Source organism: Gordonia sp. DT218 (genome assembly GCF_049847105.1).
GTDB lineage: Bacteria > Actinomycetota > Actinomycetes > Mycobacteriales > Mycobacteriaceae > Gordonia.
Genome location: NZ_JBNCNS010000005.1, coordinates 275,303 through 332,973, shown reverse-complemented (window position 1 = coordinate 332,973; position 57,671 = coordinate 275,303). Strand labels below are relative to the sequence as shown.

General features: G+C 67.6%; 52 protein-coding genes (2 of these 52 running past the window's edge). 24 read left to right on the top strand and 28 right to left on the bottom strand.

Going from position 1 to position 57,671, the window contains the following annotated elements; genetic code table 11:
• A protein-coding gene (locus tag ACPXCG_RS19810) for a DEAD/DEAH box helicase (RefSeq protein ID WP_425793824.1) crosses the window boundary here: on the bottom strand, positions 1–1,654 show its 5' portion. The gene continues 83 nt to the left of window position 1, outside the view; only the first 1,654 of its 1,737 coding nucleotides appear in the window; the start codon lies at positions 1,652–1,654; its stop codon lies off the left edge, out of view.
• Between the two features lie 140 nt (positions 1,655–1,794).
• Between ACPXCG_RS19810 and ACPXCG_RS19805 the strand changes: the two genes are divergently transcribed.
• Entirely contained in the window at positions 1,795–1,932 is a 138-nt protein-coding gene (locus ACPXCG_RS19805; RefSeq protein ID WP_425793823.1) for a hypothetical protein, read from the top strand.
• A gap of 128 nt (positions 1,933–2,060) precedes the next feature.
• On the top strand, positions 2,061–3,338 hold the full coding sequence (locus ACPXCG_RS19800) for a YihY/virulence factor BrkB family protein (protein ID WP_425793822.1): 1,278 nt from the start codon (positions 2,061–2,063) through the stop codon (positions 3,336–3,338).
• Between the two features lie 13 nt (positions 3,339–3,351).
• Here the strand turns inward: ACPXCG_RS19800 and ACPXCG_RS19795 are convergent, their stop codons facing one another.
• Positions 3,352–3,621, bottom strand: a complete 270-nt coding sequence (locus ACPXCG_RS19795) for a DUF3039 domain-containing protein (RefSeq protein ID WP_425793821.1) — start codon at positions 3,619–3,621, stop codon at positions 3,352–3,354.
• Between the two features lie 142 nt (positions 3,622–3,763).
• On the opposite strand from ACPXCG_RS19795, the gene ACPXCG_RS19790 reads away from it, so the two are divergent.
• Positions 3,764–4,225 carry a DUF3099 domain-containing protein gene (locus ACPXCG_RS19790; RefSeq protein WP_425793820.1) on the top strand — a complete coding sequence of 154 codons (462 nt, stop codon included), beginning with the start codon at positions 3,764–3,766 and terminating at the stop codon, positions 4,223–4,225.
• Positions 4,226–4,382: 157 nt separating this feature from the next.
• Entirely contained in the window at positions 4,383–5,402 is a 1,020-nt protein-coding gene (locus tag ACPXCG_RS19785; RefSeq protein ID WP_425793819.1) for a sigma-70 family RNA polymerase sigma factor, read from the top strand.
• A 3-nt stretch (positions 5,403–5,405) separates the two neighbouring features.
• On the opposite strand, the gene ACPXCG_RS19780 is transcribed toward ACPXCG_RS19785, so the two are convergent.
• On the bottom strand, positions 5,406–8,366 hold the full coding sequence (locus ACPXCG_RS19780; protein ID WP_425793818.1) for a GNAT family N-acetyltransferase: 2,961 nt from the start codon (positions 8,364–8,366) through the stop codon (positions 5,406–5,408).
• A complete protein-coding gene (locus ACPXCG_RS19775) occupies positions 8,359–9,624 on the bottom strand; it encodes an acetoin utilization protein AcuC (protein WP_425793817.1) in 1,266 nt (421 codons plus the stop codon). Before ACPXCG_RS19775 ends, ACPXCG_RS19780 begins: the two co-directional genes overlap by 8 nt.
• Before the next feature lie 162 nt (positions 9,625–9,786).
• On the opposite strand from ACPXCG_RS19775, the gene ACPXCG_RS19770 reads away from it, so the two are divergent.
• Positions 9,787–10,470: an iron dependent repressor, metal binding and dimerization domain protein gene (locus ACPXCG_RS19770; RefSeq protein ID WP_425793816.1), complete on the top strand. Its 684-nt coding sequence runs from the start codon at positions 9,787–9,789 to the stop codon at positions 10,468–10,470.
• Positions 10,471–10,474: 4 nt separating this feature from the next.
• Here ACPXCG_RS19770 and ACPXCG_RS19765 read toward each other — a convergent pair whose 3' ends face one another.
• Both ACPXCG_RS19765 and ACPXCG_RS19760 read right to left on the bottom strand, forming a co-directional pair.
• Positions 10,475–11,689: a DUF4192 domain-containing protein gene (locus tag ACPXCG_RS19765; RefSeq protein ID WP_425793815.1), complete on the bottom strand. Its 1,215-nt coding sequence runs from the start codon at positions 11,687–11,689 to the stop codon at positions 10,475–10,477.
• Between the two features lie 163 nt (positions 11,690–11,852).
• A complete protein-coding gene (locus ACPXCG_RS19760) occupies positions 11,853–12,542 on the bottom strand; it encodes a hypothetical protein (RefSeq protein WP_425793814.1) in 690 nt (229 codons plus the stop codon).
• Positions 12,543–12,729: 187 nt separating this feature from the next.
• Here ACPXCG_RS19760 and ACPXCG_RS19755 point away from each other — a divergent pair, with 187 nt between their 5' ends.
• The 3 genes from ACPXCG_RS19755 to ACPXCG_RS19745 are packed head-to-tail and all read left to right on the top strand — an operon-like array spanning position 12,730 to position 16,303.
• Entirely contained in the window at positions 12,730–13,734 is a 1,005-nt protein-coding gene (locus ACPXCG_RS19755) for a PAC2 family protein (protein ID WP_425793813.1), read from the top strand.
• The gene (locus ACPXCG_RS19750; protein ID WP_425793812.1) at positions 13,731–15,836 is read left to right on the top strand and encodes a DEAD/DEAH box helicase; all 2,106 of its coding nucleotides are present in this window, start codon (positions 13,731–13,733) and stop codon (positions 15,834–15,836) included. Before ACPXCG_RS19755 ends, ACPXCG_RS19750 begins: the two co-directional genes overlap by 4 nt.
• A gap of 29 nt (positions 15,837–15,865) precedes the next feature.
• On the top strand, positions 15,866–16,303 hold the full coding sequence (locus ACPXCG_RS19745) for a nitroreductase family deazaflavin-dependent oxidoreductase (RefSeq protein ID WP_425793810.1): 438 nt from the start codon (positions 15,866–15,868) through the stop codon (positions 16,301–16,303).
• Positions 16,304–16,501: 198 nt separating this feature from the next.
• Here ACPXCG_RS19745 and ACPXCG_RS19740 read toward each other — a convergent pair whose 3' ends face one another.
• A complete protein-coding gene (locus tag ACPXCG_RS19740) occupies positions 16,502–17,458 on the bottom strand; it encodes a hydrogen peroxide-inducible genes activator (protein WP_425794013.1) in 957 nt (318 codons plus the stop codon).
• Positions 17,459–17,569: 111 nt separating this feature from the next.
• Between ACPXCG_RS19740 and ACPXCG_RS19735 the strand changes: the two genes are divergently transcribed.
• The gene (locus ACPXCG_RS19735) at positions 17,570–18,157 is read left to right on the top strand and encodes a peroxiredoxin (RefSeq protein WP_425793809.1); all 588 of its coding nucleotides are present in this window, start codon (positions 17,570–17,572) and stop codon (positions 18,155–18,157) included.
• A gap of 11 nt (positions 18,158–18,168) precedes the next feature.
• Positions 18,169–18,702 carry a carboxymuconolactone decarboxylase family protein gene (locus ACPXCG_RS19730; protein WP_425793808.1) on the top strand — a complete coding sequence of 178 codons (534 nt, stop codon included), beginning with the start codon at positions 18,169–18,171 and terminating at the stop codon, positions 18,700–18,702.
• Between the two features lie 73 nt (positions 18,703–18,775).
• On the opposite strand, the gene ACPXCG_RS19725 is transcribed toward ACPXCG_RS19730, so the two are convergent.
• A complete protein-coding gene (locus ACPXCG_RS19725; protein ID WP_425793807.1) occupies positions 18,776–20,005 on the bottom strand; it encodes an aspartate aminotransferase family protein in 1,230 nt (409 codons plus the stop codon).
• A gap of 61 nt (positions 20,006–20,066) precedes the next feature.
• Between ACPXCG_RS19725 and hrpA the strand changes: the two genes are divergently transcribed.
• Positions 20,067–23,996 carry an ATP-dependent RNA helicase HrpA gene (gene hrpA / locus ACPXCG_RS19720; RefSeq protein ID WP_425793806.1) on the top strand — a complete coding sequence of 1,310 codons (3,930 nt, stop codon included), beginning with the start codon at positions 20,067–20,069 and terminating at the stop codon, positions 23,994–23,996.
• A 102-nt stretch (positions 23,997–24,098) separates the two neighbouring features.
• Here hrpA and nrdR read toward each other — a convergent pair whose 3' ends face one another.
• Complete coding sequence (nrdR, locus tag ACPXCG_RS19715) at positions 24,099–24,590, bottom strand: transcriptional regulator NrdR (protein ID WP_425794012.1); 492 nt, start codon at positions 24,588–24,590, stop codon at positions 24,099–24,101.
• A 103-nt stretch (positions 24,591–24,693) separates the two neighbouring features.
• Positions 24,694–25,245 carry a LysM peptidoglycan-binding domain-containing protein gene (locus tag ACPXCG_RS19710; RefSeq protein ID WP_425793804.1) on the bottom strand — a complete coding sequence of 184 codons (552 nt, stop codon included), beginning with the start codon at positions 25,243–25,245 and terminating at the stop codon, positions 24,694–24,696.
• 237 nt (positions 25,246–25,482) lie between these two features.
• On the opposite strand from ACPXCG_RS19710, the gene lexA reads away from it, so the two are divergent.
• Complete coding sequence (lexA, locus tag ACPXCG_RS19705) at positions 25,483–26,241, top strand: transcriptional repressor LexA (RefSeq protein WP_425793803.1); 759 nt, start codon at positions 25,483–25,485, stop codon at positions 26,239–26,241.
• Between the two features lie 14 nt (positions 26,242–26,255).
• Here lexA and ACPXCG_RS19700 read toward each other — a convergent pair whose 3' ends face one another.
• A complete protein-coding gene (locus ACPXCG_RS19700; RefSeq protein WP_425793802.1) occupies positions 26,256–27,929 on the bottom strand; it encodes a putative PEP-binding protein in 1,674 nt (557 codons plus the stop codon).
• A gap of 208 nt (positions 27,930–28,137) precedes the next feature.
• Between ACPXCG_RS19700 and ACPXCG_RS19695 the strand changes: the two genes are divergently transcribed.
• The 4 genes from ACPXCG_RS19695 (at position 28,138) to ACPXCG_RS19680 (ending at position 32,456) form a co-directional block, all read left to right on the top strand.
• Entirely contained in the window at positions 28,138–28,908 is a 771-nt protein-coding gene (locus ACPXCG_RS19695) for a DeoR/GlpR family DNA-binding transcription regulator (protein ID WP_425793800.1), read from the top strand.
• 37 nt (positions 28,909–28,945) lie between these two features.
• On the top strand, positions 28,946–29,911 hold the full coding sequence (locus ACPXCG_RS19690) for a 1-phosphofructokinase family hexose kinase (RefSeq protein ID WP_425794010.1): 966 nt from the start codon (positions 28,946–28,948) through the stop codon (positions 29,909–29,911).
• 103 nt (positions 29,912–30,014) lie between these two features.
• Positions 30,015–32,093, top strand: a complete 2,079-nt coding sequence (locus tag ACPXCG_RS19685; protein ID WP_425793799.1) for a PTS fructose transporter subunit IIABC — start codon at positions 30,015–30,017, stop codon at positions 32,091–32,093.
• A gap of 102 nt (positions 32,094–32,195) precedes the next feature.
• Positions 32,196–32,456, top strand: coding sequence for an HPr family phosphocarrier protein (locus ACPXCG_RS19680; protein WP_425793798.1), 261 nt, complete (start codon positions 32,196–32,198; stop codon positions 32,454–32,456).
• Positions 32,457–32,689: 233 nt separating this feature from the next.
• On the opposite strand, the gene hflX is transcribed toward ACPXCG_RS19680, so the two are convergent.
• The 4 genes from hflX to ACPXCG_RS19660 form a co-directional block, all read right to left on the bottom strand.
• A complete protein-coding gene (gene hflX / locus ACPXCG_RS19675) occupies positions 32,690–34,201 on the bottom strand; it encodes a GTPase HflX (protein ID WP_425793797.1) in 1,512 nt (503 codons plus the stop codon).
• 75 nt (positions 34,202–34,276) lie between these two features.
• Positions 34,277–35,230, bottom strand: a complete 954-nt coding sequence (dapF, locus tag ACPXCG_RS19670; RefSeq protein ID WP_425793796.1) for a diaminopimelate epimerase — start codon at positions 35,228–35,230, stop codon at positions 34,277–34,279.
• Positions 35,231–35,275: 45 nt separating this feature from the next.
• On the bottom strand, positions 35,276–36,187 hold the full coding sequence (miaA, locus tag ACPXCG_RS19665) for a tRNA (adenosine(37)-N6)-dimethylallyltransferase MiaA (RefSeq protein ID WP_425793794.1): 912 nt from the start codon (positions 36,185–36,187) through the stop codon (positions 35,276–35,278).
• Positions 36,184–36,909 carry a hypothetical protein gene (locus tag ACPXCG_RS19660; RefSeq protein ID WP_425793792.1) on the bottom strand — a complete coding sequence of 242 codons (726 nt, stop codon included), beginning with the start codon at positions 36,907–36,909 and terminating at the stop codon, positions 36,184–36,186. The genes miaA and ACPXCG_RS19660 overlap by 4 nt, the downstream gene beginning before the upstream one ends.
• 195 nt (positions 36,910–37,104) lie before the next feature.
• Here ACPXCG_RS19660 and ACPXCG_RS19655 point away from each other — a divergent pair, with 195 nt between their 5' ends.
• On the top strand, positions 37,105–38,529 hold the full coding sequence (locus ACPXCG_RS19655; RefSeq protein ID WP_425793791.1) for a DUF349 domain-containing protein: 1,425 nt from the start codon (positions 37,105–37,107) through the stop codon (positions 38,527–38,529).
• Positions 38,530–38,547: 18 nt separating this feature from the next.
• Here ACPXCG_RS19655 and ACPXCG_RS19650 read toward each other — a convergent pair whose 3' ends face one another.
• Positions 38,548–39,201, bottom strand: coding sequence for a hypothetical protein (locus tag ACPXCG_RS19650; protein WP_425793790.1), 654 nt, complete (start codon positions 39,199–39,201; stop codon positions 38,548–38,550).
• The gene (gene miaB, locus ACPXCG_RS19645; protein ID WP_425793789.1) at positions 39,201–40,781 is read right to left on the bottom strand and encodes a tRNA (N6-isopentenyl adenosine(37)-C2)-methylthiotransferase MiaB; all 1,581 of its coding nucleotides are present in this window, start codon (positions 40,779–40,781) and stop codon (positions 39,201–39,203) included. The genes ACPXCG_RS19650 and miaB overlap by 1 nt, the downstream gene beginning before the upstream one ends.
• A gap of 156 nt (positions 40,782–40,937) precedes the next feature.
• Between miaB and ACPXCG_RS19640 the strand changes: the two genes are divergently transcribed.
• Genes ACPXCG_RS19640 through ACPXCG_RS19625 form a run of 4 tightly spaced genes read left to right on the top strand, consistent with a single transcriptional unit; the run spans position 40,938 to position 44,290 of the window.
• Positions 40,938–41,666 carry an amino acid ABC transporter ATP-binding protein gene (locus ACPXCG_RS19640; RefSeq protein ID WP_425794008.1) on the top strand — a complete coding sequence of 243 codons (729 nt, stop codon included), beginning with the start codon at positions 40,938–40,940 and terminating at the stop codon, positions 41,664–41,666.
• Between the two features lies 1 nt (position 41,667).
• Positions 41,668–42,696 carry a glutamate ABC transporter substrate-binding protein gene (locus ACPXCG_RS19635; RefSeq protein WP_425793788.1) on the top strand — a complete coding sequence of 343 codons (1,029 nt, stop codon included), beginning with the start codon at positions 41,668–41,670 and terminating at the stop codon, positions 42,694–42,696.
• A gap of 20 nt (positions 42,697–42,716) precedes the next feature.
• Positions 42,717–43,400, top strand: coding sequence for an amino acid ABC transporter permease (locus ACPXCG_RS19630; RefSeq protein WP_425793787.1), 684 nt, complete (start codon positions 42,717–42,719; stop codon positions 43,398–43,400).
• Positions 43,397–44,290 carry an amino acid ABC transporter permease gene (locus tag ACPXCG_RS19625; protein WP_425793786.1) on the top strand — a complete coding sequence of 298 codons (894 nt, stop codon included), beginning with the start codon at positions 43,397–43,399 and terminating at the stop codon, positions 44,288–44,290. Before ACPXCG_RS19630 ends, ACPXCG_RS19625 begins: the two co-directional genes overlap by 4 nt.
• Before the next feature lie 55 nt (positions 44,291–44,345).
• Here the strand turns inward: ACPXCG_RS19625 and ACPXCG_RS19620 are convergent, their stop codons facing one another.
• The 7 genes from ACPXCG_RS19620 to pgsA all read right to left on the bottom strand — a co-directional run bounded on the left by ACPXCG_RS19620 (position 44,346) and on the right by pgsA (position 49,945).
• Complete coding sequence (locus ACPXCG_RS19620) at positions 44,346–44,870, bottom strand: regulatory protein RecX (protein ID WP_425793784.1); 525 nt, start codon at positions 44,868–44,870, stop codon at positions 44,346–44,348.
• A gap of 7 nt (positions 44,871–44,877) precedes the next feature.
• Complete coding sequence (gene recA, locus ACPXCG_RS19615) at positions 44,878–45,921, bottom strand: recombinase RecA (RefSeq protein ID WP_425793783.1); 1,044 nt, start codon at positions 45,919–45,921, stop codon at positions 44,878–44,880.
• 270 nt (positions 45,922–46,191) lie between these two features.
• Positions 46,192–46,386, bottom strand: a complete 195-nt coding sequence (locus ACPXCG_RS19610) for a DUF3046 domain-containing protein (RefSeq protein ID WP_425793782.1) — start codon at positions 46,384–46,386, stop codon at positions 46,192–46,194.
• 32 nt (positions 46,387–46,418) lie between these two features.
• Entirely contained in the window at positions 46,419–47,588 is a 1,170-nt protein-coding gene (locus ACPXCG_RS19605; RefSeq protein ID WP_425793780.1) for a glycosyltransferase, read from the bottom strand.
• Positions 47,589–47,714: 126 nt separating this feature from the next.
• Positions 47,715–48,536, bottom strand: coding sequence for a phage shock protein PspA (gene pspA, locus ACPXCG_RS19600; RefSeq protein ID WP_425793779.1), 822 nt, complete (start codon positions 48,534–48,536; stop codon positions 47,715–47,717).
• A 132-nt stretch (positions 48,537–48,668) separates the two neighbouring features.
• Positions 48,669–49,025, bottom strand: a complete 357-nt coding sequence (locus tag ACPXCG_RS19595) for a helix-turn-helix domain-containing protein (protein ID WP_425793778.1) — start codon at positions 49,023–49,025, stop codon at positions 48,669–48,671.
• A gap of 194 nt (positions 49,026–49,219) precedes the next feature.
• Positions 49,220–49,945 (bottom strand): CDP-diacylglycerol--glycerol-3-phosphate 3-phosphatidyltransferase, encoded by a 726-nt coding sequence (gene pgsA / locus ACPXCG_RS19590; protein ID WP_425793776.1) that lies wholly within the window; start codon positions 49,943–49,945, stop codon positions 49,220–49,222.
• Positions 49,946–50,101: 156 nt separating this feature from the next.
• Between pgsA and ACPXCG_RS19585 the strand changes: the two genes are divergently transcribed.
• Both ACPXCG_RS19585 and ACPXCG_RS19580 read left to right on the top strand, forming a co-directional pair.
• Entirely contained in the window at positions 50,102–50,698 is a 597-nt protein-coding gene (locus ACPXCG_RS19585) for an amino-acid N-acetyltransferase (RefSeq protein WP_425793775.1), read from the top strand.
• A gap of 17 nt (positions 50,699–50,715) precedes the next feature.
• Positions 50,716–51,000 (top strand): YciI family protein, encoded by a 285-nt coding sequence (locus ACPXCG_RS19580; protein WP_425793774.1) that lies wholly within the window; start codon positions 50,716–50,718, stop codon positions 50,998–51,000.
• A 29-nt stretch (positions 51,001–51,029) separates the two neighbouring features.
• Here the strand turns inward: ACPXCG_RS19580 and ACPXCG_RS19575 are convergent, their stop codons facing one another.
• Positions 51,030–52,016: a TerC family protein gene (locus ACPXCG_RS19575; protein ID WP_425793773.1), complete on the bottom strand. Its 987-nt coding sequence runs from the start codon at positions 52,014–52,016 to the stop codon at positions 51,030–51,032.
• Positions 52,017–52,259: 243 nt separating this feature from the next.
• On the opposite strand from ACPXCG_RS19575, the gene ACPXCG_RS19570 reads away from it, so the two are divergent.
• Entirely contained in the window at positions 52,260–52,682 is a 423-nt protein-coding gene (locus tag ACPXCG_RS19570; protein WP_425793772.1) for an MmcQ/YjbR family DNA-binding protein, read from the top strand.
• Positions 52,683–52,753: 71 nt separating this feature from the next.
• Here the strand turns inward: ACPXCG_RS19570 and ACPXCG_RS19565 are convergent, their stop codons facing one another.
• The 3 genes from ACPXCG_RS19565 to ACPXCG_RS19555 all read right to left on the bottom strand — a co-directional run.
• On the bottom strand, positions 52,754–55,690 hold the full coding sequence (locus ACPXCG_RS19565) for a DNA translocase FtsK 4TM domain-containing protein (protein ID WP_425793771.1): 2,937 nt from the start codon (positions 55,688–55,690) through the stop codon (positions 52,754–52,756).
• Between the two features lie 97 nt (positions 55,691–55,787).
• Complete coding sequence (locus ACPXCG_RS19560) at positions 55,788–56,420, bottom strand: TIGR03085 family metal-binding protein (protein WP_425793770.1); 633 nt, start codon at positions 56,418–56,420, stop codon at positions 55,788–55,790.
• A gap of 44 nt (positions 56,421–56,464) precedes the next feature.
• On the bottom strand, positions 56,465–57,671 hold the 3' portion of the coding sequence (locus tag ACPXCG_RS19555; protein ID WP_425793769.1) for a ribonuclease J. The gene runs 833 nt beyond the window's last position; the window shows 1,207 of its 2,040 coding nt (coding positions 834–2,040); its start codon lies beyond the right edge, outside the window; its stop codon occupies positions 56,465–56,467.

The following is a 57,671-nucleotide window of genomic DNA, read 5'->3' as shown; positions in this document are numbered from 1 at the left end:
TCCGCAGCTCGTTGTGCACCATGCCGTGCGGCTTGCCCGTCCGGTGGTGATGCATCGCGACCAGCCCGTTGAGCTCCTTGCGCAACGCGTGCAGATTCTCGCCGGCGGGGCGGGGGGTCGGCGCGGGTGCGTCCACCGCCGCGGCGGCCGTGCGATCCGACACCTGCTCGGCCTGCCGCTTGCGCAGCAGGGCGCGCATTTGCTCTGCGTCGAGCAGACCGGGGAGCCCCAGGTAGTCGGACTCCTCGTCGGTGCCCGCGAAGGTCGCCGTGCCGAACGACGCACCGTCGAAGATCACCTGATCGAGTTCGGCGTCGGCGTGGAGCGACTCGAAAGCCTTCTCATCCTCACCGGGTTCGTCCTTCTGCTTGTTCGCATCGATCAGCAGCGCGTCGTCGAGACCGTCGCTCTCGCGGTGTGGTTTGCCCAGCACGTGGTCGCGTTCCGCTTCCATCTCGCTCGCGAGGCCGAGAAGTACCGGCACCGACGGCAGGAAGACGCTCGCCGTCTCCCCCGGGCGCCGGGAACGCACGAAGCGACCGATCGCCTGTGCGAAGTAGAGGGGCGTCGAGGCGCTGGTGGCGTAGACGCCGACCGCGAGTCGCGGCACGTCGACACCTTCCGACACCATGCGCACCGCGACCATCCATTCGTCATCGGACGCGGCGAACTCGGCGATCCGCGACGACGACTTGGGATCGTCGGAGAGCACGATCGTCGGTCGCTTGCCGGTGATCGCGGTGAGTAGCTCGGCGTAGTCACGCGCGGTCGTCTGGTCCGTGGCGATGACCAGCCCACCCGCATCGGGGATACCGCCGGCGCGTAGTTGACGCAGACGCGTGTGCGCGCCCTCGAGGACCGCGGGAATCCAATCGCCATGCGGGTCGAGCGCGGTCCGCCAGGCCCGCGCGGTGTGCTCCTGGGACAGTGGCTCACCCAGGCGCGCCGTGAACTCCTCGCCTGCGCTGGTCCGCCAGCTGGCCTGCCCGCTGTAAGCGAGGAAGACCACCGGGCGGACCACTCCGTCGGCGAGCGCGTCGGCATAGCCGTAGGTGTGGTCGGCCTTGGACCGCAGCACCCCGCCCGCCTCGGGTTCATAGGTGACGAACGGGATCGGCGAGTCGTCGGACCGGAACGGTGTGCCGGTCAGCGCCAGACGGCGCGTCGCGTCGGAGAATGCCTCACGAATCGCGTCGCCCCACGATTTGGCGTCGCCGCCGTGGTGGATCTCGTCCAGGATCACCAGGGTCCGCCGGTTCTCGGTCCGCACGCGATGCCGAGTGGGATGCGCAGCGACCTGCGCATAGGTGAGGACCACCCCGTGGTAATCCGAACTGGTCTGGCCGGTCGAGTTGCTGAACCGAGAGTCCAGCGCGATCCCCACTCGGGCGGCAGCCTCGGCCCACTGGTGCTTCAGATGCTCCGTCGGCGCGACGACGGCGATCTGGTCGACTGTCCGGTCGTCGAGCAGTTCGCGCGCCACCCGGAGCCCGAAGGTGGTCTTACCGGCACCGGGCGTGGCCACCGCGAGGAAGTCCTGGGGACGGCGCGTCAGGTACTTCGTCAGTGCGCGCCGCTGCCAGGCTCGCAGCGCCGGGTCTGCCGGAACCGGCACCTCGTGGGCGGATGGGTCGTCGTGGGCTGCTGAAGTCACTCCTGCACTGCTCCTGACACCTGTCATCGGGGCCGGACACCACGTTCCGGGGGCATGAAACATCCCCTCGTGCACGAGATCTTCGCCCGGCCCGGTCGCTCGGCTCCCGATCCATCCGCACACTCAAGGGGACGCGGGCCATGCTACCGGGGGCCGCCGACGACGGCTCGGGCGACGCGCACTCGGTCGCGGGTGTGGCACAGATCGTCCCGTCTGCGGGTGGCGGATCCGACACACCACACACCACGCCGGGACCGGTCACCCGCTTCGGTGCGTGATCAGGGATGCTGGAGCCATAGACAGTCGCAACCGGAACCCTGTACCGATCACCGAGGACAGCACGTCGTCGGCGGATGGGCCGTACGCGCGGAACCGGGGTGTTGCGGGCCGGAGCCCCGACGGGAGCATGCCGACCACCCCCATCGTCGATCCTGCCCCACCGACCGTCCCTCAGGCGTCCCGACCGAACCGCCGGCAGACGGAACCCGGGTCAACGCGCAACCGCCGACGGTCACCCGCCCCAGAGACGCTCGGCCGTGAACAGGAGGGTCCACCGGACCGCGGCGATACGCGAGCGCCGACCGGCCACGACGACCCCGCCGTCGAGATCCCGCACCCGCCCGGCCCGCCGGTGCTGCCGAATCTGCACCGGCTGGTATGGCGGACCATCAAGAAGGCCTGGGACGACGGCGTCGTCGGCTGGGCCGCGCAGGCCGCCTTCTGGCAGGCCCTCTCGCTGCCACCGCTCGTACTCGGGATCCTCGGGAGCGTCGGCTACATTGCCGGATGGTTCGGCCCCGACACGGTCGACGTGATCTATGAGCGGATCATCGCGTTCGCCAACCGCACCTTCTCCGACAACGTCGTCAGCGACATCATCAAACCCACCGTCGACAACGTCCTCGGGCGCGGCAAGGTCGTGGTGATCTCGGCGGGCTTCATCATCTCCCTATGGGCCGGCTCGTCGGCGGTCTCCTGCTTCGTCGCGTCGATTGTGCGAGCCCACGACCAGCACCAGGTCCGAAATCCCGTGTGGCAGCGCTTCTTCGCCCTGTTCCTCTACGTGGGGTTCCTGATCATCGCGGTGTTCCTGCTGCCCCTGGTCGCCCTTGGCCCCAACTATCTGCACGAGATCGTGCCCGAATCCTGGGATCCGATCGTCACCCAGCTGATCGACTACGGCTACTTCCCGTTCGTCGCCGCCCTGATGCTGATCGTGCTCACCACGCTCTACCACCTGGCGCTGCCCAATCCGCTGCCCTGGCACCGCTTGGTCGGCGGCGCGGTGGTGGCCGGGGTGTTCTTCTGGATCGCGAGCTATATCCTGCGCATCTACCTGACCGCGATCACCCGGGCCGGCTACACCTACGGAGCGCTGGCGACCCCGATCGCGTTCCTGCTGTTCACGTTCTTTCTGGGATTCGCGATCGTGGTCGGCGCCGAGTTCAACGCCGCGGTCCAGTCGTTGTGGCCGGCCAAGCCGGCCGCGTCCACCCAGGTGCGCGACTGGGTGTCGTCGCAGACCTCTGACATCACCGGCCAGCTCAAGACGCTGCCCGACCGCCTGTCCTCCGGACCGATCCGGCGTGGCCGGTCCTCGGATGATCCCGGTACCGGGCGCGATCAACCGGTACGTCCACGCCCCACCCGTGCACGTCCGCCCGACGACGGTCCGGTCGCGTGAGCGACCGCGACGCTCAGCTCTTCTTCATCCGCTGGTAGATCTTCTTGCATTTCGGGCACACCGGAGACCCGGGCTTGGCCGAGCGCGTGACCGGGAAGGTCTCGCCGCACAGCGCGACCACATGGCTCCCCATCACAGCGCTCTCCGCGATTTTGTTCTTCTTCACGTAGTGGAAGAATTTGGGGCGGTCGTCGTCGCCCCTGTCGGTGGCGTCGGCATCAGGCCGTTCGTCGACGTCGGTCCGTTCGTCGAGGTCCGGCCGCTCAATCGTCTGCGTTCCCATGTGCTCCATTGTGCGACACACCAGGTGTCCGCTGCCAGCCGCGTCGATCGCCCGCCGTCGCGGTCCGATCGATCGTCGCACGGCAGCCCGACCTAGGGATCCCGCCGATGCAATCCGCACCCGAAAGTGGGACAGTGGAATCATGGCTGGCGACGGATCTGGGGCACGCGGGGGCACCGGTACGGATGGTGCCCGAGTACCCCATCGCGACGACCGCGACGCCTTCCTGATCACCGATGCCCATCGATCTCTCGAAGATCAGCAGCGCGCGAGGGTGCGCAAGTACCTCACGTTGATGGCCTTTCGCGTTCCCGCCCTGGTGATCGCCGGGATCGTCTACAGCTCGACACACAACGGTCTGCTCGCGCTCGCGATCGTCGCGATCTCGATCCCCATCCCGTGGGTGGCGGTCCTGATCGCCAACGACCGGCCGCCGCGCAAGCGTGGCGAGGCGCCGCAATACAAATACGGCGCCGATCATTCCGTCGTCGAACCGATGTCGCTGGGCAGCACCGCCGCCAGTCCCGAATCCCATGTCGTCGACTCGACAACGGACACCCCACGCGATCAGGCCGAGGACGATTCGGAACGCGGTTCCCGCTGACCCACACTCTCAGCAACTTCTCATGTAGCCCGCTGAATCGGCTCGTGGTAACCGCTGGTCACGTCTATCTCAGACGACGCAGTCGCGGGAACCCCCGGGAACTTTCACCCCCCCGAACGCGTTGGACCTCATGAACGCACTCAAGTCAGGAGGCCGAATGTCACGCTCGACAGTTTCACGCCCGACCACGACTACTGGATTCGCCGACGATCCCACTTCCACCCGGACCCGCCCCGCCATGACGGAGCAGGATCTGGATGCACAGTCCCCGGCTGCCGACCTCGTTCGCGTCTATCTCAACGGCATCGGCCGTACGGCTCTGCTCAACGCCGAGCAGGAGGTCGAACTCGCCAAGATGATCGAGGCAGGCCTCTACGCCAAGAACCTCCTGGCCACCAAGAAGCGGTTGTCGGCAACCCGCAAGCGTGACCTCGCCGTCATCGTCCGCGAGGGCGAGTTCGCCCGGGCGCACCTGCTCGAGGCCAATCTCCGGCTGGTGGTCTCCCTGGCCAAGCGGTACACCGGTCGCGGTATGCCGCTGCTCGACCTGATCCAGGAAGGCAATCTGGGTCTGATCCGCGCGATGGAGAAGTTCGACTACGCGAAGGGCTTCAAGTTCTCGACCTATGCGACATGGTGGATCCGTCAGGCCATCACCCGCGGTATGGCCGATCAGAGTCGCACCATCCGGCTGCCCGTCCACCTCGTCGAGCAGGTCAACAAGCTGGCGCGCATCAAGCGCGAACTCCACCAGCAACTCGGCCGCGAGGCGACCGACGACGAGCTCGCCAGCGAGTCGGGTATCCCGGCGGAGAAGATCGCCGACCTGCTCGACCACAGCCGTGACCCGGTCAGCCTGGACATGCCGGTCGGCAGCGACGAGGAGGCGCCGTTGGGCGACTTCATCGAGGACGCCGAGGCGACCTCCGCCGAGAACGCCGTGATCGCCGGTCTGTTGCACTCTGACATCCGCTCGGTGCTCGCAACGCTCGACGAGCGTGAGCAGCAGGTCATCCGGATGCGCTACGGCCTCGACGACGGCCAGCCGCGCACTCTCGACCAGATCGGCCGGATGTTCGGGCTGTCGCGCGAGCGCGTGCGGCAGATCGAACGCGAGGTCATGGGCAAGCTCCGTCAGGGTGAGCGCGCCGAGCGCCTGCGCGCCTATGCCAGCTGATCTCTAACCCAATCGTCTCGGTCCGGTGTCCGCTCGTGTGGGCACCGGACCGACACGTATCAGGGCCGTGAGCACCGCGGCGCCGTCCGGTGAAGCCAGGATCGGGTCGAGGACCACCTCGCGGACCTCGGGGATGTCCTCGACGAGCGTCGAGATCCGCAGGAGCAGATCGGCCAGCGCCGCTCGGTCCACCGGCGGTTCGCCGGCATAGCCACGCAGCAGTGCGGATGACCGCGGTTCGTCGATCAGGTCCGACGCATCGAGTGCCGACAGCGGGATGGCCCGGTATCCGTGGTCACCCAACAGATCGAATGTCCGCCCCGACAGTCCGAACGAGATGAGCGATCCGAACGAACGGTCGTCGCGCACCCGGATCATCGTCCCGATCCCCTTCGGAGCCATCTTCTGGATGTGCAGCACCCGATCACCGGTCAGCTCGCTGAGTTCGGCGAAGGCGGTGACAACCGCGGTCGCATCGGGGAGGTCGAGCCGGGCGCCCTCACGGTCGAGGCGCCCGCGCCACGTCTGGGAGGTCGCCTTCACCGCGACCGGGAACCCGAGGTCGCGTCCTGCGGCAGACGCCTCGTGCATGGTGGTGACCTCTCGGAACGGCACGATCGAGATGCCGTACCAGCCCAGCACGGTCGCCGACTCGACATGTCCGAGAGTCAGGCCGGGGTCGGTGTCGCCACCGTCGGTGACGAGATTCTCCATCGCCTCGCGGACATAGCCGCGCGCGGCCTCCGGGTCGGTGTTGCCGGGACGGTGGATCTCCGATTCCGGCCGCTCTCGCCACCGCGCATACTGCCACGAGCGGGCCAACGCGTTGGCCGCGCGTTCTGGGCTCCCGTACGACGGGATCGACCCGACGTCCGGCAGACCGTTGACGCCCGGCTTCATCAGCCCGGGCGGGATGCCCTCGACGGCGAGGAATGTCGTCACGACCGGTTTCGGGTGATTCGAGTCCGGCCCGCCGGCGGCATCTCCGGCACGCGGGATCTGTGTGTTGGCCGCCGCCATCAGCGCGCGCGCATGCCAGTCGGCGTCCACGGCCACCGGTGGGACGAACACGACGATCACCGCATCCACCGACGGATCCGCCATCGCGTCGGTCACCGCGGCCTCGAACGCGTCTTCACTCGCGCCCGCGCCGAGGTCGATCGTGTCGGTCACCTCCAGGCCACCACCGCGGGCGGTCTCCGCGGCCAGGCTGCCCAGCACCGACGAGTTGCCGATGATGCGTGTACGTGGGCCGCGCGGTAACGGCTGGTACGCGAAGATCGTTGCGCAGTCGAAGAGTTCGGAGATGGTGTCGACTTGGATGACCCCCGCCTGCTCCAGCACCATCTGGGCGATCTGGTCGTCGAGGCTGGCCGCCGACGACCGGGCCGCGCGCGCAGCCGTCATCGCCCCCTTTCCCGACTTGACCGCCACGATCGGCTTCGAACGCGAGACGCGTCGGGCGATCCGGGAGAACTTGCGCGGATTTCCGAAGCTCTCGAGGTAGAGCAGGATCACGTCCGTCGCGGTGTCGGTGTCCCAGTACTGGAGCAGGTCGTTGCCCGACACGTCGGCGCGGTTGCCGGCCGACACGAAGGTCGAAAGGCCGATCTGACGGCGTGCGGCGGTGTCGAGGATCGCGATCCCGAGTGCGCCCGACTGACAGAAGAAGCCGACCCGCCCGGTGGCCGGGATGCGTGGTGCCAGCGTCGCGTTGAGCGCCACCGACGGCTCGTTGTTGGCGACGCCCAGTGCGTTGGGGCCCACCAGCCTCATGCCGTGTTCACGGACCTGTTCGAGCAGTCGGTGCTCACTCTCCAGGCCCGCCTCGCCACTCTCGCCGAACCCTGACGAGACCACGACCAGCGTCCGGACCCCCTTCACGAGACAGTCGTCGAGGACCTCGTCGACACTGGCCGCGGGTACCGCGACCACCGCCAGATCCACCGGATCCGGGATGTCGCGAACCGTCGGGTACGCCCGGATCCCGCGCACTGAGGGCGGCCGCTCATGACTGCGCCGCTGCGCCGGTGTGGACCGCACAGGACCCGGTCCGTGCGCCGTTGGTGGGGCGCCGGTCGCCGCCGCGGTCTCGTCGGCGTCGTCGGCCGGGCCGGGCCCGTTGACCGGGAACACCGGGCCGGTGAATCCCCCGGCGATGATGTTGGCGAGCAAGGCATTACCGACCTTCTTCGGGTCGGTGGAGGCACCGATCACGGCCACCGACGACGGCCGGAGCAGGTTGGCGACGCTGCGCGCCTCGGAGGCGCGTTCGCGCGCGTTGCGCACCGACAACAGCGCTTCGGTGGGGTCGATCAGGAATTCCACGTGCACGGTGCTGCCGTCGAAGTTGCGCGACAGCTGGTACCCGGCATCGCGGAACACGGCCACCATGTTCGGGTTCTCGCTGAGCACCTCCGCCTCGAAGCGGACGAAGCCACTCTCCGCCGCCGCCCCGGCGAGATGCTCGAGCAGGATCGGGCCGAGCCCACGGCCCTGGTGATCATCGGCGACCACAAAGGCGACCTCGGCCGACTCGGGCTTGCCGTCGAACTCGAGTCCTTCGTAGAGGCCGATCGCGATGATGTCGCCCCCGAGCACTGCGACCAGCGCGACCCTCTTCTGATAGTCGACCGTCGTCATGCGCGCCACCTCGCGCGGCGGCAACGTCGGCGTCGGCCCGAAGTACCGCATGTATCGGGTCCGCTCCGACAGCCCGGCATGGAACCGCACCACACGATCGGCGTCGTCGGGGATGATCGGCCGCAGGTGAACGACGCCGCCGTCGGAGGCCAACACATCGGCGATCCAATGGCGAGGGTAGTCCCACGGCTCACGCGGCTGAGGCCGGTCGGCCGCCTCCCCGGTCGGTGCAGCCGTACTCCCCGGCGCCGTAGCGTCCGTCGGTTTCGATTCCGTCGCAGGGTCTCTCGATGGGATCAGGTCGTCACTCGGATCAGTCACGGGGGTCCTCCGGATCGAGACCGTGCAATGGATACACCGCACGGCGGGTGGCCAGGATCGCCCGGTCGGTCTGGCGTTGCGCGGAGTCGCTGATCCCCTCGGGCGGGTCCTGACCCGTGTCGCCGTCCCACGCCACATAGCCGACATCTCCGCCGTCACCCATCACCGTCACCGGGGCCTGCGAGTAATCGGAGTGCACCTGCTCGGCGATCTGCTCGGCGGTGGCACACCACGATTCGTCGATCGTGGTCTCGACGTCGACGTCACGGCCGAGGACGATCCCGATCAGGTGGGCCCAGCTGCGGGGGACCACGTTCACGACGCCATAGCCGCCGCCGCCCACTGCAATCCAACGCCCGTCGCAGTACTTGTCGGCAAACCCGCGCATCGCCTGCATCGCGGCACGCTGGCCGTCGACCGTCAGTGCCAGATCGGTGAGGGGGTCGGCGCGGTGACTGTCCACGCCGCACTGACTGATCAGGATCTGTGGCCGGAACTCTTCGAGGACCGAGGGCACCACCGCATGGAAGGCGCGCAACCACAATCGATCCGTGATGTCCGGCATCAGGGCCACGTTCACCGCCGACCCCTGGGCGTCACCGTCACCCACCTCGGTGGGCCATCCCGTTCCGGGCCACAGTGTCGCAGGGTGCTGGTGCAGTGAGACGGTCAGCACGCGCGGGTCCGCGGCGAACTCGACCTGGACACCGTCTCCGTGGTGCGCGTCGATGTCGACGTAGGCGATCCGGTCATACCCGTTCTCCAGCAACCACCGGATGGCGATGGCGCAGTCGTTGTAGATGCAGAAGCCGGCCGCCCTCGCCTTCATCGCATGATGCATCCCGCCGCCGATGTTCACCGCCCGTCGCACTGACCCCGACGCCACCGCCTGCGCAGCGGCCAGCGTGCCGCCGACGAGCAACCGGGCGGCCTCGTGCATCCCGTCGAACACCGGATTGTCGGAATCCCCCAGTCCGAAGAGCCGCTCGAGCAGTGGCCCCGACAGCGACGCCGTCCCCGATCCGACAGCCCGCACCGCGTCGATGTAGTCGGTGGAGTGCACCACTGTCAGAGCCGAGTCATCGATGTCGAGAGGAGCGCGACTGTCGACGCCGTCGAGCACGCCGAGGCTCTGCGCCAACGTCATCGTCAGGGCGAGGCGGACCGGGTTCATCGGGTGGGTGTGCGCCCACTTGTAGGACAGGAAATCCTCGCTCCAGATGACTGCCGCCGCTTCGTCGCTCGTCGTCCGCGTCACGACCTCAGGCTAGTGGCTTCCGATGGCCACCGATGCACTTCGTCCCGAGCGCGGCACCGACGTACCCCCCACTGCCGCACTGCCATGCGTGTCGTCCGACACGCGCAAGGGTCACATGGCCTGATCAGGGTACCCTTGGGCTAGACGAAGGGACTGCGCACAGTGAACGATCTGGTTGACACCACTGAGATGTACTTGCGGACGATCTACGACCTCGAAGAAGAGGGGATCGTCCCTCTCCGCGCCCGCATCGCCGAACGGTTGGAGCAAAGCGGTCCGACAGTCTCGCAGACGGTGGCCCGGATGGAACGTGACGGCCTGCTGCACGTCGCAGGCGACCGGCACCTCGAACTCACCGACCGCGGCCGTGACCTTGCCGTCGCCGTGATGCGCAAGCATCGCCTGGCCGAGCGTCTGCTGGTCGACGTCATCGGGATGCCCTGGGACCAGGTCCACGAGGAGGCCTGCCGCTGGGAGCACGTGATGAGCGAGAACGTCGAGCGGCGACTGCTGACCGTTCTCGACAACCCGACCACCTCCCCCTACGGCAATCCGATTCCCGGGCTGGAACTGCTGGGCGCCGAGCAGGCGCCGCTGAGCGACGGCGCCACCCGGCTGTCCGACCTGCCCCAGGGTGACCCCGTCGTCGTGATCGTGCGGCGGCTGTCCGAACATGCCCAGTCCGACCAGGATCTGATCAGCGAACTGCGCGATGCAGGTGTGGTGCCCAACGCCCGTGTGACGGTCACGATCAATCGCGAGAAGGCAATGGTCAACTCGCCGGGCCATGACGGTCTGGAGCTGTCCGAGGAGATGGCCCACTCGGTCTTCGTCGACAAGGTCTGATCGTTCAGCTCGCCTCGAGCTCCGGTGTCGGCGCAGGCATCGGAACGCCGAGGGAGTGCGCAACCTCGTAGCTGTCGTCGATCATCGCGCGGAGCATCCGTGGTGGCATACCGCCACGGAGTGCGCTGTCGAGCAGCACTGCCAATGACCACTCCGGGTCCGCCGCGAGCGCGCAGTCGAGCGCGACACCGGCATATCCGCCCTCCCCGTTGATGTAGTGCAGATGCGCCAGCAGCGTTGCCGCACTCGCCCGCTGCGAGCCGGTGAGCCGCCGCGCCAGTTCTCGCCACAACATCTCGGCGGCGTGCCGTAGATCGGTCACCGCGAGCGCGAGTGCCGCATCCCGGACCGGCAGGCGGGTCAGTGCGGTACCGAGCATCGTCACCGTCGCGCAATCGAGCGCCCGTGGTCCGGTCACCTTGCTCGTCGGCGACGGCATCGTGGAGATCACCTGTTCGACGACACCACGGAGGAGCCCGGCATCGGTCGCCGGATCGGCTTCGCACTGGTTATCGTCGCCGTGATCGTCTGCGCCGTGGCCTCCTTCGCGCTGGTCTCGTGCGCAGTGGTCTCGTGCGCAGTGGTCTCGTGCGCAGTGGTCTCGTGCGCAGTGGTCTCCCGCGCAATGGTCGAGCGGTGCGAGCATCGCCGCCATGTCCGAGCGGCGAGCGAGCACCCGCCGGCCGGTGGTCACCGCTTGCTGAACAGCGGTCGGGCTGGTGTGCGGATTGCCGAGCCGACCGCGGGGCGACGCCGACGGTGCGATCGGCGGTGTGTGTGGCGCGCACATCTGGCGGACAGCTGCAGGGCGTGGGTCCCAGATCCGTTGCCATCGCACCCCGTCCGCGAACTCCGGCACCACGAACCCCGCCGAGATCCCGCCGATCTCGACGAATCGGCGATCAGCTATCGCACAGAGCCGCCGGTACCGATCGTCGCCTGCCGGGTGGCGATCATCGACGATCACCGCGACGACGGCACGAATCTCGTTGCGTACGCACACCTCTGCGAGATCGGTGAGCACCGACTTCAGGGCCGGGACGATGTCGCCGCTCTCGTCGAGGACGAGGTCGTGACGCATCGCGGTCCGGACCACGTGCGGGTCGTCGCCGAATGCGAGCAGGATGAAGGAACGGTCGGGGATGAAGCCGAGCAGACCCGGCACGGCCGTCAGCAGTGCAGATGATGACAGGGACCTGGAATTGGTGGATGCAGACATGCGGTCATCGTCGGGTGCGGCACCGGCGCAACCGACGCCGCCGATCCCTGCGACCGCCAGTTGACACGAGGTTGTCCACACACTCGCGAAAATCCACAGATCATGCAGGCACGATGCGGAAAGCACATCGCGCGGTCCGGGTTCGGGTCGGCCGACGGCCGTATCAACCGAAGGCCGCGTCGACCGCCTTGTCGAAGAGTGCCGCGAGTTGATCGCTTTCTCGTGCCGACATCGGCTCGGCGCCCTGATGCCGGTACTCGACGGTGACCCGCACCCCGCGGCGTTGCGCCATCAGAGCGGTCGTCCCGGTTGTCAGCGCCGACGACCCGACATTGCCCGTCGCGATCTGCCGACGCAGTCCCGCGGTGTCGACCGACTGCGCTTTTGGGGCCTGGAGCACCTGAACTGTCACCAGCGATGTCGCGGTCGGGGCCGAACCGGAGAGCACCCGCGGGCAATTCCTGGCCTGCGTGGTCACGTCGACGAGGGACTTGCCTGCCCTGGTGACCGCGGAGGTGAAGGTCGCGGTCGAATCGTCGGGATCCGAACCGACCAACACCGCCGCGCCGTCGGAGGGCAGGCCCGCGGGCGTGCACTGCGGCGGGGTCACCGATCCATGGAGTGGACGACCGGTGATGTCGGCGAGGGCGGCCGGCACCGCGGGTGCCGGCACGCGACTCGCCGAACCACCCGGGAAATCCGACGCCGCCACCGAGTCGCCGGAGAGATCGGCCGCTCCGGCTACCCCCTGCCCGTCCACCGTGCACCCGGAAGCCACGAGAATCGCCGTCCCGACCAGCAGCGGGGCGAGCACGACGGGACGTCGTAACTGGTGCCTCTTGGTTGTGGTCACAAGGGCCTACTGTGCCATCGACCGGTGCGGGCCCGGCGCACCGACACCCCGGCGAATCCGGCCGGCCGGGAATCCGGGCCGGCGTCGGCGTGTTGACACTGACGAATACCGCATCGATCTGCGAAATTGGCCCTGCCGGGCGCCGATGCGAGAGAATCGACATACACACGACGAGGAGGGACGACCCATGGACGAGCGGCCCGCCGAGAACAGTTCGCTGTACTCGCTGGAGTTCCCCGCGCCCCAGGTCTCGAACGACGAGGGCACCGGACCGGTGCTGCTCCATGCCCTCGAGGGGTTTGCGGATGCAGGACACGCTGTCGCGCTGGCAGCACGGCACCTGCGCGATGCGTTTGATTCCGAACTGGTTGCGACGTTTTCCACCGACGAGTTGATCGACTACCGGTCACGTCGACCGACCGTCACCTTCAGCGGTGACAAGTTCACCGATGTCGAGATGCCATCACTGACGATGCATGCGATCCGCGACACCGCGGGCCGACCGTTCCTCCTGCTCGCGGGTTCGGAGCCCGACCTGCGCTGGGAACAGTTCGTCGACGCGGTGCGGCGGCTCGCCGAACGCTTCGGGGTGACCGATGTCATCGGACTCAACGCCATCCCGATGGCCGTCCCGCACACCCGCCCGCCGTCGATCACCGCACACGGCGACGATCCGGACCGGCTCGGCGATCTGCCGCGCTGGGGATCGGAGATGAAGCTGCCGGCCAGCGCGTCGATGTTGCTGGAATTGCGGATGAGCGAACATGACCACCGCGCAGCGGGCCTGTCCGTCCATGTGCCGCACTACTTGTCGCAGACCGACTACCCGGCGGCCTCCGCGCGTCTGCTGGACGCGGTCGGCGAGGTGACCGGCCTACAGTTGCCGGTCGTCGCACTGGAGAACGCAGCCGAGAAGGTCCGTCTGCAGGTCGACAACGAGGTCTCGGGCAACGCCGAGATCGAGTCGGTGGTCGCCGCGCTCGAGACGCAGTACGACACCTTCACGCAGGCTCAGGCCGAACGTGCGTCGCTGCTGGCGGCCGAAGAGGACCTCCCGAGCGGCGACGAACTCGGCGCCGAACTCGAACGCTTCCTCGCCGAGCAGGTGCGCGACAGTGACAACCCCGATGGTGGCAACACGCACAGCGAAGGTCCGGACGACGGCGCAGGCGGTCCCCCATCCCCGATGTGAGCGCGGCACCGGGGTCCGTCCTGACCCCGGTGGTCGACGAGGACACCGCTTTCGAAACGTTCACCGACTGGTGGAATGACCGGGGAATCGAGCTCTATCCGCACCAGGAAGAGTCCCTTCTCGAACTCATCGCCGGCAGCAACGTGATCCTCGCGACACCCACCGGGTCCGGCAAATCCCTCGTCGCTGCCGGCGCGATCCACTTCGCGCGTTGTCGTGGCGAGCGGGTCTACTACACCGCGCCCATCAAGGCGTTGGTGAGTGAGAAGTTCTTCGAGCTGTGTGCGATGTTCGGCGCGGCGGCCGTTGGTCTGGTGACCGGCGACGCCGCCGTCAACGCCGATGCCCCGATCGTGTGCGCCACGGCCGAGATCGTGGCCAACCTCGCACTCCGTGACGGATCGCGCAGCGACATCGGCACTCTCGTCGCCGATGAGTTCCACTACTACGGCGAGACCGACCGGGGCTGGGCGTGGCAGGTGCCACTCATCGAACTGCCGCACACGCAGTTCCTCTTGATGTCGGCGACTCTCGGCGACGTCTCGTTCTTCGTCGACGACCTTCAGCGACGCACGGGACGCCCGACGTCGGCGATCACCGGCACCGATCGGCCGGTACCACTCGAGCACACGTATGCGATGACGCCGATTCACGAGACCATCGAGAACCTGATCTCCGCGGGTCGCGCGCCCGTCTACGTGGTCCACTTCACCCAGGCCTCCGCAGTGGAACGCGCCCAGGCGCTGTTGTCGGCCAAGATCGCCGACAAGACCGAGAAGGCGCTCATCGCCGAGGCCATCGGCGATTTCCGCTTCCACACCGGTTTCGGTGCGACCCTGTCCAAACTGCTGCGCTCCGGGATCGGCGTGCACCACGCCGGGATGCTGCCGCGCTACCGACGGCTCGTGGAACGTCTTGCGCAACAAGGACTACTCAAGGTCGTCGCCGGTACCGACACCCTCGGCGTCGGCATCAACGTGCCCATCCGCACCGTGCTGTTCGCGGGGCTGAGCAAGTACGACGGCACCCGGGTCCGACGTCTTCGCGCGCGTGAGTTCCACCAGATCGCCGGGCGCGCGGGCCGCGCCGGATTCGACAGCATCGGCTATGTGGTGGTCCAGGCGCCCGAGCACGACGTCGACAATGCGCGGGCGGTGGCAAAGGCGGGCGACGACCCCAAGAAGCTCCGCAAGCTGGTCCGCAAGAAGCCGCCGGAGGGCTTCGTTTCCTGGGGCGAGAAGACATTCACCCAACTCATCGATGCACCCGACGAGCCATTGCGGTCGCATTTCCGGATGACCACGGCGATCCTGATGGAGGTGCTGACGCGGCCGGGTGACTGCTTCGCGGCACTGCGGCATCTGCTCGAGGAGAATCACGAGCCACGCAACCGGCAACTCCGCCACATCCGGCACACCATCGAGCTGTACCGAGGCCTGCGCGAGTCCGGCATCGTCATCCAACTCGATGCTCCCGACCCGGACGGCAAGAACGTCGCGATGTCGGTGGACATGCCGGAGAACTTCGCGCTCACCAATCCGCTCTCGTCGTTCGCGCTGGCCGCCTTCGAGATCCTCGACCCCGACTCGGGAACATACTCACTCGATGTGCTCTCGATCCTCGAGTCCACCCTCGAGGATCCGCGCCCACTGCTTTTCGCCCAGCGCAAGGTCACGCGCGACGCGGCGATAGCCGAGATGAAGTCGGACGGTATCGAATACGAGGAGCGCATGACCCGGCTGGAGGAGATCACCTGGCCCCGTCCGCTCGCCGATGAGATCGAGTTCGCATTCGGCGTCTACCGTCGCGGACACCCTTGGGTGTCGTCGTATCCGCCGTCGCCGAAGTCGGTGCTACGCGAGATGCTCGAACGGTCGATGACGTTCACCGAACTCATTTCCCAGTACGGACTCGCCCGCAGCGAGGGCGTCGTCTTGCGGTATCTTTCCGATTGCTATCGAGTTCTGCGACAAGGCCTTCCGACTGCGGTCAGCACCCCGGAGGTCGTCGAGATCACCGACCGGGTCGGGGCGATGGTCCGCGAGGTCGACTCCAGCCTGGTCGACGAATGGGAGCAACTCAGCCGGGCGGGTGTGGAATAGTCGGGTCCACCGACCACGTTGGAGGAGATATGCCACTCACCGGAGAGTACGAACCCAGCCCGGCGGATTGGGCCACGGATCAGGTCCGCGAATACGAGGAGTCGAACGGCACCGCCGCGACCACCATGAAGGGGAAACCCGTCGTGGTCCTCACCTCGGTCGGCCGCAAATCGGGCAAGCTGCGCAAGACGCCACTCATGCGTGTCGAATACGACGGCGACTACGCGGTCGTGGCCTCGCTCGGCGGCGCCCCCAAGCATCCGGTCTGGTACTGGAACCTCGTCGCCGAACCGCATGTCGAACTCCGCGACGGGGAGCAGGTCGGCGACTACACCGCGCGCGAGGTCGCCGGCGAAGAACGCGAGACCTGGTGGGCCCGTGCCGTCGAGGCCTGGCCCGACTACGCCGAATACCAGACCAAGACCGACCGCGTCATCCCGGTGTTCGTCCTCGAACCCCGCCGCTGAACCGACCCCTCGCCGACAGCAACCCGATTCCTGCCGACAGCAACCGGGCATCGCGCCGACAGCAACCGACATTTCGCCGACAGCACCCTGTCGACCGGAGCGCTGCCAGGACATGTGGTGCTCTCGGGGTGATTTCAGTTTCTGCCGGCGCGAATCGGGTTGCTGTCGGCGCGAATCGGGTTGCTGTCGGCGGGTTGATCAGCCCCGCCGCACAGTGCCGGTCGCGACCACCAGATCGGCGATGACGCCCGCAAGAGTGTGAAACGCCTCGGCCCGTCGCGCCGACTCGCGATACACCAACCCCACCCGCCGGCCCGGACGGGGCCGCGCAAAGGTTGCGGTGGCCAGATGACCACCGTCGGTCTCGACCGCCACGGCGGTCTGCGGGATCAGAGTGACCCCCAGACCACCCTCCACGCATTGCACCGCAGTCGCCAGAGACGCCGCCCGTGTCTGCCCGACGTCCGGTCGGACGCCCGCGAGCCGGCACACCTCCAACGCCTGATCCCGGAGGCAGTGACCTTCGTCGAGAAGGAGCAACGGCAGGTCGGCGAGCGACGCCGGGTCCACCCTGCGTCGGCCCGCGAGCGGATGGGCGGCAGGCAACGCGAGGACGAAATCCTCTGTGTACAGCGGAACCTCGGCCATCCCACGTTCGTTCGTGGGCAACGCCACGATGGCCACGTCGAGTGATCCGTCTCTCAACTGCCGCAGCAGCCGCGCGGTCTGATCCTCCACCACTTGGATCTGCAGCCCCGGAATGCGTTCTGCCACACCACGAAGCACTGCCGGAAGGATGTACGGGGCGACCGTCGGTATCAGGCCTACCCGCATCGGCCCGGCGAGCGGGTCACCGCTTCCCGACGCCTCGGCAAGCAGCTCATCGATCGCATCCACGGCGGCGATTGCCCTGGGCAGCAACCTCTCCCCCTCCGGCGTCAGGAAGACACGTCTCGTCGTCCGCTCGACGAGTTGCACTCCGAGACCGGCCTCGAGACCGGCGAGCGCTTGCGACAGGGTCGGTTGACTCACCCCGAGATCATCTGCTGCAGAACCGAAATGACGACGATGGGCGACGGCCACGAATGCGCGCAGAGCGGTCGTCGACGGTTGATGACTTTTATTGGCCATGCCTATCAATATAGTGCGTATCATCACGTTTCGCTCTTGCCGATATTCCGGCACGATGGTGCATGTCTGACGACGAATCCGCGTCCTCTTATGACGCACCGACGCTGATCGAACCACCAAGGAGCGAAACAGAGCATGGCTTTGCTGACCATCGGCGACCAATTCCCCTCCTACCACCTCACCGCGGTCATCGGGGGCGACCTGTCCAAGGTCGACGCCCAGAAGCCGGACGACTACTTCACCACGGTCACCAGTGACGATCACCCCGACAAGTGGCGCATCGTCTTCTTCTGGCCGAAGGACTTCACCTTCGTGTGCCCCACGGAGATCGCCGCTTTCGGCAAGCTCAACGACGAGTTCGCCGACCGTGACGCCCAGGTACTCGGCGCCTCGGTCGACAACGAGTTCGTGCACTTCCAGTGGCGGGCACAGCACGAGGACCTCAAGACCCTCCCCTTCCCCATGCTGAGCGACCTCAAGCGCGAACTCGCCTCCGCGGCGGGCGTTCTCAATGCGGACGGGGTGGCCGACCGGGCCACCTTCATCATCGATCCGAACAACGAGATCCAGTTCGTCTCGGTGACCGCCGGTTCAGTCGGCCGCAACGTCGACGAGGTTCTCCGTGTCCTCGACGCCCTGCAGTCCGACGAGCTGTGCGCCTGCAACTGGAAGAAGGGTGATCCGACCATCGACGCCGGTGAACTCCTGACCGCGAGCGTCTGAGAGGGGACCACATGAGCATCGACAATCTCAAGGAAGCGCTGCCCGAGTATGCCAAGGACCTCAAGCTGAACCTTGGCTCGATCAGCCGGACCACGGCGCTGAGCGAAGAGCAGCTGTGGGGCACCCTGCTGTCCACCGCGGCCGCGACGCGTAATGCCAAGGTGCTGGCCGAGATCGCCGACGAGGCCGCCGACACACTGTCGGCCGAGGCCTACAACGCCGCGCTCGCCGCGACGTCGATCATGGGGATGAACAACGTCTTCTACCGTGGCCGCGGCTTCCTCGGCGGCAAGTACGACGACCTGCGCCCCGGTCTGCGCATGAACATCATCGGCAATCCCGGAGTGGACAAGGCGCTGTTCGAGCTGTGGTCTTTCGCGGTGTCGTCGATCAACGGTTGTGAGCACTGTGTCGGTGCGCACGAGAACACGCTGCGCGAGGCGGGCGTGGATCGTGAGGCGATCTTCGAGGCTCTCAAAGTCGCCTCGATCGTCGCCGGTGTCGCCCAGGCGATCGCGACCACCGAGGTGCTTGCGTCGGTCTGACCGATCCCGTATACAGATCTGCCCCCGACTCTCCGACAACGGAGGGCCGGGGGCAGATTCGATTGTCCCGGGCTCAGCCCAGCGCGGCCCGCATCCGGTCGGCGAGCTCGCCGACCTCGTCGGTGGTCATCACGAAGGCGGGCGAGATCTGCAGCGCACCCTGGCCCGCTGCACGGCCGCTGACTCCGTGCTCGCGCAGCCTGCCGACCATCGGTACCGCCTGCGCGGGGTCGGACAACTGGACCGCGGTGACCGCGCCCAGGCCGGTGCGGACCTCCGACACCGAGTCGAGGTCTGCCAGCGGCGAGAGCGCCTGCGCCAGATCGTTTTCCAGGCGGGTCGCCTCGGCCAGCAGACCCTCACGCTCGATGATGTCGAGGTTCGCCATCGCGGCCGCGGCAGCACCTGCATGCCCGCCGTAGGTGTAGCCGTGGCGCCACCACACCCCGCCCGCGAAGAACGGCTCGGCGATGTGGGGAGCGATGAACACCGCACCCATCGGCACGTATCCGGACGTGAGGCCCTTGGCGGTCGTCATCATGTCGGGCGCGAGGTCGAAACGGGACGACGCGAACCAGGAATCACCACCGATGCGGCCGAATCCGGTGACCACCTCGTCGGCGACGAACAGCACATCGTGGTCGCGGCAGATCTGACGGACCTCGGCGAGGTACCCCTCGGGAGGCAGATATATCCCGCCGGCACCGATGATCGGCTCGCAGAAGAACGCCGCGACGCGGTCGGCGCCCAGACGCTCGATGAGGCCGAGGAGACTCTTCGCGTTGTCCCACTCCACCGACTCGGCGTCGGGCATGAGTTCGCCGTAGCCCTCGCGGTTGCCCGGGATGCCCGCGAGCGCCGTGCCCGCCACATGCATGCCGTGGTACGCCTTGGTGCGGCCGACGATGATGTTCTTCTCCGGCCTGCCCTGCTCGTGCCAGTAGCGCCGGGCCAGCTTTGCCGCCGTGTCGACAGAGTCACTGCCACCCGACGTGAAGAAGATCTTGCTGTCAGGAACCGGGGCGATTGCGGCGAGCCGTTCGGCGAGTTCCGCGGTGACGTCGGCGGTGATGTCGCCGAACCCTGAGTAGTGCGCCAGGCGACCCAGCTGATCCGCGACGGCCTGGGCCACCTCGGTGCGGCCATGGCCGATGTTGGTGAACCAGAGACCCGCCGTCGCGTCGAGATACTCGCGTCCGGAGGCGTCCCAGATCCGCGTTCCTTGTCCGCGAGTGACCACGAACGGCCCCTTGGTGGAGACCGAACCCATATCAGCGAAACCGTGCCACAGTGAACCAGCCATCCCCCAATCATGCCGGGCGTGCGCCGGGTCACCTCCGTCGACCCCATATCCTGGACAGATCATGCCCGTTCCGACCGCAGAGGACCGACGAGCGCTCACCGATCGCCTCGCCGACGTGACCATCCTCGACGCGCACCGTCTGCGCCGACGTCTCGACAAACTCGGTCGCTCACCGAAACGGGCGGCCTGGGACAAGCTGGCCGCCGATGTCGATGCCGCGACGCACCGCGTCGATCGTCGCCGTGCGACGGTACCGACGATCACCTTCCCGCCGGACCTGCCGGTGTCGGCGGCTCGCGACGAGATCGCCGCCGCCATCGCCGATCACCAGGTGGTGGTGATCGCCGGTGAGACCGGTTCGGGCAAGACCACCCAGCTACCCAAGATCTGTCTCGAGCTCGGCCGAGGCATCCGAGGCGCCATCGGCCACACGCAGCCACGGCGGATCGCTGCGAGTTCGGTCGCGCGCCGCATCGCGGACGAAACCGACAGCGAGATCGGTCAGGCGATCGGATACTCCGTGCGGTTCACCGACCGGGCCGGCGCCAACACCCTGGTCAAGGTGATGACCGACGGCATCCTGCTCCGTGAGATCGGTACCGACCCTCTGCTGCGCCACTACGACACCCTCATCATCGACGAGGCCCACGAACGCAGCCTCAACATCGACTTCATCCTCGGGTACCTGAAGCGACTGCTGCCGCGCCGCCCCGACCTCAAGGTCATCATCACCTCGGCGACCATCGAGCCCGATCGGTTCGCACGGCACTTCGCATCCGACGGACCTGCGGACGGCGACCGGCCCACTGGAGACGTACCCATCCTGGAAGTGTCCGGGCGCGCATATCCCGTCGAGGTCCGATACCGCCCGTTCGGGGATGACCGGGACCCCGATTCCGACCATCGCGACCTCGATCAGGTCCAAGCCGTCGACCAGGCCGTCGGCGAGCTGTGGTCGTCGCACCGCACCGGCGACATCCTGGTGTTCCTGCCGACCGAACGGGACATTCGCGAGACCGCGGATGCCCTGCGCCATCGTGTCTCGGCGGGTGCCGAGATCGTCCCGCTCTTCGCGCGGCTGTCGGTCGCCGACCAGCAACGCGTCTTCGCGCCGTCGAGCGGGCGGCGCATCGTCCTCGCCACCAACGTCGCCGAGACCTCGCTGACTGTCCCGGGTATCCGCTACGTCATCGATACCGGCACCGCCCGCATCTCGCGCTACTCCACCCGATCGAAGGTGAATCGTCTTCCCATCGAGCCGATCTCCCAGGCTTCCGCCCGGCAACGCGCCGGTCGGTGCGGTCGGGTCGCGCCGGGCATCTGCATTCGCCTGTACTCCGAGGAGGATTTCGACAACCGCCCGGCGTTCACCGATCCGGAGATCCTGCGGACCAATCTCGCCGCGGTGATCCTCCAGATGGCCGCCCTGCACATCGGCGACGTGTCGGCATTCCCCTTCGTGCAGCCGCCCGATGCTCGCGCCATCCGTGACGGCATGGCCGCGCTCACCGAACTCGGCGCGATCCGTGAGACCGCTCGCGACGATCATGAGCCGGTCCTCACCCGAATCGGTCGGGACATGGCCCGGATACCGGTCGATCCGCGTCTGGCACGGATGCTGATCTCCGCGCACGAACTCGGATGTCTCGACCACGTCCTGGTGATCGCGGCGGCGTTGTCGGTGCCCGACGTCCGCGAACGGCCGGCGGAACATCGCGAGGCCGCCAACACCTCGCATCGCCGGTTCGCGGTGCCGGGTTCCGAGTTCCTCTCGTATCTCGAACTCTGGGAATATCTGAATGACCGACGAAAGGAGTTGTCCGGCAATCGGTTCCGCCGGATGTGCGAGAGCGAGTTCCTGCATTTCCTGCGAATCCGGGAATGGCAGGAGCTCCACCGCCAGTTGTCGCGGATCGTCTCCGACCTCGATTGGACCGCCACCGCGTCGCCACGCGACGCCGACGCCATCCATCGTTCGATCCTGTCCGGACTGTTGGGCAACATCGCAGTCCGCCAGGGAGACTCACGCGACTACATCGGTGCCCGAAACACATCGCTGGCGATCTTCCCAGGCTCGTCGCTCGCCCGTAAACCACCACCCTTCATCATGGCCGCCGAGATCCTCGAGACCTCACGACTGTTCGCGCACACCGTCGCCGGCATCGACCCCCTCTGGGCCGAGAAACTCGCGGGCGACCTCGTCCGCCGGTCGTACAGCGAGCCGCACTGGTCCGCCAAGCGCGCGTCGGCGATGGCCTACGAGCGGGTGACGCTCTACGGCGTCACGCTCGTCGCTCAGCGACGCGTTCCCTACGGCGCGATCGATCCGCCGACCTCACGGGAGATGTTCATCCGCCACGCCCTGGTCGAGGGCGATTGGCGCACCGATCATGTGTTCTTCCACCGGAATCGGGACCTCCTCGAGGCGGCCGCCGACGTCGAGCACCGCGCCCGTCGTCGCGACCTGGTGATCAGTGAGGAACAGCTTTTCGAGTTCTACGATGCACGCGTCGGCGGTGACGTGGTGTCGGCGCGGCATTTCGACACGTGGTGGAAGAAGACGCGGCGCGAGCATCCGGAGCTGCTCGACCTGAAGCCGGAGGACGTGGCCGCCGATGTCACCGTGGCGGACACCGACTTTCCCGGAGCCTGGCAGCAGGGTGAGACCCGCCTGGAACTGCGCTACCGATTCGAGCCCGGCGCTCCCGACGACGGGGTGACCGTCGTGATCCCCCGGCCGCTGCTCGATCACGTACGACCCGCCGGCTTCGACTGGTCAGTCCCCGGCCTACGTTCCGAGCTCGCCACCGAGCTGGTCAGATCCCTGCCGAAGGTCGTCCGCAAGTCCATGGCGCCCGCTCAGCGCTTCGCCGACCTCGCGGTGTCGCGATTGACACCCCGGTCGGAGCCGTTGCTGACCGGTCTGGCTCGCGAGCTCACCTCGATCACCGGCATGACGGTGTCGCCGGGTGACTTCTCGCTCGAGCGTGTCCCCGCGCATCTGACGATGAACTTCGCCGTCACCGATCGCACCGGGACGGTGGTCGCGAGCGGCAAATCACTGGCGGACCTGAAAAAGGGGTTCGCCGGGCACGACGACACCTCTCATCGCCGCGCCGTCCACACCTCGTGGAGTGCCGACGGCATCGGCGACCTGCCCGAAACCACCACTACGACTGTCGCGGGCCAGACGATCACCCGCTATCCGGGCCTCGATGTCGTGCGGGACGATGCAGGCCGAGCAACCGGCGTGACACGGACCGAGTCCGTCACCGCGACCGAACGCGACCACAAGCTCACGAACGCGGTGGTGGTGTTGCTGGAGACGACGATCCCGACGCTGTCCAAGAAGATCATCGGCACCCTCGACCCCGCCGGACGGTTGGCGCTGAGTCAGAGCCCGTATCGGCGAGGTGACGATCTGCTGGCCGACTGCACCCGGCGCGCGGTCCGCGATGCCGTGGCCACCCGAGATCTCACCATCATCCGGACGCCGGACCAGTTCACGCGGCTCCGCGACCAGATCCGATCGACCGTGACGGACGCGGCCCCCGAGTACTTCGCGCTCGCCACCGACGTTCTCCGACATCTGGCCCCGCTCCGATCGGAGATCGAGCAGGACAGCGGGTCCGTCGCGGCCGACGACGTGTCCGAGCAACTGGAAAATCTCGTCTTCGACGGATTCGTGGCGGCCACCCCACGCACATATCTCACCGAGATCCCCCGATACCTTCAGGCGGCGGAGAACCGATTGGCCGACCTCTTGGCATCATCGAGCCGCGATCGCGATGCCCTGGCCGCGGTCGACCGCGTGATCGCGCACTGGAATCAGCGAGTCGCCCAGCTCCCCGTCGGTCGGCGCGATGCCTTCAACGAGTACGCACATTGGATGGTCGAGGAACTGCGGGTCGGTCTGTTCTCGCAGCGCCTCGGTACCGCCTATCCGATCTCCGAGAAGCGAGCGCTCCGCTTTCTGGACGCGTTCCGCTGAGCTCTCTGGACGCGTTCCGCTGAGCTTTCTGGACGCGTTCCGCTGAGCTCTCTGGACGGGTTCCGCTGAGCGCATGTCCGAGCGCACATCGCCCGGGCGCCGTCATTCCGAGACGATCGACCCCGTGGCGTCCACTGTCTTCCCGTGCGTCAAGTCGCCCTGCAGGTCATCGATCTCACGCTGGAAGTCCTCGAGCGAGTCGAACGAGCGGTACACCGACGCAAATCGGAGGTAGGCCACCTCGTCGAGCTCACGCAGCGGCTTGAGGATCGCCAATCCCACTTCGTTGCTGGGGATCTCGGCCGATCCGGATGCGCGAACGGCATCCTCGACCTGTTGCGCGAGCTGGGCGAGCGCGTCTTCGGCCACCGCGCGGCCCTGGCACGCCCGACGAACTCCGCGCATCACCTTCTCACGACTGAACGGCTCGGTGACCCCGTTGCGTTTCGCCACCGACAGCACGGCGCTCTCCACCGTCGAGAACCGGCGACCACACTCCGCACACGAACGGCGCCGTCGGATCGCCTGCCCTTCATCGGCGACACGCGAGTCGATGACCTTGGTGTCTTCGTTCTTACAAAACGGGCAGCGCATGTTGTCCTCACGCACATCTCGGGACACTCCGGCGCACCGGATGCTCGCTACGCCGTGCCGGTTCCCGGCTGGAACCTGTGCCATGGAGGATACCGTCCGTTGCTCAGCGGTATGCGGGCGCGATCAGCGCCTGCCCGACATGGAGGCCCGAGGCGGGCAGGGCGTTGCGCTCGACGATCTGATCGATGACCGACTGGCGCGGCAGATCCGGCGCCACCCGATCGGCGATCGAGCTCAGGGAGTCGCCCTGCCGCACATGCACCACCTCGGTGCCCACCGGTTGCGGGGCGACGGACGCGGCGTAGTTCGTCCCCACGATGGCGACGACCCAGACGAGCGCGGCCAGTGCACCCCCGACCAGCACCGCCAGTGCGGCCGCACGACGGCGGGCATAGACCCGCCGATCGTCCGCCGGTGCCGCACACCGGGTGCCGACGATCGTCGTGCCCGGGTTGTAACGCCCGGCCGGACGTCGGTCGGCCGGACGGGTCGGCTCGACCCTGGCGGCGCGCCGGGGACGCGTGCCGACGCCCGACGTGACCGGCCGTCGCGGCGCGCGCGTCGGTGTCTCGCGGGACCGGGTCCCGCTGCTCGGCAGATCGCGCACGAGCGTCTCGCGGGTCGACGCCTCACGGGTCAAGGTGGCTGTGCTCATCGTGTCCTCCTGGGATCCGAATCGGCCGTCCCCTCGATCACATGTTCGATGGAACGCATGTTCGATTTGTAGCACGATGCGCCGACAAAGTCTCGACACGCGTCGAACAAATGTTTGAACCTGTCGGCCGGTTCGGTTAACCTCGGCCGTGAGACACGCGATCGACCAGCAATTTTGCGAGACGAACCCGATTCGGCGACAGCCGACGATGCAACAGCCGACAGGAAGGACTCAGCGATGAGCGACAAGGCCGGCGGGCGGCGCGGAGCCTCCCGCGCGATCCACGAGAGCGTAGACGCCCCCGACGAGTCGTCCGATCCGGCACCTGTCGTCGCCGACCCCGAGTTCGCGGAGACAGCCCTCACCGCACGCCAGAGCGGGGTCCTGGAGTTCATCCGCCAGTCCGTGCGGGAGCGTGGCTATCCGCCCAGTATCCGCGAGATCGGCGACGCGGTCGGACTGACCTCGACGTCATCGGTGGCGCATCAGCTCCGCACCCTGGAACGCAAGGGATTGCTCAAGCGCGATCACAACCGGCCGCGTGCGGTGAACATCCAGGACGGCGACCACACCCCGCCGGGCGGTGCCGCTGCCGGACTCGCCGACGGTCAGGAGCTGCCCACGCCGACCTTCGTGCCCGTCCTCGGTCGGATCGCCGCCGGCGGACCGATCCTGGCGGAGCAGGCCGTCGAGGACGTGTTCCCGCTCCCGCGAGAACTGGTCGGTGAGGGATCGCTGTTCCTGCTGCGCGTCGTCGGCGAGTCGATGATCGACGCCGCCATCTGCGACGGCGACTGGGTGGTGGTCCGGCAACAGAACGTCGCAGACAACGGCGACATCGTCGCAGCAATGATCGACGGCGAGGCGACCGTGAAGACGTTCAAGCGCAAGGACGGTCACGTCTGGCTGATGCCGCACAACGAGCTCTTCGATCCCATCCCCGGCGACGAGGCCGCGATCCTCGGCAAGGTCGTCACGGTGATGCGGCGCGTGTGAGGGTCGCCTGAGGGTCAGCCGTCGAGCGCCGCCGACGCGACCGCACGGGCCTCGGCGGGACCGGCGGTCGTCAGCACCGCTTGTGCGGCAGACCGGCATTGGTCGAGAGTCACCTCCGCGAGGCGTGCGCCGACCGGGGCAGCCGCGGCGGGCGCCGCGGACAACGAACTGACACCCATGCCGACGAGCACACACGCCAGCAACGGATCGGCGGCCGCCTCACCGCACACCCCGACCGGCTTGTCCGCCGCCTGACCGGCGCGGGCGACCATGTCGATCAGCGCGAGCGCGGCCGGCTGCCACGGATCCGTCAGCGTGGCGAGTTCGGCCGACATCCGATCGGCGGCCATCGTGTACTGCGTCAGATCGTTGGTGCCGATCGAGACGAAGTCGACCTCCGCCAGGATCGCCGCAGCCAGGATCGCGGCAGCCGGCACCTCGACCATCACCCCCGCGACCAACCCACGGCGACGCACCTCGCCCGCGAATTCCGCTGCCTCGGAAGGCGATGCGATCATCGGGGCCATCACCCACGGCGTGGCTCCGCCCTCCTGCGCGGCGGCCGCGATCGCATCGAGCTGCGCCGCGCGGATATCGGGATGGTCGATGGCGATGCGATTGCCCCGGACGCCCAGCGCCGGATTGGCCTCATTCAGTTGGGTCACGAATTTCAGCGGCTTGTCCGACCCGGCGTCGAGCGTCCGGATCACCACTTTCTGATCGGCGAACGCGTCGATCACCTCGCGGTACAGCGTCGTCTGCTCGGCGATCGTCGGCGCCTCGGCGCGATCGAGGAACGCCAGCTCCGTGCGGAACAGCCCGACCCCCTCGACCGGATAGCCGGATGCGGTCCGTGCCGACGCCCCGTCGGCGACGTTCGCGAGCACCGAGACCCGATGTCCGTCCGCGGTCGCCCCAGGGCCCGTCCACGACGCCACCGCAGCAGCTTTGCGGCGGCTCTCGTCGACACCGGCGAGCGCCTTCGCCTCGTCGGGTTCGATCTCCAGAGTGCCCGCCGTACCGTCGACGAGCACTCTGGTGCCGACGGCCACGGTCGCGAGCCGGCCGACTGCGACAACGCACGGAATCCCCAACTGACGGGCGATGATCGCCGTGTGACTCGTCGGACCTCCGAGACGTGTGACCAACGCGATGATCAGTGTCGGATCGAGTCCGGCAGTATCCGCCGGGGCGAGGTCGTCGGCGAGCAGCACCGACGGCACGGGCGGTTCCGGTACGCCGGGCTCGGGTACCCCGAGCAACTCGGCGACAACCCGATCCCGGACGTCGTTGAGATCGGTGACCCGTTCGGCCATCAGTCCGCCGAGCTTGGTGAACATCGCGGCGAACTGTTCGGTCGCGGCCACCGCCGCGGCCGGCGCGGGGGTGCCGGTGGCGATCAATGCCGACGCCGCACCGACCCAACCACGGTCCTCGGCCAGACCCGCGGTCGCCACGAGCACCTCCGACGCCGCGCCCGAGGCATGCGAGGCCCGCTCCCGGAGCCGTCCCGCCACCGCCGCGGCGGCGTCGCTGAAGCGTTTGGTCTCGACATCACGCTCGTCCTCGGCGACGGCAGCCTCCGCCGCGCTCGGGTCGTATTCCGGACGAGCGCCCGGCCAGATCGCCGGTCCGAAGGCCTTACCCGCCACCACCGGCGTCCCCTGCAGAACCTGTGTCTGTGTCACCGAAGTCCCTATCCGTCCGTCGGTCCGCGAGCCGTTCCGGCCCAGGACTTACCGGCCTGTCTCGAACAGCGGGTCCTGTGGGTAATGAGCCCGCACTGAAGGTTATGTGATTCAAGTTACAAGAAAACCTTGACTTGTCAACATAAACAGGCGTAAACACAGATATAGCAACATACAAATCCACAGATTCCAACAGACGAGGACTTCCGTGTACGCCGAAGAACGTCAGCAGGCGATCGCCGATCAGGTGCGGGCCAACGGCCGCGCATCCGTCGCCGCGTTGGCCACGCTGTTCGACGTGACCAGTGAGACGGTCCGTCGGGACCTCGCGACCCTCGAACGCGCAGGACATCTCCAGCGGGTACACGGCGGTGCGGTTCGGCCGGGCTCCACACCGGTGTTCGGTGAGCTGGGCATCGACGAACGACAGATGACCCACACGCATGAAAAGGTCGCCATCGGCCGAGCGGCGATCCGGTTCCTCCCACCGGACGGTGGTTCTGTCTTCTTCGACGCCGGCACCACCACCTTCCAGGCCGCCCTCGCCCTGCCACGTGACCGCCGTCTGACCCTGATCACCCACAGCATCCCCATCGCCGCGGCGCTGGCCGGCCACCACTCGTCGGGCCTCCATGTCCTGGGCGGCCGTGTCCGCGGACTCACACAGGCGACCGTGGGCTCCGAGACGGTGGCGGCCCTGGAGCGACTACGCATCTCGACGGCCTTCGTCGGTGCGAACGGGATCAGCGAGTCACACGGACTCTCCACACCCGATCCGGACGAGGCCGCCATCAAGGCAGCGATCGTCAGGGTTGCCAATCGCGTAGTGGTGCTTTCCGATTCATCAAAGATCGATCGCGAGGACCTGTCCTCGTTCGCCGATCTCGCAGATATCGACGTGCTGGTCACCGACGCCGGGATCGACCCGGCCACCTCCGCGGCCCTGTCGGTCCGCGGAATCGATGTCGTGATCGCGTGACCGAGAGGACCCCATGACACGACCATCAGCGGATCCGGTGATCGTTACTGTCACCGCCAACCCGAGCCTCGACCGGACCCTCGAGCTAGCCGCACCGCTCAGTCGCGGAGAGGTGCAGCGCGCGACATCGGTGCGTGCCGAACCCGGCGGCAAGGGTGTCAACGTCGCGCGGGTGGTATCCGAGGCAGGTCTGTCGACCCTTGCCCTCCTGCCCGCGCGGACCAGCGACCCGCTGCTCACCGCACTCGACACGGTCGGCCTCCCCTATCTCGCGCTGCCGATCGACGGCGACGTCCGATCCAACGTCACGGTCGCCGACCCCGACGGCACGACCACCAAGATCAATGCACCCGGCTTCCGCCTCGACCCCGCCGAGGCACATGCCCTCGTCGATCTCGTCGTCGAGAATGCGCGCGGCGCGAGCTGGGTGGCACTGTGCGGGTCACTGCCGCCGGGGCCGTCCGACAACTGGTATCGAACCGTCATCGACGAGCTCGACGGACAGCAGTGCCGCGTCGCGGTGGACACCTCCGGCGGCCCGTTGTCGGCGACCGTCCGGGGTCGGGTGGACCTACTGAAGCCCAACGACGAGGAACTGGCCGAGGCCACCGGCGCGGATCCCGCACGTCTCGTCGCCGCGACGTCACGAGGTGACTACGAGCCACTGCTCGCCGCGGCGCGCACCCTCGTGGACCGGACCGGGGCCGCCGTCCTCGCCACCCTCGGCGCCACCGGGGCGATCCTGGTCACCGACACCGGAAACTGGTTTGCCACACCGCCACCGATCGTGCCTCGCAGTACCGTCGGCGCCGGGGACTCGGCGCTCGCCGGCTATCTGATCGCCGAGACCCGCGGCGCAGCGGAACCGGATCGGCTCCGCTCGGCGGTCGCCTATGGCTCGGCCGCCACCGCTCTCGCCGGCACTCAGCCGCCTGCACCGGGTCAGCTCGATCTCGCCGGGGTGACGGTCACCGACCTCTCCGGAGCCGCCCGGGTCGGATGACACTCGACGATCGCATGCACGGGCTCGTTCCCGCCGAACGGCCTGCCACCATCAAGCCTCCACGAACACGACGACCGCACATCCCGATGTAGAAGGAAATCCGATGTCCGAACAGATCATCACGACGCAGACGGTGAGTCTCGACGTCGACGCGGGCGCCGACCCGGCTGCCGTGATCGGCTATCTCGCCGAAGCACTCCAGGCCGCAGGCCGCACCACCGATGCCGCCGATCTCACCCGTGGAGCGCTCGCCCGTGAGGCGAAGTCCGCGACCGGACTGCCCGGTGGTATCGCGATCCCGCACGCCCGCGCCGAGTCGGTCACCGAGGCCAGTCTCGCGATGGCGCGGCTGTCCGCCAAGGTCGACTTCGGGGCACCCGACGGCCCGGCAGACCTCGTGTTCCTCATCGCCGCGCCGTCCGGCGGAGCGTCCGAACACATGAAGCTGCTGAGCTCCCTGGCACGTTCACTGGTCCGCCCCGATTTCGTCGCGTCACTTCGCGAAGCCGAGAGCGATGACCGTGTGGTGCAACTCGTCGATCAGGCGATCAATCCCGCACCCGCACAACCGGTGGCATCCACTGCCGCGGCCACCGGCGCGGCCACCGCACCAGCGGCCGGCGCCTCGCCCCCGACACCCGAGCCTGCCGGCCCCGAGCGCAAGTCGATCGTCGCGATCACTGCGTGTCCGACCGGGATCGCGCACACCTACATGGCGGCAGATGCCCTCAAGTACGCGGCCGAACGCGCCGACATCGACTTCCACGTGGAGACTCAGGGGTCCTCGGCGACAACCGCATTCGATCCGCAGGTGATCGCGAACGCGGACGCAGTCATCTTCGCCACCGACGTCGAGGTGAAGGGCAAAGAACGTTTCCACGGCAAGCCTGTCATCTCCTCCGGAGTCAAGCGGGCGATCAACGAGCCCGACGAAATGATCGCCGAAGCGGTTGCAGCCTCGGATAATCCGAACGCCGCAGTGGTGGCGGGCTCCGGCGACGGCGTCCCGGACAGCACAGCGGAAGCCGGCGGCGTCGGATTCGGCAAACAGGTCCAGCAGGCACTGATGACCGGCGTCAGCTACATGATCCCGTTCGTCGCCGCCGGCGGTCTACTCATGGCTCTCGCCTTCCTCCCGTTCCTCGGCGGCTACGAGATCGCGAACTCGACACTCGACACGTCCGGTGCGCTCAATGACGGACAGTTCATCGCGCTGAACAACAGTCTGTGGGATCTGCCGGCAGGCGGCCTCGGCCAATACATCGGCGCGGTGTTGTTCGCCGTCGGTGGTCTCGCCATGAGCATGCTGGTCCCGGTCCTGGCCGGCTACATCTCGTTCGCCATCGCCGATCGACCCGGTATCGCACCCGGTTTCGTCGCGGGACTGGTGTCGGTCGCCGTCGGTGCCAGTTTCATCGGTGGTCTGGTCGGCGGTCTCATCGCCGGTGTCGCCTGTTTCTGGATCGCCCGACTCCCGTTGCCGCAGTGGGCGCGAGGGCTGATGCCGGTGGTGATCATCCCGCTGTTGGGCAGCTTGATCATCGGCGTCCTCCTGTACATGCTGCTCGGCAAGCCGCTCGCGTGGGTCACCGATCAGATGACCGACGGCCTCAACAGCATGTCCGGCGGCTCGGCGATCATCCTGGGCATCGTGCTCGGCCTGATGATGTGCTTCGACCTCGGCGGCCCGGTCAACAAGGCGGCGTATCTGTTCGCCACCGCGGGCCTCGCGATCGGCGGCAATGCACAGCTGGAGATCATGGCCGCGGTGATGTGCGCAGGCATGGTCCCGCCGCTGGCGCTGGCCCTGGCCACCGTGCTGCGCCCGAAGCTGTTCACCGAGCCGGAGCGTGAGAACGGCAAGGCCGCATGGCTGCTCGGTGCATCGTTCATCTCCGAGGGCGCGATCCCGTTCGCGGCGACCGACCCGTTCCGCGTGATCCCGTCGATGATGGCCGGCGGCGCACTGTCCGGTGCGCTGATCATGGCGTTCGGAGTCACCCAGCGCGCTCCGCACGGCGGCATCTTCGTGTTCTTCACGATGAACCACTGGGTCCTGTTCCTGGTGGCGCTGGCCGCCGGAACGGCGTTGTCCGCGTTCCTCGTCGTCGCGGCCAAGCAATGGAATACGGCCCGGAAAGAGGCGACGACCGTACCCGAACTGGAGACCGTCGCAGCCTGAGCTGATCGGCCAAGCCGTACCACGTCGTCGCGAAACGCGTGCACAATCGTCGTCAGCGACACTATTCAGACATCACCACCAAATGAGTGAGGAGACACCCACATGCCCAGCACCACCGTCGCCGTCGGCTCCGCCGTCGGACTGCACGCCCGCCCCGCGACGATCATCGCCGAGGCGGTCGCGGACGCCGGCACCGCGGTCACCATCGGCCTCGAGGGCGGAGACCCGGTGGATGCCGGTTCGGCTCTGATGATCATGACGCTCGGCGCCGAGAAGGGCACCAACGTCGTGGTCACCGCCGAGGATCAGAACACCCTCGATGCGATCGCCACCCTGGTCGCGAAGGATCTCGACGCCGACTGAGGTCGGCGCCCTCCCGAGCGGTTCCCGCCTCCCGTCGCCGAGGGCTCGGAATCCCGCCGTCCGCTCACGGATTCACGTCGAGCGTGCGGAGAATCCTGTCGATCGCGCGCACCATTCCGTCGAGCGTGCGTGGGCATCAGTGCCTACGCCCGCTCGGCGGATTTCTGTGCCCGCTCGGCGGATTTCTGTGCCCGCTCGATGGAATTCTGGGCCCGGTCGGCGGATTGGCTACATCACCGTGCGGTCGTGACCGTGAGATCGTCGAGCGCGCCCGCGAAGGCGGCGGGGACGCGCACCCTCATCCGGGTGCCGTTCGCGGTGTGTTCGCTCGACACCACCTCGCCCTCCTCGTGAATCCGCGACACCACGTCACCACGGGTGTACGGCACGTCGATCGTCAGCTCCACGTCGGAGCGCCCGATGAACTCGCGGAGCCGGTCGAACAGCTCCGGCAGTCCCTCACCGGTGCGCGCCGACACGAACACCGCATCGCCGAACGCCCCGCGCAGTTCGGCCATCCTGGTGGCGTCGACGGCGTCGATCTTGTTGATGACCAACAGCTCCGGCGGCGGCGCGGCGCCCTCCTCGGCGACCACTTCGTTGATCACCTGGCGGACGGCCGAGATCTGTTCGGCGGGAAAGGCATCCGCACCGTCGACGACGTGGAGCACCAGGTCGGCGTCGACCACCTCCTCCAGCGTCGAGCGAAACGCCTCGACGAGCTGCGTCGGCAGGTGCCGCACGAATCCGACGGTGTCGGTGAACACCACTGCGCGCCCGTCGTCGAGGGTGGCGCGACGGGTGGTGGGGTCGAGGGTGGCGAACAGTGCGTCCTGCACCAGCGCTCCTGACCCGGTCATCGCGTTGACGAGACTCGACTTGCCGGCGTTCGTGTATCCGGCGACCGTCAGCCGCGGGATGGCGTTGCGTTCCCGCGCCGCGCGCATCACGGTGCGCGACTTTTTCATCCCGCGGATCTCGCGACGCAGCTTCGCCATCCGCTCACGGATGCGCCGACGATCCGTCTCGATCTTCGTCTCGCCCGGACCACGCAGGCCCACCCCACCGTTGCTTCCCGCGCGTCCACCCGCCTGGCGCGACATCGACTCGCCCCACCCGCGCAGTCGGGGCAGCATGTACTCCATCTGGGCGAGGGACACCTGGGCTTTGCCCTCGCGCGACGTCGCGTGCTGGGCGAAGATGTCGAGGATCAGGGCCGTGCGGTCGATGACCTTGACCTTGACGATTTTCTCCAGCGCGGTGAGCTGGGCCGGGGTGAGTTCGCCGTCGCAGATCACCGTGTCGGCCCCGGAGGTGAGCACGGCCTCGCGGAGTTCCTCGGCCTTTCCGGACCCGATATAGGTGGCCGAGTCGGGCCGTGATCGCCGCTGGATCAGCGCGTCGAGAACCTCCGAGCCGGCCGTCTCGGCGAGCGCGGCGAGTTCGACCATGCTGGCGCGCGCCTGGGCGGCACTACCCTCGGTCCAGACACCGACCAGCACGACGCGTTCGAGTCGCAGCTGCCGGTACTCGACCTCGGTGACGTCTGTGAGTTCGGTCGACAGTCCGGCGACACGCTGCAGCGAGGCGCGCTCGGAGAGCTGGAGCTCACCCGTCGTGGGTTGGGCCAGACCGCGGAGGATGTCGCGGCCGGCACCCGGCTCGGTGGCGGTCTCGGGGAGGTCGGTGAGATCGTCGTCGTCCGGGGTGGACAGGGAAAATGGTGTGGATGCTGATTCGGTCATAGGCAAGACCATGATCTCACGTCATGGGACCACTCAGCACCTGGATTTCCGGTGACCGCCGGGTGGCCGCCGAGATCAGTCCTGGAGCCGGTCCCAACCGGCCCGCAGTTCCCCGTCCGCGACCAGCATCGACGGTCCGCGCAGGTGGGAACCGTCCGCCCGGATGCCCACCTCGACGCGACCACCGGGCACGGAGATGCACAGGGTGCCGGTGGACTGGCCACCGGCGGCCAGAACCGCGACTCCGGCCGCCACCAGGCCGGTCCCGCAACTGCGCGTCTCGCCCACACCGCGCTCGAAAACCCGCATCGCCGCGGGTAGACGTCCACGCTTGTCCACAGGCCCGGCGGGCGTCACCAGCTCCACATTGGCCCCGTGTGGAAAGGCCTGGCCGTCGATCTCGACCCCCGCGGTGAAGTCGACAGTCGCGAGGTCGGCGGCGGTCATGTCCGGCACCACGCAGGCCAGGTGCGGATTGCCCACATCGACCATCGCACCGCGATACGCGTCGTCGCCGATCCGCACCATCGATTCACCGTCCAGACGCACCTTCCCCATCTCGACGGTCACGTCGGCGCGGACGTCGTCGTGGCTGTGCACGATCACCGGTCGGGCACCGGCACGCGACCCGACGGTGAACTCGTCGTCGGAGACCAGACCCGAGGCCCGCAGGTGGTGGGCGAACACCCGCACACCGTTCCCGCACATCTCGGCGACCGATCCGTCGGCGTTGCGGTAGTCCATGAACCAGTCGTCGGGCGCGACACCGCCGGGCAGCGCGGTCAGCACTCCCCGCTCCACCAGGGCGGCCGAGCGCACCACCCGCAGAAGTCCGTCCGCGCCGATGCCGCGCCGACGGTCGCACAGCGCCGCCACCACGGGCTCGGTCAATTCGAGGTCGGCCGCCGGGTCGGTGAGGATGACAAAGTCGTTCTGGGTACCGTGCCCCTTGACGAAACGCCGACGGTCGGAGGCCGGTTCGGGCCGGGCGGTGGACTGTGCAGTGGAAGTGGACTGTGTCGCCGTCACCCGATCCAGGGTACGGGCCTGCTGTCGGACCCGGCCACGCACCGATCAGCCGTGGCCGATCGCGCGGAGTGCGGCACCGATCAGGTCGGGTTCTGCAGCGTCGAGCCATCCGATGCGATGGTCGCGGCGGAACCACGAACGCTGCCGGCGGACGTAACGCCGCGTCCCGATGAAGGTGAGTTCCTCGGCCGTCGCCATGTCGTGTTCGCCGTCGAGAGCCGCGAGGACCTGTGCATATCCGATGGCCCGGGAGGCCGTCCGCCCCTCGCGCAGACCGACCTCACAGAGATCTCGCACCTCCGTTTCCAACCCACCCGCGAACATCTGCCGGGTGCGCAACCGGATCCGCTCGTCCAGGGCGCCGGTCTCCCGGTCGAGTGCGAGAATCCGCGTACCCCATCGCGGGTCCCCGATGGTGGGTGCCGACGCCGCGAACGGTTCACCGGTGATCTCGACGACCTCGAGGGCGCGCACGATCCGTCGTCCGTCGGTGGCGAGGATGGACGCGGCGGCCTGCGGGTCGACCTCGGCGAGACGCTGATGGAGACGGGCCACCCCGACATCGGCGAGCATCGCCTCGTACTTCGCCCGCACGTCGGCGTCGGTTGCCGGGAAGTGCCAATCGTCCAGCAGCCCTTGGATGTACATCATCGACCCGCCGACCAGGATCGGGGTCCGGCCCGCCGTGAGCAGCGTCTCCACGTCGGCGGCGGCGGACTGCTGATACCGCGCGACGGTCGCCGTCTCGGTCACGTCCAGGACATCGATCTGATGGTGCGGGATGCCGCGACGCTCGCGCGCCGTCAGTTTCGCCGTGCCGATGTCCATCCCGCGGTACTGCTGCATCGCGTCGAGATTGACGATCTCGCCGTCGAGTCGCTCCGCGAGGTCGAGCGCGAGATCCGACTTGCCGCTCGCAGTGGGACCGACGACCGCGACCGGAATCGGAGCGGTCATTGTGGTGTCCAGACCGCGACCACGTAACCGACCCCGAATGGCGCGCGCGCGTATCGGAGTTCGCCGCGCATCGTACGACCGGCGCAGAGCGCTGCGGCGACCTGCCAGGCCGGTCGCCCGCCCACGCCCTCGGCGACGCACACCTCGGGATCGAGCCCGGCGAGCGCTGCGGCGTCGGCGGAGCCGAGCGCGTCGTCGATGAGCTGCTGGAGACGGACGGCCGATTCCCGCAGTCCGCCGCCGGGCGCCCGCGGCGACAACGAGATCGCACCGTCGCCGACCACGAGGACCCCGATCCGCTCCGACTGGCCGTCGACACGCCCGGCGACCTCTGCACCCAACTGCGCACACTGTTCGGGCGTCGCGCCGGCTGCCACCGGGACGGGCGTGACGACCCCGGCCCCGGCCTCGGCACGGAGCCAGCCCGCGATGAGCAACGACAACGGCAGGCCGCGGGTGTCGCCCGGTCGACCACCGACATCACCCGCGCCGAGGAATACCGGAACGTCGACCCCATAGGGCAGAAAGGTCCCGGCCGTGCCGACCTGGTCGACGCCGGTATCGGTGGCGCCGATCGCGATCCACGTCGACGCCGTCACGGCCAGATCTCGGCCCGCGGCCCGGGTCGCGGCGCGCACCTCGTCGGTGTCGACGGCGAGCGGGCCGGACAGAGCCGGCACCAGCAGAGGAGCACTCGGCACGAACACCACGGACGCCAGCACGACCACGACGCTAGTCGAGCGATGAGGCGCGCTCAGCACCGGCATCGCGGTGCAATGTCGTGGCAGCGGCCCCACGAAGAGCTCTGACCTGTTTGAATGGTGAGACCTCCGTGTCGACGCCGGGCGCCACAGAGGTATCGATGCGACGGCAGCCGTGACGCGCGGCAACCAACCTGCGGGAGAGGGCACCTGCACATGACTGATCCGACCGATCCGACGAATGCCTCCGAGGTGACGGAGTCGACGACCCCTGCCGACACCGCGGCGACAGGTAGTCCGTCGCCGTCCGCAGAGCAAGCGACGCCACCACCGCGGCCGAGACCGGGGCCGAAACCCGGTCCCCGGCCCGGCCCACACCCACGACCGAGCGAGTTGCCCCCGGTGCCGACCCCCGTCCCGCACGGGGACCCGCACCAGTTCGGACGAATCGACGCGGACGGTGTGGTCTGGCTCAAGGCGGCCGGCGGTGAACGGGAGATCGGGTCCTGGCAAGCGGGTTCGGTCGAGGACGGCCTCGCCCATTTCGCGCGCAAGTTCGACGACCTCGCCACCGAGGTGGAGATCCTCGAGGAACGCCTCGCTGCGCGGTCCGGCGATCCGCGGAAGGCCCAGGCGGCCGCCCAACACCTGCTCGACGCGCTGCCGACGGCGGCGGTCATCGGCGACGTGGCGGCACTCGAGGAGCGGTTGAACCTGATCGTCGGGAGTGCCGACGAGGTGGCCGACTCGATCAAGTCCGAGCGGGACCGGCTGCGCACCGAGGCGATCGCGCGCAAGGAGGTGCTGGCCGCCGAAGCCGAGGAGATCGGCTCCGACTCGACACAGTGGAAAGCGGCCGGCGACCGGCTCCGCGCGATTCTCGACGAGTGGAAGACCATCAAGGGAGTCGATCGCAAGACCGACGATGCCCTGTGGAAGCGCTACGCCAAGGCGCGGGACGCCTTCAACCGTCGTCGCGGCGCCCATTTCGCCGAACTCGACCGTGAGCGGGCCGGTGCCAAGGCCCGCAAGGAAGAGCTGATCGCGCGCGCCGAGGAACTCTCCGACTCCACCGACTGGGGTCCGACTTCGGGGAAGTTCCGCGAGCTCCTCGGCGAATGGAAGGCGGCCGGGCGTGCCCCGCGCGACGCCGACGATGCCTTGTGGCAGCGGTTCAAGGCCGCCCAGGACGTGTTCTTCTCGGCACGCAACGCCGCCACGTCCGAGCGGGACAGCGAGTTCGCGGCCAACGCCACGGCAAAGGTCGCCCTCCTCGACGCCGCCGAGAAGACCATCAACCCGTCGTCGGATCTCGACGCCGCGCGCCGCGAGTTCCGGGCGTTCCGCGAAAAGTGGGATGAGATCGGCAAGGTACCGCGTGAACAGATGAGCGGCCTCGAGGGCCGTGCCCGTGCGCTGGAGAAGCGGATTCGCGACGCCGAAGACGCCCAGTGGCAGCGCACCGACCCCGAGGCCCAGGCGCGGGCCGCCCAGTTCGCGGATCGTGCGGCCCAGTTCGAGGATCAGGCCCGCAAGGCCGAGGAGCGCGGCAAGGCCAAGGACGCCGCCAAGCTCCGCGACCAGGCGGCGCAGTGGAAAGAATGGGCCGACGCCGCGGCCAGCGCGATCGCCGACCGCTGACCGGTAGCGCTCGAACTCTCAGTTGTCCTGACCGGGTTTGCGCTGCAACGAGCGCGCCAGGGCGTCGCGGGTCGCTGCTTCCTTGCGCCGCTCTTCCTCGAGTGCCAGGTGATAGGTGCTGCGGGCCCACACGACGCGGGCCCAGTGGAAGGTGAGCACCAAGACGGCCAGCCAGCCGATGATCAGCCCGATACCCACGCCCGACGGCGGTTGGATGCCACCGACGCCCGGCGTGTTCCGCGACCACCAGGCGAGCATTCCGGCCACACACGCGATCGCGTTGCCACACAGCGCAATCCACGCGATGATCCAGCGACGTGTCAGCAACGCCAGAACCGAGGCGCCGATCCCGAAGATGGCAACGAAATAGACGAACACCTTCGAGGTGATCGTGACCCGCTCGGCCACCGCGTCCGGGGAGAACGTGAGCACGTCGATGCCGCTCGCGGAGCCGGTGTGCGGCAGCACGAGCGAGAGCATCGCCACGAGGACCGCCACGGCGACCACCAGGGCTCGCATGCCGGGATCGATCTCACCGGCGACCTTGCGTTCGGCCTTGCGCAGATCTCCTTCGTACTCCGCGAAGCGGCCCGCATCGGTCGCGTTGTCGCGGTCGGGGGGAACCTCGGCCCCGTCCGTTCCGTCCTCCGGACGGTCACTCGCGTCGGCCATCAGCCACAACCTCCTGCACATCCGGTGGCGCTCGGTTCGACAGGCGCCGCACCGATCGTCGGTAAACCGAGTCCGACTCCGACCGGCGGTGTCGTCGGCGTGCGGCTCGTCTCGTGGGCATCTCCGGCCCGGGTCCGGCGGTGCGTCACCACCCCCGCATCGGCGATGAGATGGTGTGGGGCAGCACCGGTCACGTGGGTCGTCACCACGTCACCAGGACGGATCACGTCGCTCCCGTCCCGCTCCCCCGCGGCGAAATGGACGAGACGTCCGTCGCGCGCCCGGCCTGTCATCCGCCGGGTGTGCGCCGATTTCCGACCGTCGTCGGCGACGACGAGCAGTTCGACCTCGGTACCGACGATGGCCCGGTTCTCGGTGAGACAGATCTCCTCCTGCAGGGCGATCAACCGTCGGTAGCGCTCCCCGACCACCTCCGGCGGGACCTGGTCCGGCATCGAGGCGGCCGGCGTTCCGGGACGCGGCGAGTACTGGAAGGTGAACGCGCTGGAGAACCGGGCCGCGGCAACCACGTCGAGCGTCTGCTGGAAGTCCTCCTCGGTCTCACCCGGGAAGCCGACGATGATGTCGGTGGTGATCGCGGCGTGTGGCATGGCCGTCCGCACCTTGTCGAGGATGCCGAGGAATTTGCGCTGCCGGTAGCTGCGCCGCATCGACTTCAGGATGCGGTCGGAGCCCGATTGCAGCGGCATGTGCAACTGCGGGCAGACATTGGGCGTCTGCGCCATCGCCTCGATGACGTCGTCGGTGAATTCGGCCGGATGCGGTGACGTGAACCGGACGCGCTCGAGCCCTTCGATGCTCCCGCAGGCACGCAGCAGCTCCGCGAAGGCGCCACGGTTGCGGGGCTGGTCGGGATCTGCGAACGACATCCCGTATGCGTTCACGTTCTGACCGAGCAGGGTCACCTCGCTGACGCCCTGGTCGACGAGCGCCTGCACCTCGGCCAGGACTTCGCCCGGTCTGCGGTCGACCTCCTTGCCGCGCAGCGACGGCACGATACAGAACGTGCAGGTGTTGTTGCAGCCGACGGAGACCGACACCCAACCGGAGTAGGCGGAGTCACGCTTGGCCGGCAGGGTCGACGGGAACCGTTCGAGTGATTCGAGGATCTCGACCTGCGCCGACTCGTTGTGCCGCGCGCGCTCGAGCAATGCGGGCAACGAGCCGATGTTGTGCGTGCCGAACACGACGTCGACCCACGGCGCCTTGCGCAGCACCGTGTCCTTGTCCTTCTGCGCGAGACACCCGCCGACCGCGATCTGCATGCCGGGGCGCTCCGACTTCGCGGGCGCGAGATGTGACAGGTTTCCGTACAGCTTGTTGTCCGCGTTCTCCCGGATGGCACAGGTGTTGAACACGACCAGATCGGCATCGGCGTCGTCGGGCGCCTTGGTGTATCCGGCGGCCTCCAGGAGGCCTGCGATACGTTCCGAATCGTGCACGTTCATCTGACAGCCGTACGTCCGCACCTGATAGCTGCGGGCGGGTGCGGCAACGTCTGACCCGACGCCGGCTCCGGCGTCACGGGCGCCACGCCGCTCGGACAACTCGATACTCACGCCTCCCAGGGTACGGGCCTGCGCAAATCCGCTTTTCGACACTCGGACGGCCGATGAACAGGACGCGCCGCCCCGCTCACACTAGGCTGATCCCTTATGACCGATTCGCCGATCGAGGAACCCGCGACGACCGAGCCGACGGCCGGGTCACAGCCGATGATCGTCATGAAAGACGTTCAGAAGCATTTCGGATCACTGCACGTGCTGCGCGACATCAACCTCGAGGTTCCGGCCGGGCAGGTTGTCGTGGTGCTCGGCCCATCGGGCTCGGGCAAGTCGACCCTGTGCCGCACCATCAACCGCCTCGAGCCCGTCGACAGCGGTGAGATCTACGTCGAGGGCAAGCTGCTGCCCGACGAGGGCAAGGATCTCGCTCGTCTGCGCGCCGACGTCGGGATGGTGTTCCAGTCCTTCAATCTGTTCGCGCACAAGACAATCCTGCAGAATGTGACGCTCGCCCCGACCAAGGTGCGCAAGAAGAGCAAGGCCGATGCCAACAAACGTGCACTCGAACTTCTCGAACGCGTCGGCATCGAGAGTCAGAAGGACAAATACCCCGCCCAGCTGTCCGGCGGCCAGCAGCAGCGTGTCGCCATCGCGCGGTCGCTCGCGATGGCCCCGAAGATCATGCTCTTCGACGAGCCCACGTCGGCGCTCGACCCTGAGATGGTCAACGAGGTTCTCGACGTGATGGTCTCCCTCGCCAAGGAGGGGATGACGATGATCGTTGTGACCCACGAGATGGGCTTCGCGCGCAAGGCGGCCGATCGGGTGATCTTCATGGCCGACGGTGCGATCGTGGAGGATTCCGACCCGGAGAGCTTCTTCTCCAATCCCCGATCCGAACGCGCCCGCGATTTCCTCGGGAAGATCCTGGGCCACTGACATGGGGTCCACATCACCATCGACGTCGGTTCGTCGTGCGCACCGGGCCACCGGTATCGGAATCCTCACCCTCACTCTTGCGCTCGTCGCCGGAGCACTGGCCGGGTGCGGCAACACCGATCCGCGCAACCTGCTCGACTCGATCCGCAGTGGCTCGGTTGTCCTGGGCACCAAATACGACCAGCCCGGCCTCGGTATCCGGAACCCGGACAAGTCCGTCACCGGATTCGATCCGTCGGTCTCGACCTTTGTCGTGAATCACATCGCCGATTCGTTGGGTGTCAAACATCCCGAGATCCGGTGGCGCGAAACACCGTCGGCGCAGCGCGAGACCTTGATCGACAACGGCGAGGTGGACATGATCGCGGCCACCTACTCGATCACCCCCGCCCGGGCGAAGGAGGTCGCCTTCGCCGGGCCCTACCTGATCAATTACCAGGGTCTACTCGTCCGCGACGACGACAACTCGATCTCCTCCCTGACCGACCTGAACGCCGGGAAGAAGCTTTGTTCGGTCACCGGCTCGACTCCCGCCCAGAACGTCAAGGCGCAGCTGCCCAACGTGCAGTTACAGGAGTACGACTCCTACTCGTCATGTGTGGAGGCGCTGCGCCGCGGCAAGGTCGACGCGCTGACCACCGACGAGGTGATCCTGGCAGGTTATGCCAACTTCTTCCCCGACGAGTTCAAACTGGTGGGCATGTCCTATCCGGAGGACGCATGTGTGAAGGACGCGCTGAAGAAGGCCGGCACGCCGTTTTCTACCGAGTACTACGGGGTCGGTATGGCCAAGGAGCATCCCGATGCCGTGGCCAAGGTCAACGAGGCGATAGACGCGATGCTCGTCCCCGGCCCGGATGGCCAGTCCCCTTGGGATCGGGCGCTCCGCGACGCCATCGGCAACGAGACGGTGGACTCGATGATCGCCCGGGCCGACAGCCCCGACTCGAAATACAAGTTCGCCCCCGATCCGGGGAATCTCGAGTTCCTCGATTCCACTTCCACCCCGTGCCCGCCGGGCCTGAGCTGACGAGGAAGGGCTGATCGCCGATGAGTGAACTCTGGGCGGATATGGGGCCGCAACTGTGGCCCGCCTTCTGGGTGACGCTGAAACTGACCTTTTTCTCGTCGATCGGGGCGCTGATCTGGGGCACCCTGCTGGCCGCGATGCGGGTGTCCCCGGTTCCGGTGATGCGCGGGTTCTCCGAGGTCTACATCAACGTGGTCCGCAACACCCCACTGACACTGATCATCCTGTTCTGTTCCATCGGTCTGTACCAGAATCTCGGTCTCACCCTGGCACCGGACAACGAGAACTTCATCGACAACAACAACTTCTGGCTCGCGGTCCTGGCCTTCGTGCTCTATACGGCGACATTCGTGTGCGAGACATTGCGTTCGGGTTTCAACACCGTGCCGATCGGCCAGGCCGAGGCCGCACGATCGCTGGGACTCACGTTCCCGCAGGTCCTCGGCATCATCATCCTGCCGCAAGCGCTCCGCTCGGTGATCGGGCCGCTGGGCAGTGTGCTGATCGCGCTGACCAAGAACACCACGATCGCGTCCGTCATCGGTGTGGCCGAGGCCTCGCTGCTGATGAAAGAGGAACTCGAGACGTTCTCCGATCAAATCATCGCGGTGTTCGCGATCATCGCGATCGGCTTCATGATCATCACGCTGACCGAAGGTTTCGTCTTCGGGTACCTGGCCAAACGACTGGCGGTGAAACGATGAGCTCCAACGCGACCGTCCTCTACGACGCACCCGGACCCAAGGCGCGGATGCGTAATCGCATCATTGCGATCGTCTTCATCGCCATCCTGATCGCTATCGCCGCCTACGTGCTCTACATCCTGGGCGGCAACGACCAGCTGACGTCGGAAAAGTGGAACCCCTTCGTCAAGTCCACCACCTGGACCACCTACGTCCTGCCCGGTCTGTGGGGCACGCTCAAGGCGGCGGCACTCTCGATCGTCCTGGCGTTGCTGCTCGGCTCGATCCTCGGCATCGGCCGGTTGTCCGATCACCGGTGGCTGCGGGCGCTGTCCGGATTGTTCGTCGAGGTCTTCCGTGCGATCCCGGTGTTGATCCTGATGATCTTCGCCTACTACCTGTTCGCCGACTATGCGATCTTCCCGTCGTCACAACTGGCGTTTGCGGCCGTGGTCACCGGCCTGACCCTGTACAACGGTTCGGTGATCGCCGAGATCCTCCGTTCCGGGATCAACTCTCTCCCCAAGGGCCAGACCGAGGCATCCATGGCCGTGGGTCTCCGCAAATCGCAGATGATGCGCATCATCCTGCTCCCGCAGGCGATCACCGCGATGTTGCCGGCGTTGATCTCCCAGATGGTCATCGCGCTGAAGGACAGCGCGCTCGGATACGCGATCGGTTACATCGAGGTGGTCCGTTCCGGCATCCAGTCCGCGTCCTATTACGGGAACTATCTCCCCGCGTTGGTCGTGGTCGCCATCGTGATGATCGTCATCAACTTCGGCTTGTCGTCGCTGGCCACCTATCTCGAACAGCGGTTGCGTCAGGGCCGGACAAAGCGAGTGGTCCCCGACGCCGAGGCCGCCGACCTGGCGGCGATGGAAAACCTGCCGACGTTAGGTCCGAAGTAGGGCGGATTCGAGACGAGCAGCCGTGAACTTCAGACCTCGGTGTCAGTCCACCTGCTCAGACCTCGGTGTTCACGCCGTCGAGCGCCTCGGTGACGACATCGATGGCCATCGACTGCGGATAGCCCCGGCGCATCAGCATGCCCGCCAGCCGTCGGAACATGGTGTCGCGCACGGCGGGATCGGCGCGCAGACGGTCGATCTGAATTGGCGTGAGCTTCTTGGCGACGAGTTCGCCGGCGACGGCACGCTCGTCGTCAGGATCCACGTCGTCGAGCGCGGCCTCGATGATGCCGGCGTCGATCCCCTTCCTGCGGAGTTCCTGACGGAGCGCCACACGCCCCCGGCCCGAATGGGTGTGCCGAGACCGCACCCATTCGTTCGCGAACTCGGAGTCGTCGACGAGTTGATGTTTCTCCAGTCGGATCATCACGTCGTCCACGGTGTCGGCATCAAAGCCCTTGCGGACCAGCCGTTCGGCCATTTCCTGTCGGGAACGAGCACGGACCCCGAGGAGTCGGAGTGCCGCGTCCCATGCGCTGGGACCGGCCCGTTCTTCGGGGTCCGGTGTGGTACTGCTCACGGCTCGATCAGAATTCCACCGGAGCGGGTGCGACCTCGTCAGCGTCGACGACGGCCCCGATGCCCAGCTTCTCCTTGATCTTCTTCTCGATCTCATCCCGGACGTCGTCGTTCTCCAGCAAGAACTTCCGGGCGTTCTCCTTGCCCTGGCCCAGCTGATCGCCCTCATAGGTGAACCATGAACCCGACTTGCGGATGAAACCTTCGGCAACGCCCATGTCGATGAGCGAGCCTTCCTTGCTGATGCCCTGGCCGTAGAGGATGTCGAACTCGGCCTGCTTGAACGGTGGTGCCACCTTGTTCTTGACCACTTTCACCCGGGTGCGGTTACCGACTGCATCGGTGCCGTCCTTGAGGGTTTCGATACGCCGGACATCAAGCCGGACAGAGGAATAGAACTTCAGGGCCTTGCCGCCGGTGGTGGTTTCCGGGGACCCGAACATGACGCCGATCTTCTCGCGCAGCTGGTTGATGAAGATGGCAGTGGTCTTCGAGTTGCTCAGCCCGGACGTCATCTTCCGCAGTGCCTGGCTCATCAGGCGCGCCTGCAGTCCCACATGGCTGTCGCCCATCTCACCCTCGATCTCGGCACGCGGTACGAGCGCGGCGACCGAGTCGATGACCAGGATGTCGAGCGCGCCCGAACGGATCAGCATGTCCGCGATCTCCAGCGCCTGCTCCCCGGTGTCGGGCTGCGACACCAGCAGCGCATCGGTGTCGACGCCGAGCTTGGCCGCGTAATCAGGATCGAGAGCGTGCTCGGCATCGATGAAGGCGGCGATGCCGCCGGCGGCCTGGGCGTTGGCCACCGCATGCAGGGCGACGGTGGTCTTACCCGAGGATTCCGGGCCGTAGATCTCCACGACCCGGCCACGTGGGAGGCCGCCGATGCCGAGAGCCACATCCAAGGCGATGGAGCCGGTCGGGATGACCGCGATCGGCTGACGGGTCTCCTCGCCGAGCCGCATGACCGATCCCTTGCCGAAGTTCTTGTCGATCTGCGCGAGGGCCAGATCGAGCGCCTTCTCCCTGTCCTGCGGTGCTGCTGCCATGGGGTTCTCCTCCGAACTCGGGGCCGGTGACCGGCCAGGTGGTCTCATGTGTGGCTGATGTGGGTTGCACGTTAGCCACGGGATCCGACAACTTCCGTCTGCGCGCGTCGTTGCTTTGTCGTCTCAATGTCTGACGCACGCCCGGAGTCCGTGGTTCCGACAACACCCACAATGAACGAACATGTGTTCGATGGCAAGCACCGACACGCCGCGTGGACAGATCGCCGCGCGCGGATCACCGGCAGGCGGGCCGACAGTCCCGCGTCGCCGTCACCAGCGTTCGCGGGGGACGTCGAAGTCGCGACAGATGGCCATCCAGACGTCCCGGGGATCGGCGCCGCCTTCGATCGCCTGCGCCCCGGTACGTCCACCGAATTCGAGGAGAACGTGGTCGACCAGGATCGAATCGGCCGCCCGCCCCCCGAACTCGGCGGTGATCAGCTCGGTGAATTCGGTCAGACGCACGCGGCCAGCCTACCCACGCCGAACGTCCCTTCTCACTGCGACAACAGGCGCCGAACCACCTGTACCGGGTCGACGACCCCGGCTGCCGATGCCGAGGCACACCGTGCCGCATCGGCGTACGCCGGATCGGTGAGCACCTCGCGCGCCGCCGACGCGAGAGAGCGCACTTCCACCGGCCGGACGAGACGGCCACTCCCCTGGCGCTGCACCCGATTCGCCAGTTCCCACTGGTCACCGCCCCCGGGAACCGTCACAACCGGAACACCGGCCGCGAGCGCCTTGGCCAGCATCCCGTGCCCGCCACCGCAGATCACCAGGTCGACGTCGGGCAGGATCTCGTCCTGGCGCGCCGTGCCGACCACCAGATGATCCGGGAGCTGTCCCGACGACGGCGGGTCGAGGGCCGAGAGAACCACCCGCACAGGAAATCCGAGCTCGTCGGCGGACAGTGCGGAGATCGCGGCGCCGGCCATGTCCGCGGCGCCGGTGACCGCGGTCGAGGGCGCGACCAAGATCAGCGGTGCCGTCCCCGGCGGCCGCTCGAACACCGATCCGGTCGGCTCCCACAGCAACGGGCCCACGAGATGCGCGTCCGCGGGCCAATCCGGCCGGTACACCTCCAGCGCGGGCAACGTCGCGACGAGCCGCGCCGCGGGGCGGGGTATCGATGTGCCGAGGCCGATCTCGGACCGCGCCCGCGCACGCTGCCGCTCACCGCGTCGCAACGATCGCGCGGTCGCCGCGCGCATCGCCGCGTCGCGCAGCCGGCCCGACCAGCCCGTACCGGGTTCGAGACCTGCGCCGATCGGCGGCAGGCCGCGAGACGGTCGGTACAGCGGGTGCGGCGACAGTTCCACCCACGGGACACCCACCAGTTCGGCCGCCCATCCGCCCCCGACGGTGATCACGTCCGAGATCACCAGATCCACCCGACGCTCGGCGAGCACGGGCGCCAGCGACACCGCGATCCGACCGGCCCGTCCGCTCAGCTTCGCACCGGCGTCGGTGTCGTCGTCCCCGTCCTCGACGGCCAGCCCCGGGAGCTCGACCACCTCGATGCCTCGTTCGGCAGCGGCCGCGCGCCATCGAAGCCCCGTGTAGACGGTCGTGCCGATGCCGTCTGTCCCCAGACGTTCGGCGAGTGCGAAGGCCGGAAAGGCATGTCCCGCATCAGGTCCCGCCACGATGGCCACGCGTGCCATGGATCTCCTCGCTGCCACACGCACCCGGGACCGCGCAGGACGCACCGGTCGGCATGCGCATCGGACGACGAACGGCCCCCCACTCGGCGGGAGGCCGTTCGTCGTGGTCGATCGTGTCCGGTCGGCTCAGTTGCCGGTCTGGGGCGGTTGTTCGGTCGCCGGTGTGGACGGTTGCGCGGGCTGGGCGGCCGGCTGCGCAGCGCCCGTGCCGGCGGACGGGAGGGCACCACCCTGCATGCTGGCGCGGATCTGCTCGAGTCGTGCGTGGCCGGCCATCTGGACCCCGGCCTGCTCGACCTCCTGCATGCGACCTTGGACGGTGTTCTGCGCGAGTTCGGCCTGCCCCAACGCATTGGCGTAGCGACGCTCGATCTTGTCGCGCACCTGGTCGAGATTCGGGGTGTTGCCCGGCACCGCGAGCTCGCTCATCTGATTGAGCGACGCGCTCACCTGCTCCTGCATCTTGGCCTGCTCGAGCTGGCTCAGCAGCTTGGACCGCTCGGCCAGCTTCTGCTGCAGCGTCATCGCGTTGCGCTCGACGGCCTTCTTGGCCTGCTCGGCCGCCTGCAACGACTGGTCGTGCAGCACCTTGAGATCCTCGACGCTCTGCTCCGCGGTGACCAGCTGGGCGGCAAAGGCCTCGGCGGCGTTGGTGTACTCCTGCGCCTTCGCCGAATCGCCCGCCGCGGTCGCCTGATCGGCCAGTGTCAGTGCCTGGCGGGTGTTGGCCTGGAGCTTCTCGATCTCCTCGAGCTGACGGTTGAGTTTCATCTCCAGCTGACGCTGATTGCCGATGACCGACGCCGCCTGCTGGGACAGGGCCTGGTGCTGACGCTGCGCGTCCTCGATCGCCTGCTGGATCTGGATCTTCGGGTCTGCGTTCTCGTCGATCTTGGCGTTACCAAGTGCCATCAGGTAGCGCCACGCCTTCACGAACGGGTTCGCCATTCTTGCGTCAACTCCATTCCGGGTGGTCGGTGAGTGTGTAACCAATCTAGCGTCTGGGACCGTCACACGGTGACACACCATGATCCCGGTCGCGCCCGCGGCGCGGTCGGGTGCGGCGCGAACCGCGGAGCATCATGCGGCGGCGAGCGCCGCCTCCTCGGAACGTCCGGCGGGCCCCGGGATGACGACCTTGGCGTCGAGCACGCCCATGTCCGTGGTCGCGATCGTCTCGGCGCCGATCAGACGGTCGCTGTCGGCGGGGAGCATGGCGAGGCCGATGTCGAGCAGGAGCTCGGCGATCTCCACGTCGAGTGCGTCACAGATCGCAGCGAGGAGCTCGCTGGACGCCTCCTTCTGCCCACGTTCGACCTCCGACAGGTAGCCGAGGCTGACCCGGGCGTCGGTGGACACCTCACGCAGCGTCCGGCCCTGCGTCGTGCGTACCCGGCGCAGGCTCTCGCCCAGCGCCTCTCGCAGTAGCACTGCCATCGGGCGTCCTCCTCACTGCTCGGTTGTCTTCCGGCCACGACCACCTCGTCGGTCGCCGGACCAGACCATCACCACAACGTCTGCGACACCGCACCGGTTCCCGACGACCCAGGTTCGCCGGTTCGGCGGATGTCGCCGCCGTGACGACGACAGTAGTCGAATATCACGGCCGCTGCCGCGCCGTATCGCGCACGTCATCCGGTGTTGCGCCGAGGGCGAACATCGGGCGCTCCGGAGGCGTCGGACGACCCGTCGCCGGCTCCGGTCCCCGTTCGGGCGGCCGCGACGGACCGATTCCGCAGAACCAGGGCCTGCCAGATGTAATCGAAGCCCGTGAACACCGTGACGACCAGCGCAAGGCCCATCACGACGGCGGCGGCCACATGCCATGGTCCGCCCAGCGGCAGCAGGTAGAGGCCGATGGCCACCGCCTGGAGCAGGGTCTTCAGCTTGCCTCCCCGGCTGGCCGGGATCACACCGTGACGCAAGACCCAGAACCGAAGAGCGGTGACACCGAGTTCCCGGGCGAGGATCACGGCGGTCACCCACCACGAGAGGTCGCCGAGGACGGACAAGCCGACGAGCGCCGCACCGATGAGCGCCTTGTCGGCGATCGGATCGGCCATCTTCCCGAAGTCGGTGACGAGGCCTCGTTCCCGCGCGAGACGCCCGTCGTATCGGTCCGTGATGGCCGCGATCGCGAAGATCGCGGCTGCCGTGATCCGCCACGCCGTGTCGTGGCCGCCGCCGATGAACAAGGCCGCGACGAACACGGGAACCAGGACGATCCGGAAGACGGTGAGCGCGTTCGCAATGTTGACCAGGGGTACCGGGTCGACGGGGTCGGTGATGTGGTCGGGCCCACGGCCGGCACCTGCGATCCCGTTCTCGTGCACGGCACGGCGCATCCGATCGGTCATGACGCACCGATCTCTCGTGGTCGCCAGCCGACCAGGCGATACTGCTCCCGCACGCCCACAGCCTATCGGCACCCCGGTCGCGGGCAGTCCGCGAGGGCAGACTCGGGCGCAAAGGCACGTGCGCGCCCCTCCCGGGCACGACTACTGTGAGGTCCCATGCCCCCTGCCGTCCCCGACCCGGCACCCCGGACGCCACCGACTGCTACCCCGGGACCGACCGCTACCGACGACGAGAACGTCTCGGCGACGGAGGTACGCGACGCCGCGATCCGCCGGGCACGAACCTCCGACGTACCCCGGATCAAAGAACTCATCGACCAGTACGCGGGTCGCATCCTGTTGGAGAAGAACCTCGTCACCCTCTACGAGGCGGTCCAGGAGTTCTGGGTGGCCGACCTCGACGGTGTGGTGGTCGGCTGCGGCGCGTTGCACGTGCTCTGGGCCGACCTCGGCGAAGTGCGTACCGTCGCGGTCGACACCGGGTATGCAAGCCGCGGCGTCGGTCACCGGATCGTCGCGCGCCTGATGGACATGGCCCGGGAGCTGCAGCTGTCCCGGGTATTCGTGCTCACCTTCGAGACCTCGTTCTTCGCGCGGCACGGTTTCAGCGAGATCGACGGCACACCCGTGACCCGCGAGGTGTTCGAGGAGATGTGCCGTTCCTACGACACCGGCGTCGCCGAGTTCCTCGACCTGAGCTACGTGAAGCCCAACACGCTCGGCAACACCCGAATGCTGGCCACCCTCAACTGATCACGACAGGAGCCCCGATGGCGACCTTTGCCGTCCACTACACCTACGAACCCCCCAAGGCGGCCCTGCGTGACCAGTACCGGCCACTGCACCGTGAGTGGTTGGGCGAGGAGAATGCCGCGGGCAACGTGCTGCTGGCCGGCCCCTACCCGGACGGCTCCGGCGCCCTGATCGTCATCCGCGCCGAGAGCCTCGACGCCGGCGAGGCGTTCCTGGCCAACGACCCGTTCATCGCGCACGAGGCCGTCGACGGTGTCCGGGTGGTCGAATGGACCCAGGTCTTCGGGCCGCTCGACGCCTGATCGACCCGGACACCGCCGATCGGCGGTCGTCAGCTCGGCGTCGACTCGGAATTGCGCGACCTGATCAAGCTCGCGACGGTGGTGATCACCAGCGTCAGAATGATCACCGACAGCGACACCGCCGTGGACACCTCGGGCACCGAGACGTGTTCGCCACCGTTGATGAACGGCAGGGTGTTCTCGTGCAGGGCATGCAGTACGAGCTTCACACCGATGAACGCCAGGATGAACGAGAGTCCGTAGGACAGGTAGACCAGCCGGTCGAGCAAACCGCCGAGCAGGAAGTACAGCTGGCGAAGTCCCATCAGTGCGAACGCATTCGCGGTGAACACCAGGTAGGGCTCCTGGGTGAGCCCGTAGATGGCGGGGATCGAGTCGAGGGCGAACAGCACGTCGGTGAAGCCGATGACGGTGAGGACCATCAGCATCGGGGTGGCCAGTCGCTTGCCGTTCGCCTTGGTGAAGAGCTTGTCGCCGTCATACTCGTCGGAGGTACGCAGGTAGCGCTTGACGAACCGCTCGAGCCTGGTCTCGCGCTGCTCCTCGTGATCCACCGGGTCGTCGCTGTCGCTGACGAGCTTGACCGCGGTGTAGAGCAGGAAGGCGCCGAACAGGTAAAAGATCCAGCTGTAGGTGTTGATGGCCGCGGCACCGACAGCGATGAAGAGGCCACGCATGATGAGCGCCATCACGATGCCGAGCAGGAGGACCTTCTGCTGATACTCCTTGGGCACGGCGAACTTCGACAGGATGATGACGAAGACGAACAGGTTGTCCACCGAGAGTGCCTTCTCGGTGACGTAGCCGGCGAAGTACTCGCCGCCGTAGGTACTACCCCATTTCCACCACACGAACAGGCCGAAGACGACCGCGATCGAGATGTAGACCACCGACCAACTGCCCGACTCCTTGAGGGACGGGGCATGTGGCACTCGGACGTGGGCGAAAAAGTCGAAGACGAACAGGGCCGCGATCACCACGCAGGTGACGATCCAGACCGTTGTCGTGATATCCATGAAAGTGATCTCCTCCAGCGCGCAGCACAAGCTTGCGATGCCAGAGGTCTCTCCCGCCGGCGATTCGGTGACAAGACATCAGATGACGTGTGCACCGGGCCGACCGACGAATCCGGGTCGTCCGCGCCACGATGATCGGCATAGTGGCCCGGGGCGACCGTATTGACGGAGACGCCGCAAAGAGTGGGGATACTCCCCTCTTCGATCGTCGACCAGCCTAGTACACGCGGGTACGGTTACACCATGGCGCCACGACAGCGCCCGGCGACCGTCGACGACATCCACACCGTCGCACAGGCAATGCCCCACGTCACGGATGCCGGTTCGTCCGCGGATCGGCCGGTCTATCAGGTCGGCGGGAAGTCATTCGTGTTCTTCCGCACGCCCCGGCCGGACGCCCGCGATCCCGACACCGGCGAGCGATTCGACGACGTCGTGGTCATCTGGGTCCCGTCCGAGGACGACAAGCTGGCCCTGGTCCAGGACGAGGGCACACCGTTCTTCACCACGAGCCATTTCGACGGGCATCTCTCGGTGCTCGTGCGCACGTCCGGGATCGCCGAGTTGACCTGCACGGAACTGACCGAGGTGATCCAGGACGCCTGGTTGAGCCGGGCATCGGCCCGGCGTGCGCGGACCTGGCTGTCCGAGCACGGGCTCACCTGAGCGCACCCGATCGCCCGCCCCCATCGACAGTCGACCGGTCAGTGCTCGACCGGTCAGTGCTCGACCGCGCGCTACTCGGTTGCGGCGTCGTCGCCACCGCCGCCCGTGATCGAGGTGATCACACCGGCGAGGTCCTCCGGTTTCACCAGCACCTCACGGGCTTTGGACCCTTCGCTCGGCCCGACGACCCCACGCGTCTCCATCAGGTCCATCAGCCGACCCGCCTTGGCGAACCCGACCCGGAGCTTGCGCTGCAGCATCGATGTCGAACCGAACTGACTGGAGACCACGAGTTCGATGGCCTGCAGCAGGTCGTCGAGGTCGTTGCCGATGTCGCCGTCGATGTCCTTCTTCTCGCCCGCCTTGGCGGTGGTGACGCCCTCGGTGTACTCGGGCTCGCTCTGCTCGCGGGTGAAGTCGACGACGGCCTGGATCTCCTCGTCGGTGATGAAGGCACCCTGCATACGGATCGGCTTGTTGGCGCCCATGGGCAGGAAGAGACCGTCACCCATACCGATCAGTTTCTCGGCGCCGGGCTGATCGAGGATGACCCGCGAGTCGGTCAGCGACGACGTCGCGAACGCCAGGCGCGACGGCACATTCGTCTTGATCAGACCGGTCACCACGTCGACGGACGGACGCTGGGTGGCGAGCACGAGGTGGATGCCCGCCGCACGCGCCTTCTGCGTGATGCGCACGATCGCGTCCTCCACGTCACGCGGTGCAGTCATCATCAGGTCCGCGAGCTCGTCGACGATCGCCAGGATGTACGGATACGGGGTGTAGACACGCTCGCTGCCCAGCGGCGTGGTGATCTCCCCGGACCGCACCTTGGTGTTGAAGTCGTCGATGTGACGCACCCGGGACGCCTTCATGTCCTGATAGCGCTGTTCCATCTCCTCGACGAGCCACGCCAATGCCGCCGCGGCCTTCTTCGGCTGGGTGATGATGGGCGTGATGAGGTGCGGAATGCCCTCGTACGGGGTGAGTTCCACCATCTTGGGATCGATGAGGATCATCCGGACATCGTCGGGAGTCGCCCGGCTGAGCAACGAGACCAGCATCGAGTTGACGAAGCTCGACTTGCCGGAACCGGTCGAGCCGGCCACCAGCAGGTGCGGCATCTTGGCCAGATTCGCACTGACGAAGTCGCCCTCGATGTCCTTGCCGAGCCCGATCACCAGCGGGTGACCGTCCTTGCGCGTCTTCGGCGACTTCAGCACGTCGGCGAGACGCACCATCTCCCGATCGGAGTTGGGCACCTCGATGCCCACCGCGGACTTGCCCGGGATGGGCGCGAGGAGGCGGACGTTGTCGGTGGCCACCGCGTACGCGATGTTGCGCTGCAACGCCGTGATCTTCTCGACCTTGACGCCCGGACCGAGTTCGACCTCGTAACGGGTCACCGTCGGGCCGCGGGTGTAGCCGGTGACCGCGGCGTCGATCTTGAACTGCTCCATGACGCCGGTGATCCGGTCGATCATGTCGTCGTTGGCGCGACCGCCCTGCTTCGGCGCGTCCCCGTCGATCAGCAGGTCCGACGGCGGCAACTGGTAAGCGCCCTCGACGGGGCGATCGACGAGCGCGGCCCCTGAGGTCTCGGGCTCCGCGGCGGGCGTCTGAGCGCGTGGGGTCTTGTGTTTCGCCGGTGTCTTGCGCGGCGGTGCCGGTTCCTCGGGTTCGGCACCGATCTGCTCGGTGACCTCGTCGTCGAGGGGGATCGTCGTCGCGGCCGCGAAGTCCGCGGCGTCCACATCGGGGTCGACGGGCCTGCGTGAGCGGCGGCGGCGCACCGGCTCGACGTCGGGCGGGTAGTTGTCGTACGGGTCGGGAGAGTAACCGGTGGGCGTGTCCAGCACCTCGGTCGCCTGATCGTCGGCGCCTCGAGCACGACCACGAGTGACGCGGCGTGCGGCCCGCTCGTCCTCGACCTCGTCGTCGAACTCGTCGCGGTCGAATTCGTCGCCGTCGAACTCGTCCCAGGGCGCGACGTCGTCGGCGTATGACGCGTGGCCGAGTCCCAGGTAGCCGGCCGCTCCGTCGATCACCTCACGAACTGTCCTGCCGCTCAGGATCAATGCGCCGAAGGCGACGCACAGCAGCAGGACGGGCACCGAGATCCAGGCCGTCACGCCGTCGGTGAGCGGGGTGCCGACGGCGAATCCGAGGAAACCGCCGGCCGACGACCGGCCGGGCAGGTCTTCCGGTGCACCGGCGACGAGGTGCACGAGACCGAGTACCGGCAGCACCACGAGCAGGCCGGCACCGAGATACCGTGCTCGTCGATGCGGGTTCGGCGGCCGCCGCATGAGCATCACGGCCAGCGCGACCAGAGCGAGCGGTACCACCACCGATGCGGCACCGACAATCGCTCGGATGAGTGCCTCGATGAACGCCCCGACCGGTCCGGCCGCCCCGAACCACACGCTCGCTCCCACCAGGAGAGCAAAGGCGAGGATCGCCAGCGCGACGCCGTCGCGGCGGTGTGAGTGACCGCTCAGGTCGCGCCGCGGCGCCGAACGCCCGCGCCGATCGACGGGCCGCTCCTCGTCGAGTGGGTCGTCGACGATCGGCCCGTCGAACCCGTCGAACCCGTCGTCGACGGTCTCCTCGACGTCGAGGTCGTCGAGACGGTCGTCCCCCGTCGAACGCACTCCCCCGGCGCGTGCCAGACCGCCCACGCCGCGCGCCATCAGGGACCATCCGGCGCCGAGTCCGCGACCGACCGCGGATGCCCCGGTCGCTGCGACCGACCGGCGGTGGATGTCCTCGGATGCCACCGCGCTCCCGCTCCCGCCCCGAGCTCGCGTGGAGGTCCCGCTCTTGCGCGCTGTGGTGGAGCGGGTACCGGCCGTCGTCGAGCGCGACGTCGACGTCCGCGTGCTCGTACCGCGCGACCCCCGTGCACCCGACTTCGTCGTTCCCGCGGTCGCACGCGATGCCGATCTCGGCGCACTCCTCTGCGACGCACCCCGTTTCTGGGCACCAGCGGTTGCTTTCGAAGCCATGGGAGACAGACTAGTCGCCTACCGTCACCTCAGTCACATAGGCAACACTGGCAACGCATTTGTGTGTCGAATTCGTAACCGGCCCGAATCGACGGTCTCAGAAGCCCCGCTTGGCGCTCATCACCGCCGACACGCTGTCGCCATCCCCTTCGTATGTGACATCCAGCGGCGCCCGCCCGAACGCGAACAGCACGAGCTCGCCGGCGGTGCCGGTCACCACGACGGGCTTCCCGGACCCGGAGGTGACCAGCTCACGGCCATCGTCGGTGGTCAGGGTGACCGACGCGGGCGAGCCCTTGAGAGTGAGCTTGGCCATCGACTTCGCCGGGGTGACCAGCGCTTCCTGCATGTCGGCCGACAGCGGCCGCGGCGTCCATGGCGCGTCCCTGGGCGTTCCGCCACGCAGGACGTCCTCGTGATGGACGAACATCTCGGCGAGATTGGCCCAGCGATCCACGAGTTTGAAGGGCGAGAACGCGGGCGGACCCGACGCCAGCTGGTCGAGCAGGACGTCCCACGACTGCGTGGCGGCGCCGGCGCGCACCCGCTCGGTGTGCCCGGCGAACTGCTTGATCATGATTCCGGGACCCGTGTCCGGCCGACGTTCCCGGACCACCAGATGGGCGACGAGATCCCGGGTCGTCCAGCCCTCACACAGGGTCGACGCATCGGGTCCGACGGAGCGGAGGGTGTCGACGAGTGCGGCGCGTTCATCTTGTGCGAGGGTCACGGATCACACCCTAGCCGCGGCCACCGCCTCCGGCGCTCGCGCGATCAGGATCCGACGGCGAGCACCGTCGGCACGATCATCGGCCGGCGGCGGTAGGTGTCGGCGACCCAGCGTCCCACGGCTCGGCGGATGGTCTGTGCGATGCGATGCGCATCTGTGACACCTTCGGCCGCCAGCGAGTCGAGCGCCTGATGCACCACATCCGCCGCCGCCTTCAGCGCGTCCGGATCGTCGGAGAAGCCGCGTCCGGAAACCTCGGGCACGCTCACCGCACGTCCGGTGGTGGCATCGATGGCGATCGTGATGGAGATGAAACCGCCCTCCCCCAGCACCAATCGTTCCGACAGCGTCGACTCGTTCACGTCGCCCACCGACAGTCCGTCGACGTAGACGTGGCCGACCGGCACGCGGCCGGCGATCTCCGCGAGGCCGTCGACGAGATCCACCACCACGCCGTCCTCGGCCAGTACCACCCGGTCCTCGGGGACGCCGGTGGCGACCGCGAGCGCGGCATTGGCCCGCAGGTGGCGCCACTCGCCGTGGACCGGCATGACGTTCGACGGCCGCACCGCGTTGTACAGGTAGAGCAGCTCACCGGCCGACGCATGCCCGGAGACGTGCACCTTGGCGCTCTGTTGCGTGATGACCGTGGCACCCCGCTTCGCCAGACCGTTGACCACCGCGAACACGGAGTTCTCGTTGCCCGGGATCAGCGATGACGCGAGCACCACGAGATCGTTCGCGCGGATGTTTATCTGGCGGTGTTCGCCGCGCGCCATCCGCGACAGCGCCGAGAGCGGCTCACCCTGCGAGCCCGTCGAGATCAGCACCAACCGGTCGTCGGGCAGCGTCGCGGCTGTGTCGAGATCCACGAGGACGCCATCCGGCACCGACAGGTATCCGAGATCCTGGGCGATCTGCATGTTGCGGACCATCGACCGCCCGACGAAGGCGATCCGCCGATTGTGCGCGAGGGCCACGTCGACGACCTGCTGGATCCGGTGGACGTGGCTGGCGAACGACGCGACGATGACCCGTTGACGGGCGCGACCGATGACCTGGTCGAGGACCCCGCCGATCTCACGTTCGGGCGTCACGAAGCCCGGCACCTCGGCGTTGGTCGAGTCGACCAGGAACAGGTCGACCCCCTCGTCGCCGAGCCGGCTGAAACCGGCGAGATCGGTGAGCCGATTGTCGAGGGGCAGCTGGTCGAGCTTGATGTCACCGGTGTGCAGGACCACGCCGGCCGGG

Excerpts from the sequence above, each read along its gene's own strand:
- ACPXCG_RS19765 (WP_425793815.1), bottom strand. The coding sequence starts at position 11,689 with ATGTCTGCATCCACCAATTCCAGGTCCCTGTCATCATCTGCACTGCTG.
- ACPXCG_RS19730 (WP_425793808.1), top strand. The coding sequence starts at position 18,169 with ATGAGCATCGACAATCTCAAGGAAGCGCTGCCCGAGTATGCCAAGGAC.
- ACPXCG_RS19605 (WP_425793780.1), bottom strand. The coding sequence starts at position 47,588 with ATGGCACGCGTGGCCATCGTGGCGGGACCTGATGCGGGACATGCCTTT.
- ACPXCG_RS19685 (WP_425793799.1), top strand. The coding sequence starts at position 30,015 with ATGTCCGAACAGATCATCACGACGCAGACGGTGAGTCTCGACGTCGAC.
- pspA (WP_425793779.1), bottom strand. The coding sequence starts at position 48,536 with ATGGCGAACCCGTTCGTGAAGGCGTGGCGCTACCTGATGGCACTTGGT.
- ACPXCG_RS19565 (WP_425793771.1), bottom strand. The coding sequence starts at position 55,690 with ATGGCTTCGAAAGCAACCGCTGGTGCCCAGAAACGGGGTGCGTCGCAG.
- ACPXCG_RS19710 (WP_425793804.1), bottom strand. The coding sequence starts at position 25,245 with ATGAGCACAGCCACCTTGACCCGTGAGGCGTCGACCCGCGAGACGCTC.
- ACPXCG_RS19785 (WP_425793819.1), top strand. The coding sequence starts at position 4,383 with ATGTCACGCTCGACAGTTTCACGCCCGACCACGACTACTGGATTCGCC.
- ACPXCG_RS19580 (WP_425793774.1), top strand. The coding sequence starts at position 50,716 with ATGGCGACCTTTGCCGTCCACTACACCTACGAACCCCCCAAGGCGGCC.
- ACPXCG_RS19635 (WP_425793788.1), top strand. The coding sequence starts at position 41,668 with ATGGGGTCCACATCACCATCGACGTCGGTTCGTCGTGCGCACCGGGCC.
- ACPXCG_RS19790 (WP_425793820.1), top strand. The coding sequence starts at position 3,764 with ATGGCTGGCGACGGATCTGGGGCACGCGGGGGCACCGGTACGGATGGT.
- pgsA (WP_425793776.1), bottom strand. The coding sequence starts at position 49,945 with ATGACCGATCGGATGCGCCGTGCCGTGCACGAGAACGGGATCGCAGGT.
- ACPXCG_RS19745 (WP_425793810.1), top strand. The coding sequence starts at position 15,866 with ATGCCACTCACCGGAGAGTACGAACCCAGCCCGGCGGATTGGGCCACG.
- ACPXCG_RS19735 (WP_425793809.1), top strand. The coding sequence starts at position 17,570 with ATGGCTTTGCTGACCATCGGCGACCAATTCCCCTCCTACCACCTCACC.
- ACPXCG_RS19595 (WP_425793778.1), bottom strand. The coding sequence starts at position 49,025 with ATGGCAGTGCTACTGCGAGAGGCGCTGGGCGAGAGCCTGCGCCGGGTA.
- miaA (WP_425793794.1), bottom strand. The coding sequence starts at position 36,187 with ATGACCGCTCCGATTCCGGTCGCGGTCGTCGGTCCCACTGCGAGCGGC.
- ACPXCG_RS19625 (WP_425793786.1), top strand. The coding sequence starts at position 43,397 with ATGAGCTCCAACGCGACCGTCCTCTACGACGCACCCGGACCCAAGGCG.
- ACPXCG_RS19725 (WP_425793807.1), bottom strand. The coding sequence starts at position 20,005 with ATGGCTGGTTCACTGTGGCACGGTTTCGCTGATATGGGTTCGGTCTCC.
- ACPXCG_RS19805 (WP_425793823.1), top strand. The coding sequence starts at position 1,795 with ATGCTACCGGGGGCCGCCGACGACGGCTCGGGCGACGCGCACTCGGTC.
- nrdR (WP_425794012.1), bottom strand. The coding sequence starts at position 24,590 with ATGCGCTGCCCGTTTTGTAAGAACGAAGACACCAAGGTCATCGACTCG.
- ACPXCG_RS19640 (WP_425794008.1), top strand. The coding sequence starts at position 40,938 with ATGATCGTCATGAAAGACGTTCAGAAGCATTTCGGATCACTGCACGTG.
- recA (WP_425793783.1), bottom strand. The coding sequence starts at position 45,921 with ATGGCAGCAGCACCGCAGGACAGGGAGAAGGCGCTCGATCTGGCCCTC.
- ACPXCG_RS19680 (WP_425793798.1), top strand. The coding sequence starts at position 32,196 with ATGCCCAGCACCACCGTCGCCGTCGGCTCCGCCGTCGGACTGCACGCC.
- hrpA (WP_425793806.1), top strand. The coding sequence starts at position 20,067 with ATGCCCGTTCCGACCGCAGAGGACCGACGAGCGCTCACCGATCGCCTC.
- ACPXCG_RS19800 (WP_425793822.1), top strand. The coding sequence starts at position 2,061 with ATGCCGACCACCCCCATCGTCGATCCTGCCCCACCGACCGTCCCTCAG.
- ACPXCG_RS19740 (WP_425794013.1), bottom strand. The coding sequence starts at position 17,458 with ATGATACGCACTATATTGATAGGCATGGCCAATAAAAGTCATCAACCG.
- ACPXCG_RS19795 (WP_425793821.1), bottom strand. The coding sequence starts at position 3,621 with ATGGGAACGCAGACGATTGAGCGGCCGGACCTCGACGAACGGACCGAC.
- lexA (WP_425793803.1), top strand. The coding sequence starts at position 25,483 with ATGAGCGACAAGGCCGGCGGGCGGCGCGGAGCCTCCCGCGCGATCCAC.
- hflX (WP_425793797.1), bottom strand. The coding sequence starts at position 34,201 with ATGACCGAATCAGCATCCACACCATTTTCCCTGTCCACCCCGGACGAC.
- ACPXCG_RS19630 (WP_425793787.1), top strand. The coding sequence starts at position 42,717 with ATGAGTGAACTCTGGGCGGATATGGGGCCGCAACTGTGGCCCGCCTTC.
- ACPXCG_RS19755 (WP_425793813.1), top strand. The coding sequence starts at position 12,730 with ATGGACGAGCGGCCCGCCGAGAACAGTTCGCTGTACTCGCTGGAGTTC.
- ACPXCG_RS19650 (WP_425793790.1), bottom strand. The coding sequence starts at position 39,201 with ATGGCCGACGCGAGTGACCGTCCGGAGGACGGAACGGACGGGGCCGAG.
- ACPXCG_RS19655 (WP_425793791.1), top strand. The coding sequence starts at position 37,105 with ATGACTGATCCGACCGATCCGACGAATGCCTCCGAGGTGACGGAGTCG.
- ACPXCG_RS19585 (WP_425793775.1), top strand. The coding sequence starts at position 50,102 with ATGCCCCCTGCCGTCCCCGACCCGGCACCCCGGACGCCACCGACTGCT.
- ACPXCG_RS19575 (WP_425793773.1), bottom strand. The coding sequence starts at position 52,016 with ATGGATATCACGACAACGGTCTGGATCGTCACCTGCGTGGTGATCGCG.
- ACPXCG_RS19570 (WP_425793772.1), top strand. The coding sequence starts at position 52,260 with ATGGCGCCACGACAGCGCCCGGCGACCGTCGACGACATCCACACCGTC.